The sequence below is a fragment of the Paraburkholderia sp. GAS448 genome (assembly GCF_050435685.1).
In the GTDB taxonomy this organism is placed as follows: Bacteria; Pseudomonadota; Gammaproteobacteria; order Burkholderiales; family Burkholderiaceae; genus Paraburkholderia.
The window spans coordinates 57,672-115,342 of sequence record NZ_JBNDKT010000026.1 but is presented as its reverse complement, the minus strand read 5'-3'; the positions used below and the strand labels follow the sequence as shown (position 1 = coordinate 115,342).

Genomic DNA, 57,671 nt, shown 5'->3' with positions numbered 1-57,671 from the left:
ACACAAGGCTGCCAGCGCAGCCAGATTCACGGCCTGATGTGGATACTCAACCTCGCCAGCGTTGAGTACGTCGTCCAGTACTGGAGCAAGACGACGCAGTTGCAGGAAAGTAGTCGCGTCGAGTTTCATCTCGGCATACTCCTGTGATCGGTCCGTGCAGATCAAAACCAGTGCATGGATGGATATGGGCGGTTGCGTTTCGCTGGAGATTCGAAAATTCTGCAGGGAGCGCTGTGTCTGCGCCTCCCACAAGCGCTCGTTCGGCGCGGTGATCTATCCGAACGTGTCGCGCTCCATTCTCGTGCTTTCGATCATCGTTCCCTCCATGTCGTGACCTCATCAGGCGATGGTCGCCCGGATCCGATGGCAGTCGGTCTACAAATCACAGCTCGCCGTCGACGGTCAGACGAATGGCCGGCGGCAGCATTCCAAAGAGACGCTTCGATGTTAGTTGGTGGGGAGCAGCGACGGCTATTACATGAATCTGGAATCGACCCAGCGAGGCTATTGGCGCTCGACACTTGTTGAACAACAAGGCCAGGCACCAACGGGCCTCTGACTACATAAACATGCACTACATAAACATGCAATGTCTCGGTCGAGCACAACGCTATATCTTGTTTCTGTGGACGCTTGCCTTGCCGATGCAACGTCGACTGAACTCTTCCCCTAACTGGACGCTGGCGCGGTTGCCTTCGTGCAACCGTGCGGGTCCCTCGCATTCTCGCGAAATGGAGCTACTCATGGCCTATGAACTGTTGACGCCTGACACGTGCGCACTCGCGCTTATCGACCACCAGCCGCAGATGTTCTTCGGCACGCACTCGCACGAGCGCACGACCATCCTGCACAACGTCCAGATCCTCGCGAAGAGCGCGAAGCTTTTCAAGGTGCCGACCGTTCTGACGACGGTCGCCGCCGATTCTTTTAGCGGCCATCTGTTGCCGGAATTGCAATCGGTATTTCCGGAGACGAAGCCGATCGATCGCACGTCGATGAACTCATGGGAAGACAAGGGATTTCGCGACGCGATCAAGGCGACAGGCCGCAAGAAGATCGTGATCGCCGGTCTGTGGACGGAAGTGTGTGTCGCTTTCCCGACCGTGCAGATGCTTGCCGAAGGCTTTGAGATCTACGTGCCGACGGACGCCTGCGGCGACATCACCGAAGAAGCCCATGAGCGTGCCGTGCAGCGTGTCGTCCAGGCGGGCGCGGTGCCGATGACGTCGGTGCAGTTCATGTGCGAACTGCAACGCGACTGGGCGCGTGGCGAAACGTACGACGGCGCCATGGAGATCTTCAAGGCGCACACCTCGTATGGCATCGGCGTGCGCTATGCGAAGCAGATTCTCGGCGGGCACGCGAGCGAGGCGGGCTGATCGGACCTGATCGCCCCACGCATTCCCACACCATGCTTTCACGCGCGACGCCGCTGTCGTCGCGCGTGAGATGCGCCTGAGCACGACCAAGGAGAGCGACGATGACCGCATCTATTCGGCCCACCCGCATTGCGGACATAGTGATCTATAACGGCAAGATTGCGACGCAGGACGACAAGCGGTCGTTCGTCACTGCGCTCGCCATCGCGAAAGGCGTGATTGTCGCGAGCGGCAACGATCACGACATGATGCAATGGGCGAACGATTCCACGCGCCGCATCGATTTGAAGGGACGCACCGTCGTTCCCGGTCTCAACGATTCGCATCTTCACGTCATTCGCGGCGGTTTGAATTTCAATCTGGAACTGCGCTGGGATGGCGTGCCGTCGCTGCGCGACGCGCTCGACATGCTGCGCGCGCAGGTTGCGCGCACGCCTGCGCCGCAGTGGGTGCGCGTCGTCGGCGGATGGAACGAATTTCAGTTCGCGGAGAAGCGTGGGCCGACGCTCGAAGAGATCAACGCGATCGCGCCCGATACGCCCGTCTTCATCCTGCACCTCTATGACAGCGCGCTGCTGAACGCAGCGGCGCTGCGCGCGGTCGGCTATGACCGCGACACACCGAATCCACCCGGCGGCGAAATCCAGCGCGACCGTCGCGGCAATCCAGCGGGCATGCTGATCGCGCGTCCGAATGCGGGCCTGCTGTACGCGACGCTTGCCAAAGGACCGAAGCTCCCGTTCGACGATCAGCTGAACTCGTCGCGCCAGTTCATGCGCGAGCTGAACCGGCTCGGCGTGACAAGCGCTATCGATGCGGGCGGCGGCTATCAGGCGTATCCCGACGACTACGCGGTCATTATGGAGCTCGCAAAGCACAACGAACTGACGGTACGCATCGCCTACAACCTGTTCACGCAGAACGCGAAGAAGGAAATCGAAGACTTCGCGAGGTGGGTCAAGGTCACAAAGCCCGGCGACGGCGACGACTTTCTGAAAATGAACGGCGCAGGCGAAATGCTCGTGTTCTCCGCCGCGGACTTCGAAGATTTTCTGGAGCCGCGTCCCGACCTTCCGGGCGCGATGGAAAGCGAACTCGAAGCCGTCGTGCGGCTGCTCGTGCAAAATCGCTGGCCGTTCCGGCTGCATGCAACTTACGACGAATCGATCGAACGCTTTCTCAACGTGTTCGAGCGCGTCAATCGGGACACGCCGTTCGACGGTCTGCGCTGGTTCTTCGACCACTGCGAAACCATCTCGGCGCGCAATATCGAACGCATTGCCGCGCTGGGCGGCGGCATCGCCGTCCAGCACCGGATGGCGTATCAGGGCGAATACTTTATCGCCCGCTATGGCGCCGAAGCCGCCGCGCGCACGCCGCCTGTGCGGCAGATGCTGGCGGCGGGGCTGCCCGTCGGCGCGGGGACGGACGCGACGCGCGTCGCGAGCTTCAATCCGTTCGTTTCGCTGTATTGGCTCGTTTCGGGACGCACGGTGGGCGGCACGCCGATGTACGCGGCGCAGGACCGGCTGGATCGCATGGAGGCGTTGCGCCGCTATACGGTCGGCAGCGCATGGTTCTCGAACGACGAGACGAAGAAGGGCGCGCTCGTGCCTGGCCAGCTCGCCGATTTAGCGGTGCTCTCGGACGACTATTTCACGATCGACGAAGACGACATCAAGCATCTGACCTCGGTGCTGACGGTGGTCAACGGCCGCGTCGTCTACGCTGCCGACGAGTTCGAAACGTTCGGCCCGCCCGCGTTGCCCGTCAGCCCGACGTGGTCGCCCGTCACGGAGTACGGCGGCTATGCGCGCTATCGTCCCATGGCGTCGTTGCAGCAGTCGTGCCACGACGCGTGCGTGAACCTGTGCGGCGTGCATCGTCATGCGCATGCGTGGGCGTGGCGCAGCAACGTGCCCGCCAGCGACGCGAACGCGTTCTGGGGCGCGCTCGGTTGCAGCTGCTTTGCGTTCTAGGTGCAAGCAGGCTATGAACCGATCGCGATTGGCGGCGCGGGCCGCTACCGGATTGCGCTGCGGCCGCATGCGTCCGGGCGACGGCAGACCTGAGCGGCGCATAAGGAGTGAACCATGCCATATCTGATTTCATTGGGGGCGGGCCTCGTAGTCGGCTTGCTGTATTACCTCGTGCGCGTGCAATCGCCCGCGCCGCCGCTGATCGCGCTCGCGGGGCTGCTCGGCATTGTCATTGGCGAGCATGCGATTCCGTTCGTGCAGGCGCAGATACGCACGCCCGATGCGCAAACCCAAAGCGCGCCGACCGTCGCCGGCAGCAAGCAGACTTCGTCATGCAGCGAGGATCAGTAGGCGCGGATGCGCGGCTCGCGGCGCACCCGCTCGATCACGTGCCCGGCGAGGACACGTGGCTGGCCTTGACAGCGGGCTATGTCGATACGTTCGGCTTCGTCGCGCTGTTCGGCCTTCTCACCGCGCACGTCACGGGCAACTTCATCATGATCGGCTCGGAACTCGCAGGCGCGGGGCATGGCCTGCTGATCAAGTGGCTCGCGTTTCCCGCATTCGTCGCGGGAATCGTGTTCGCTCGCGTGCTCGACAACAGCTTGCTTAATCGCGGACATGGCGTGCGCGCATGCGCGTTGTATGTGCTGCAGGCAGCGCTGCTGGCGGGCTACATGGCTGTGGGCGAGCTGGCCGCGCCCGTCACCGATGCCGACGCGCCGATATCCATCGCCTGCGGCCTGCTCGGCGCAGCGGCGATGGGCGTGCAAAACGCGCATGGGCGGCTGACAGCGCGTTCCGTCGTCCCAAACACGGTGATGACGGGCAACGTCACGCAGGCCGTGATCGACGCATTCGATCTGCTGTTTTCGGCCGACGACCTGGAAGCGCGGCACGCGGCGCGCACCCGGTTGCTGCGCACGATGCCGCCCGTCGCCGGTTTTGCATTGGGCGCGTGTGCAGGCGCGGCGGGATATCTGTTCGCGTCATTCTGGGCGCTGCTGTTGCCGCTCGTTGCGTTATGCGTGCTCGCTGTGCTGGCGCGCAAGACAAGCGCGCCGCAAGTCGGAATCTGATTGCGCCGCGCAAGGCTGCGGCCTCCATCATCAGCAAGGAGTGTTCTTATGAGTACCGTCAAGATGTGTCGATTGTTGCGGGCCGCCGTTGTGTCGATCGCGGCGCTCGGCGTGGCGCTGGCCGGCTCGCCGGCTTTCGCCGAGGCCGACTATCAGAACGCGGGCAAGAGCCCACCCGTCGTGTCGGTCGGCCCGCAATACGACACGACGCACGTTTATGTGGCGAGCCAGGACATCGACGCATTCGTCGACAGCTTTGTCGCGACGTTCGGCGGCAAGGCTTCGCAGCGCGCCGTGTTCACGGTCACGCCGACGCCGAGCAAGACGGCTTCGCAATACGTGCAGACGCCTGTCGGCATGCTGTCGGTGTTCGCGTTCCAGACGCCGATACCGTATCCGTTCGGCAGCGAGCGCACGGGCTATCTCGTCACCGACATGGACAAGGCGGTTCGCGCGGCACGCGCAGCGGGTGCGGACGTGACCGTCGATACGTTCGACGATCCGATCGGCAAGGATGCGATCATCCAGTGGCCCGGCGGCCTGAACATGCAGCTGTACTGGCACTCGAAAGCGCCTGCGTATGGCCCGCTCGAGACGGTGCCCGACAATCGCGTCTATGTGTCCGCGCAATCCGCGAATAACTTCATCAGGCGCTTCCTGCGCTTCTCGCGCGGCAAGGTTGTGTCCGACAACCGCCATGTGGACGGCAGCGAAATCGGCCGGCCCGGCGAGACGATCCGGCGCGCGCGCATCACGTCCGGCTTCGGCAACATGCTCGTGTTCGTGACGGACGGCAAGCTGCCTTATCCGTTCGGCCGCGAGATGACGGGTTATCAGGTTGCCGATCTCGACGCGACGCTTGCGAAGGCGCAGGGCGCCGGCGTGAAGGTGTTGTCGCCCGCGAATCGCACGGTCGAAGGGCGCACGGCAATGGTCGAGTTTCCCGGCGGCTATGTCGCCGAGATTCACGAACTGAGCAAATGACGATGCATCCATCGTTAAGACGCAAGGTGTCGACGGCGGCCACGCTCGCCGCGCTGGCGGTGTGCGGTTTGACGGATGCGGGCGATGTGTCTGCTGCCGAAGGCGCTGCGGATGGTGGCGCGGCCGTCGTATCCGCGGCTCAATGCACCGCGAAGCGGCCGTCGCCCCTGTCGTTCAACCGCTGGCAGGAGGACTGGTCGGTGCTGGCGAATCCGTGCGTGCCGCGCAAGCCGTTCGACGCGCTCAAGTACATCCCGCTCGGCGGCGATCCGTCGACGTATCTGTCGCTCGGCGCGAACCTGCGCGAGCGCTTCGAGCTGAACAACACGCCGCTCTTCGGGCTCGGGAGCGCGCAGCCCGACAGCTACGTGATCCAGCGTGCCGAAGTGCATGCCGATGCTCGCATCGGTCAGCATGTGCAGGCGTTCTTTCAACTCGAGGATGCGCGGCCCTTCGGCAAGAACATGGTGACGCCCGTCGACAAGGACCAGCTAGACATCGAGCAGGCGTTTGTCGCCTACGTACAGGGCGTCGGCGGCGGCACATTCAAGGCGCGCGTCGGCCGCCAGGAGATGGCGTTCGACTTGCAGCGGTTTGTGTCGGTGCGCGACGGTCCGAACGTGCGTCAAGCATTCGATGCGTTGTGGGCCGACTACGAAATCGACAAGTGGCGCTTCATCGGCTATATGACACAGCCGGTGCAGTACCGCGATGCCGGGGTGTTCGACGATGTGTCGAACCGGCACCTCACGTTCAGCGGCGTGCGCGTCGAACGCAAGGACACGGGACCGGGCGATCTGTCCGCGTATTGGTCGCGCTACAACCGCGACAACGCGCAATTTCTCGATGCGACGGGCACCGAGCATCGCGATGTATTCGACGTGCGTTACGCGGGCAAGGTCGCGCCGTTCGACTGGGACGCGGAAACGATGCTGCAGACGGGGCACGTCGGCAAGAGCACGATTGGCGCGTGGGCGTTCGGGCTGCTCGGCGGCTATACGTTCGCGTCGGTGGCGGGCTCGCCGCGGGTTGGCTTGCAGGTGGATGGCGCATCGGGCGACCGGCATCCCGGCGATGGGCGTGTGGAAACGTTCAATCCGCTCTTTCCCAACGGCTACTACTTCACGCTGGCGGGATACACCGGCTACAGCAACCTGATTCACGTGAAGCCGTCGATCACGTTCAAGGTGTCGCCGAAGGTCACGTTAATGACGGCGCTTGGTCTTCAGTGGCGCGCGACGGCAGCCGATGCGATCTACGGTCAGGGGATGGCTGTGGTGCCCGGCACGGCAGGGAAGGGAACGCGCTGGACCGGGATGTATGCGCAGGTTCGCGCCGACTGGCTCGTTAGCTCGAACGTTGCACTCGCGCTGGAAGCGGTGCACTTCCAGGTCGGCGATTCGATCCGCGCGCTGGGGGCGCGCAACGCGGACTACGTGGGCGTCGAAGCGAAGTTCGGATGGTGACCCGACGCGTCGCGCCCGACGAGTTGCGCGCTTGAAGCCCCGGATGCATTATTTGGCGCTCACCTCCTGCCGGGAAATCTGGACAGGTAAGACCGGCAGGACGACGCGGAAGGTTGCTCCGTAGCCCTCATTATTGGCAGCAGTAAGACTACCCTCATGAGCTTCGATAATGGAGCGAGACACCGCAAGCCCGATGCCCATTCCCTTGGTCTTGGTCGTGACGAACGCGTCGAATATGCTGTCGCCACCGACGATGCCCGAACCGTTATCGATGACCTCGAGCAGCACGGAGCGGTCGTCAAGCGAGCTTGCAGTAATGAGAATCTTAGGTGTGCGTCCCGAGCTTTCCGTGGCATCCATCCCGTTCGAGATAAGGTTAAGAAGGACCTGCTGAATCTGTATCTGGTCTACGAACACTGGAGGCAGGCTATCGGGCAAGTCGAACTCGATGTCGGCGGTACGCCTGGCTTCGTCTTCCCGTAGCAGTCGTACGGCTTCGAGGACCATGTCTTTCACATTCCGTTCCCGCTTCCGGAATGTCTGCCGCTGGAACAGTGCGCGGATGCTTTGCATCGTCTCGTCAGCGGAACGGGCATCTCGAACGACGCTTTCCACGGAAGCCCTGGCTTCGCTCAGATTTGGCGGAGACGATGCGAGCCACCGTTTGCAAGCCTGCGCATTAGCGATAACGGACGTGAGAGGCTGATTGAGTTCGTGCGCGATGGACGCGGAGAGTTCTGCGACCGTGGCAATCCGGGTTGCCCGTGCGAGTTCAGTTTGAGTCTGTCTGAGCCGGTCCTCCGCGCGCTTCCGTTCGTCAATATCAAGACTGAGTCCATACCATTGGACAATGTTTCCATTGCGGTCTCTCATGGCTTCAGCGGTGTGCTGGTACCATCGATAAACACCGTCTTTTCGGCGAATCCGGGCAACGTGGCAGTGCGGTTCGCCAGTCTCGATCGAGTGTGTCCACGCTTGAACCAGGCTGTCCAGGTCGTCAGGATGGAAGGTCTTCTGATAGCCGACGCCTGCGAGCTGCGAAACATCCAGGCCAAGAAATTCAGAGGTTTTCCGATTGATGTAAGTGAGCCCTCCTTGTGGGTCATTGCACCAGAGCATGGCCGGGATGGTGTCGATAATCTCGCGTAGCTGGTGCTCGCGCTGTTCGAGCGCTGCTTCCGTTTGTTTGAGATCGCTGATGTCCGTACATACGCCGTACCAGTGTAGAACCCGCCCGCTTTCGTCGCGAAACGGTTCGCCGCGAACGAGGTACCAATGCAGTTTCCCATCGGCGCCAGTAACCTGATACGTGTCCTGGTACGACGCACCTTCGTCGACAGCTTGCTTCCGGCGCGAGCGGACACGAAGACGGTCAGCTTCCGGGACGAGGTTAAGTAACATTTCTTTGTCAATTTCTTCCCCGCTCTTTCCCATGAACGTTAGCATTTGCCGATTCCATCTGTCGATTTCTCCTTGCGGTGTGGCCCTCCAGATCATCGCGGGCAATGCGTCTACGAGCCTTCGCAAATTAAGCTCTTCCGTGCGAAGGACCTCCTGGGCTAACTGTCGCTCGTGGATATCCGTCGAAAGACCATACCAGTTCACGATTTGGCCGTTGGCATCCCGCATGGGAGTGCCTTTGCATTGAAACCAGCGATACGTGTTGTCGGCCGCGCGGAGCCGATGGACCCGGTCGTAAGGTCTCCCGCTATCGAGGGAATCTTGCCAGGCTTCAATTGTTGACGCAGAGTCATCTGGGTGCACCAGGTGAAGCCAGCCGCTCGCTGTCAAATCATCGAGCCGTAGTCCAGTGTAGTCTTCAGCTTGCCTGTTCACATATTCCAGGCGGCCATGGGCGTTCGTACGCCAGAGCAGGCCAGGAACAGTCTCTGTCAGCCAGTTCAGTTGAACTTCACGTTCACGAATGACCTCTTTGGACCTGTAAAGATCATCAATGTCGATGGTCACGGAATACCACTTGTAGACACTTCCGTCATCGTTAAAGTAGGGAACGGAACGCGTGTGACGCCATCGATAATTACCGTCGCGGTCTGCCCATCGGTAGGTAGTATCGTGCGCGCTCTTTTCCTGAACAGAGCGAAGATGCCCCTCCTTTACCCTGTCGCGGTCATCGGGGTGAATGAAACTCAGATAGCCGAGACTTTGTATGCCTTCAAGCGTAGTTCCCGTTTCCTCAAGTGTCTGCTGACTGATGAAGTCGAAATCGTGCTCTGTCCGGCTCGCGAAGCGGCCCGGTAATCGGTGGAGGAGTTCTCTGGCTTCTGTCTCAGTTGCCGCTAATGCCTGTTGAGCCTTGATGGTCTCTTCGATTTCTATTCCGACGAGGTACCAGTTGATGACGTCCCCGTTTGAGCAGCGTGATGGCTCGGCTATAAGACGCTGCCAGCGGTATACGCCGTCGTGCTGCAGCATCCTCACGGCAATATCGACCGGTTCGCGCGCGGCAATGTGCGCTTTCCATTGCTGCCGTGCGGCCTGCACGTCATCGGGATGAATGTAAGCCATCCATCCGTCACCGAGTATTTCCTCCATCGGCCTGCCCAGCGCGGCAACACCAACTTTATTCACGTAGAAAAGCTCGCCGGTGGGTCCGCCAACACATACGCATGCCGGCACACTATCCACAATTCGGCGAAAGGTTTCCTCTTCGGTTCGAAGAAGAGATTCGGCAGTCTTCCGGTCATGTATGTCCCAGCTCACCCCGACCCATCGCAGTAGCCGTCCACTGTCGTTTCTTATGGCTTTGACACGGCAGAGGAACCACCGGTACTCGCCGTCGGACCGCCTGAGTCGAAACTCGAGTTCTTCCGGGTCGTTTCCGGCCCGGAGTGCGTCCCAATATCGGTCGTTTGCCTGCAGATCGTCGGGGTGGATTGCGGTTCGGAAAGAGTCGCAGTTATGTGCTTCTCTTATGCCTGTGTATTCGAACAGGCTGGGACTGAGGTATTCGGTGGAGCCATCGGGCAGCGCAGTCCAGACATGGCCGGGAACGAGACTGCTGATGCTTTGAAGTGTCTGGTTTCGTTGGCGGACTTGCTCGTCAAACGGCTCATCCTTCAATCTGGCAGTTGAGCCTGGCTGCCGGGGGCGCCGGGAGACCAGCTCGGCACAAAGCCATGCCGCCGCGATTGCGACGGCGCAACGGGCGATCGAGCCGGAGGCAAGAGGAGGGTGCCTGGAAGCCAACACCACTCCGGCTATCCCAAGCGAGGCGAACCCGGCAGCCAGACGCCCGAAGCTGCGGCCGAAAAAGTACGTGAACAGGACAACCAGAACGAGGCTGAGGCAGCCCGTAAGCGGTTCGAGTAACCCTGCCACCCCAGACGCACCGGCTATGGCGACGCTGAGGACGACAACCCGGGACGGGTGTGGTATCAACACGGTAAGCATGTCAACCTCGGAATTCGCCGGCGCATTGGATGGTGATACTCTGCATTTCCCGCCAATGGGGGGGATGATACGAGTTTTCTGTACATCGGGTTACCGATGTGACAGGCTTTCAAAACTGGGTTTCCAGCGCAACGGTCTTTGCTCGCAAATTGAGTGCGGAGTGTCGCCAGTTATTTGTGTGTAGTACTTGAGAGGTCTGCTCGCGCGCACCGTTGTGGCACGAATCAAATACGAAGGCAATGGAGATATGTCATACCATTGTGGATGGCTGCCTGCATCTGGAGGATCAGAGTTTTTCGAAGACGCGGTTTTGAAGAACATGGGCGAACTGTCAAGGGTCCAACTGCCGCCAGACTGACCGCCTGTGTGCCGTCCGCGTCGAGCGCAGCATCGTCGGGCTGATAGCAGTGACGCCCGTCCGAGCGTGCCGCACCAAGGGATTTCAGGTGAAGTCGATGAGGCGAAACGATAAGCCTACGACTTCATATCTGGTAGTGCCATTACATAATCATGTAGTGCAAAGCACGGCTTCCCGCGCTTCCAGGCGACGATTCCGAGGGCTATAATTTTTTGTCGGCACGACCGCGCGAGAGGGACATTCAGCGAGATTGTCGTGGGCCGGCTGTGCCGACGTTAGGCGAGGCTTTCACCTGGCAACAGAGGGGTTCCATGGAATCCGCAAGCGAACTGGTGTATGTGGTCGACGACGACAGGCGGGTGCGAGAAGGACTCGCTGCGCTGCTGCGCGCAAACGGAAGAGACGTCCACGCATTCGAATCCGGCAGAGAGTTTCTGGACACACCACGTCAAAATGGCGTTGCATGTCTGATCCTGGATTTGAGAATGCCAGGCATGAGTGGGCTGGAAGTCCAGAAGCTGGTCAGCAGGGACTCACAGATTCCCGTCATTTTCATCACCGGAAGAGGAGATGTGCCGTCCACGGTCCTGGCCATGAAGGGCGGCGCTGTTGACTTCCTCACAAAGCCCGTCGACGAAGATGCGTTGATGCGCGCGGTTGATGCGGCACTCGCCAGGGCGCACGTTCTTCGCAAGGAGGCGGAAGATACAGCGGCGCTCCAGGCGCTCTACCAATCGCTGACCCCTCGTGAGCAGGAGCTTTTGCCGTTACTCGCAAGCGGCCTTCTCAACAAGCAGGCGGCAGCAGTGCTTGGTATCACCGAATACACCGTGCAGGTACATCGCGGCCACATCATGAGAAAGATGCAAGCGGATTCATTTGCCACTCTGGTCAGGCAGGCGGGCAAGCTGCAGCTCGAAACATCGTCGACGACCACGTTCGATGCCTGACGCTAACGCTAATTCTTTGTTGGACTCGATGACCCGGAGAAAATAATGCCCACGCCACGGGTTCGAACCGTTGCCGTGATTGATGATGACCGACGCGTTCTGACGTCTCTGGCGAACCTGCTGGCCTCTGGCGGGTACGGAACACGGGCCTACGAATCCGCACTGGATTTTTTGTCCGACGGCTACCCGGATCTGGTATGCGTTATCACTGATCTGGGAATGCGGCCCATTGACGGCATTCAACTGCTCGATAGAACGGTTCATTCGGACGCAGCCACGCCGGTCATCATTATCACAGGCAAACCGGGCGAGCATACGGAAGACTACTTTCTGCAGAGAGGTGCATTAGGTTTCTTCAGAAAGCCTGTCGACGGGGATGCGTTGCTGGATCTGCTGGATAGTATCGCTTGAACGGTTGGTGTCAGATTCCGGATTGAAATGGTCTGGTGGTGTTCGTGTTTCTTGCGGCGCCATTGCATATTCATGTAATGTGGAATGCCTGTTTCGGCGCTATCGTGACGAATTGCTACGTCCACACTCTTTCGGCGGGCTCACACTGACTGGTACAGGAACAGCGCCCCCGAAACTGTTTTCCTCGCTGTCCAAAACGCCGGAATCCAAGGTAAGACGCAGTAACGTGGCTGCAAGGTGTGACATTGATTCCAACCACAGGGACGACTTTGAAACGACATAATCCGCTCGCCAGAGGCAGATGTCCAAAGCGTGCAATCGGGATGGCCGCAATTGCCGCGGTTCTCGTGTCAGGGTGCGCAGGTTCGCCGTCCATTGGCGTGCTCGGCGCGTACTTTCCGGACTGGCTGTTCTGTATCGTCGCGGGCGTTGCGCTCACGGTCGTCATCTACCTGATTCTCAAGCGTTTGCAGGTCGACCATCTGCTGGGACCTTCAGCCCTGGTGTATCCCACGCTTGTCACTTTCCTCGCACTCGCTGTCTGGTTGGTGCTGTTCCAACATTGAATCTCCTCAGGTGGATGTAATGGCGACGACTGCCAGCAAAACATCGAAAAGCAAATGGCCGGCCATCATCCTGGTCGTAGTGACGCTGTTGCTGCTGCTTTTCGTCATCCGGCTGCTGGACCGTGCGCCTCGCACCGACGACGCCTACGTCTACGCGGATACGATCGACGTGGTGCCCGAGGTCAACGGCCGGATTGTCGAGCTGGCCGTGCGCGACAATCAGGCGGTGAAGCAGGGCGATCTGCTGTTCCGTATCGATCCACGTCCGTATCAGGACGCGCTGACGCGAGGCCAGGCGTCCCTCGTCGCGCTCGACCGCCAGATCGAGCTGACCCAGCGCACGGTCAACGCGCAGCAGTACAACGCGCAGTCGGTGCGCGCGGCCGTCGAGCGCGCGCGCGCCGCCGCCAGTCAGGCGTCCGATACGCTGAACCGCATGGAACCCTTGCTGTCGCACGGCTATGTGTCGGCGGAGGACGTCGACCGGGCGCGCACCGCGCAACGCGCGACGCAGGCCGAACTCAGCGCCGCACAACTGCAGGCGCAGCAGGCGGCAGCGGCCGTGAGCGGCGTCGACGCGCTGGTTGCGCAACGTGCCGTCGTCATGGCGGAGATCGCGATTGCCGAACTGAACCTCGAATATGCGACCGTGCGCGCACCGTTCGACGGACGCATCGTGTCGTTGAAGACATCGACGGGGCAGTTCGCGTCGGCGCTCAAACCCGTCTTCACGTTGATCGACACGCGCCACTGGTATGTGGTCGCGAACTTTCGCGAGACGGAACTCAAGGGCGTCCGTACGGGCACCCCCGCCACGGTGTACCTGATGAGCGATACAGGCCAGCGTTTCCAGGGCGCCGTCGATTCGATCAGCTACGGCGTCGCGCCCGATGAAGGCGGCCTGGCATTGCCGGGCGGCTTGCCGCGCATTCAGCGCACGCTTAACTGGGTGCACGTCTCGCAGCGTTTCCCGGTGAAGATCCGCGTCAACAAGCCAAACCCCGAGCTGTTTCGCGTCGGGACGTCGGCGGTGGCCGTGCTGGAGCCCGGGCGCGGCAACGACAGTGAAGGCCATTGAGGAGCGCCCATGGCCGCCGCCGACTACCTGCCGGTCACGCTGCGCGACGCAGGCGATTTCCTGAAGCGCGAGCTTGCGCCATTTCCTGGGCGGCTCAACGTGATGTTGCGTTGCATGCTGACGAGCGCGATCGTGATCGTCGCGTCGATGACGCTTGAAGTGCCGGAACTCGCGCTGTCGTTGCTGTTGGTGTTTTACGTCACGCAGTCGAACGTCGTGGTCACGCGGCTGGTCGGCGTGATGTTCATCGTCGGATCGACGCTCGCGATTGGGCTGTCGATCCTGCTGCTGAAGTTCACGTTCGACTATCCGTTGCTGCGCATCGTCATCGCGAGCCTGGTGTTCTTCGGCAGCGTGTACCTGCTCCGGGTGCTCAGGATCGGCGTCGTGTTCTTCATCGTCGCGATCGTCGTGATCTACGTGCAGAGCTTCGTGGACCAGACCGATCAGGCCGACCTTCTGATCCGCGCGGTGTTGTGGGTGTGGGTCGCCGTCAACTATCCGATCGCGCTGACGCTCGCGGTTAACACGTTGCTGTTGCCTGCCGAACCGCAGTTGCAACTCAAGGCGGAAATCCATCGGCAACTCGCGGCACTGGAAACGCGCCTGACGCAGCTGATCGACGGCACCGCGAGCGCCGCGCCGATCACGCTGGCGGCCGTCCAGCAAGGCGCGCTCACGCTGCAGAAGCTGCTGCGGTTCACGACGATGCGCGATGCCCACTATCGCGAGCACCAGGCGTTGCAACTGGCGTGCATCGCGACCGTGTCGCGCCTTTATCGCGGAGCGAGTGAACTGCCGCCTGGCTGGCCGGGCGCGACGGCAGCGCGGCTGGCGATGTTGCGCGAGTTGCGCGTGAACTGCCGCGCGCTCGACGAAGCGGTGATGTCAGGCGAGCCGTATCGTTACGTGAGCACGGCAACACCGGAAGAGCGCGCGGCCGCCGACACGATTCCCGCTGCAGGCGAATTGCAACGGGCGCTGCACGCATTCGCCGATCTGGTCGCAAGCGGTGCCGAGCCCGGCAAGCCGCCCGCGAGCGAGCCAATGGTCGCGCCGGACGCGTGGACCAATCCCGCGTATATGCGTTTTTCGCTGAAGACGCTGCTTGCCGTTCTGGTTTGCTACGTGTTCTACAACGCCGTGGACTGGCAGGGCGTCCACACGATCATGCTGACCTGCCTGATCGTCGCGCTGCCGAGCCTCGGCGCATCGACGCAGCGTGCGTTGCTGCGGGTGGCTGGGGCCGCCATCGGCAGCGCGCTGGCGTTGTTCATGGTGGTGTTCGTCGTTCCGCATCTCGACGGCATCGTCGGCCTGTTGCTGATGGCGTTGCCTGTCGTTGCGCTCGGGGCGTGGATATCAGCGGGTTCGGAGCGGATCAGCTACGCCGGCATCCAGGTGATGTTCACCTTCTCGCTTGCGTTGCTCGATCAGTTTAGCCCAACCACGAATCTGACTGAAATCCGCGACCGGATGGTCGGCATTCTGCTGGGTGTCGGCGTGGCGACCTTCTTGCAGATGTCGTTCTGGCGCGAGGGCGAGGGCGACGTGCTGCGGCAGAAACTCGCCACGATGCTGCGCGCCATTGCCGCACAGTTGCGTGCTCCACAGGCTGGCGTCGAGCAACCGGACGAGTTGCCCTATGCGCAGCGGCAGTTGCAGGCGTGGGCCGTGCTGGCCGATTGCGAAACGACGCTGTCGCGCGTCGCACTCGAGCCCAGCTGGCAGGAAGGGGAGCAGGCGCAGTTGACACTGCGCGCACAAACTGTCCTCGCGCAGGGGCGGGAGATCATGCTCGCTGGCGATGCGTTGCACAACACGCTCGCGGCGCAAGCGGGATCGTCAAGCCCACACGTTATCGACGCAGTGCGCGCGGCCCAGGAACAGGCCTGCACCGAACTCAACCGGTACGCAGATGAGCTTGCGATCAACCCACCCGATGCGCACGCGCCGCGGCGCATCGAGATCGCAGCGCTTGCTGCCGAACCAGCCCTGCCGACCGACCGGCCGCTCATCGCCGCCGCGCAAGACATGTCGCGACAGGTCGCGGGGCTGCCGGACTGGCGCGTCGAGTCACCCGTCACGGCGCCCGCTTCACAGGCGGTAGGAACATGAACGACCCCCACGCTCACTATCGTTTGCTGCCCCCCGGGGAGGTATCGGGTCCCGGCGGCTCGTCATGGCGTAGCCGCGCCCTCGGCGTCGCAGGGCTGGTGTGCATCTTCCTGGCGGGTTGCGCGCTGATCCACCACAACGGCATGCCCTATGCCGAGATCGCGCCCGCGCAGATCAATCTCGCGGACGACATCCACCTTGCGCGCGATGGCTGGCCCGCCGCCCGCTGGTGGACGCGTTATCACGATGAGCAACTCGATGCGCTCGTCGACCAGGCGCTGAGCAATGCGCCGACGATGGTCATTGCGCGTACCCGCGTGGCGCAGGCCAGGTCGGACGTCGAGCTGGTCAGGGCGGGGTCGAACCTTCAGGTGACCGCGCTTGCGCTGCTGGATCGCGAGCACGTCTCGGCGAACGGCTTTCTCGGCCCGTTCGCGACGAACGACCCGGCTTTGGGGACGACGGGCCCCTGGTACACCGCAGGCGTCGTCGGGCTTGGCGCAAGCCTGAACGTCGACCTCTGGGGCAAGCAGCGCGCGCAGGTCGCCGCGTCGATTGGCGTGAACAATGCGCGGCTGGCGGAGACGTCCGCGGTCGAGCTTGAAATCTCGACCGATGTCGCGCAGCTTTATTACGGCATTCAAACCACTTACCAGCTGATCGATCTGCTGAACGAATCGCACGAGGTCGCGGCCTTCGCGGTGCAGGCACACGAAGGGCGTGTGGTGCGCGGTCTCGAAGCCCGGACCCAGTTCGAGGAAGCCCGCGCGCAGCAACTGGGCCTCGAACGGCAGATTGTCTCGGCGCAAGAGCAGATCCGGCAGTTTCGCGAGTCGTTGCGGGCGTTGGTCGGCGCCGGCCCCGATGGCCTGCCCGCCATCGAACCCGTCGCGCTGCCGCGTTCGCAGGCGGCCCTGCCGGCGACGCTGTCATACGAGCTGCTGGCCCGCCGGCCGGATCTGCAGGCGATGCGGTGGTATGTAGAGGCATCGTTCGACCGGATCGACGCGGCGAAAGCGGCGTTCTATCCAAGCTTCGATATCAAGGCGTTTTTCGGCTACAACGCATTGCACCTCGCGGACCTCTTCACGCATGCGAGCCAGCAGATCAACCTGATTCCGGGCCTGTATCTGCCGATCTTCGATGGCGGCAGGCTCAACGCGAACCTGAGCGGCGCGCGCGAGGGGAGCAACCTGTTGATCGAGCAGTACAACCAGGCCGTCCTCAACGCGGTACGCGATGTCGCGCAGACGGGCAGCCGTCTGCAAGCCCTCGATGCAGAGACCGAATTGCAGAAGCAACGGATCGAATCGGTTGCGTTTGCGAGGGACAGCGTCGAGGCGCACTATCAACGAGGCCTGACGAGCCGGCTCGCGGCGCTGGAAGCGCGCCAGCCGGTGATCGCGGAACAGGTTGCCCTGCTCACGCTTGACGGCCAGATGCTCAGTCAGGAGATCGCGTTGACGAAGGCGCTCGGCGGCGGCTATCGCGCCGATCCGCCCGTCGAACTGAAGCCGCGCTGAACGGCGCGGCGACATCCTCAAAGCTCCCCTGTTCGGGGGATGGCTCATCCCCCCGAACAATCCGATGATGGCGTCATTCGGGATGCCACCGTGCGCGACACGCACCGACGGACCTGTGTCAGCCCGATCCATTTCTCGACCTCAGGAGATTTAGATGCAGGACGCCGTGCAGGACCCGACGCCATCCCCCTATGCCTATCCGCTGCTGATCAAGCAACTGCTGCATACGCCGTTCGTTCAGGCGCCGGATCAGGAAATCGTGTACCGCGGCCAGTTGCGGATGACCTACACCACGCTGAGGGAACGCATCGCGCGGCTCGCCAATGGCCTCAGCCGGCTCGGTGTGCGGCATGGCAGCACCGTGGCCGTGATGGACTGGGACAGCCACCGCTATCTGGAGTCGTACTTCGCGGTCCCGATGATGGGCGCCGTGCTTCAGACGGTCAACGTGAGGTTGTCGGAGGCGGAGATCGCCTACACGATCAACCACGCTGGCGCAGAGGTGCTGTTCGTTCACACCGATTTCCTGCCCATGGTCGAAGCGATCAAGGATCAGCTTGAAACGGTCCGCACCTTCGTGTGGATCGACGAGCCCGGCAGTGAAGCGTGCGCGCACACCATTGCGTTCGCCACGGAATACGAGGCGATGCTCGCGGCGAGCGCGACGAGCTACGATTTCCCCGACTTCGACGAGAACACCCGGGCCACGACGTTCTACACCACGGGAACCACCGGCCTGCCCAAGGGTGTGTACTTCTCGCACCGCCAGCTGGTCCTGCACACCATCACCTTGATGGCGGCGCTGTCGAGCCCGGTGTCGGGACAGCGCTTTCACCGCGGCGACGTCTATATGCCGCTGACGCCGATGTTCCATGTGCACGCTTGGGGCATGCCCTACATCGCCACGGTGCTGGGCGTGAAGCAGGTCTATCCGGGTCGCTATGTGCCCGAGCGTCTCGTGCAACTGATCCGCGACGAAGGCGTCACGTTTTCGCACTGCGTCGGCACGATCCTGCACATGCTGCTCTCGTGCGATGACGCGAAGCACGCGGACTTCAGCAAATGGAAGGTCATCATCGGCGGCGGCGCATTGCCGCACGGCCTCGCGCGCGCCGCGCTCGATCGCGGCATCGACATCTTTGTCGGCTATGGCATGTCCGAGACCTGTCCCGTATTGAGCCTCGCGCAACTTCCGCCTGACACCGGGCCGCTCGATCGCGATGAAGAGGTGCGCCTGCGCTGCAAGACCGGTTTCCCCGTTCCGCTCGTCGATGTGCGCATCGTCAACGAGAACATGGAAGACGTTGCGCACGACGGCCGTGCCTACGGCGAGATCGTCGCGCGTGCGCCGTGGCTGACTCAGGGCTACCTGAACAATCCGGACGCGTCCGCGCAGCTCTGGACAGGGGGTTACCTGCATACGCAGGACATCGCGAACATCGACGCGACCGGCAACATCCAGATCACCGACCGCATCAAGGACGTCATCAAATCGGGCGGCGAATGGATCTCTTCGCTCGAAATCGAGAGCCTGATTTCGCTGCACCCGGATGTCGCGGAAGTCGCGGTAATCGGGATCAAGGACGAGAAATGGGGCGAACGGCCGGTTGCGCTGGTGGTGCTGAAAGCGGACGCGGTGGTCACCGAAGACGACATCAAGGCGCACGTGATGGGCTTCAGCAAGACAGGGCGGATCTCGAAGTACGCGGTGCCGCAGATCGTCAAGTTCGTCGACGCGCTGGAGAAGACGAGCGTCGGCAAGACGAACAAGAAGTGGTTGCGCGAGCAGTTCGCCTGACCCGTCGCAAGGAGCAAACATGATGAGCATCAAGGGATACAGCGTGGCCACGATTGACGACTTCGTTGGCCGCGAACTGGGCGTGTCGGACTGGGTCGTCGTCGATCAGGCGCGTATCGACGCCTTCGCGGCATGTACGGGCGACAGGCAGTGGATTCACGTGGATGTCGAACGCTCGACACGCGAAAGCCCGTTCGGCGGCACGATCGCGCATGGCTATCTGACGCTTTCACTATTGGCGGCGCTCGCGATGGAGATCGGACTCATTCCTGAGGACGCATCGGCTGGGCTGAACTACGGCCTGGACAAGGTGCGCTTCATGACACCGGTGAAAGCGGGAGCGCGGGTGAGAAATCGCGTGACGCTGATTTCGGTGGAAAAGAAGGGCGGCGGCCGGATCATCGTCAAGACGATGAACGAACTGCAGATCGAGGGCGAGGAGAAGCCGGCGCTCATCGCCGAGACATTGGCGATGCTGGTCGCGTAAGCGTCAGCAACTGTGTTGGCGAAGCGGATAGAGATGTTTGAGGAGCAGCAAGATGGCGGCAAATGACGAAAGCACGGCACGCAGCGAGCAGTCGAACGACCTCGCGGCGTCTGCCGCGGAAGGCATGCTAGGACCGAATCCGTTCGTGGGACTGCGCCCGCGCGACATTCTGGCAACCGCGCAGCAGATTGGCGCCCAGGCGCTGCGGCAACCCACATTGCTCATGGAGCAGGAGGCGGCGCTCGCTCGCGATCTGATGGCCGTGCTTGGCGGCAGTGCGGACTGTACGCCGCCTCAGGGCGACAAACGCTTCACCGACCCTGCGTGGCAGAGCAATTCGCTTTACCGCATGGCGCTGCAAAGTTACGTGGCGTGGCGCAACGCGCTGACAGGGTTTGTCGACCGCTCCGCGCTCGACCCGAGGAGCAAGGAACGTGCGCAGTTCGTGCTGTCGCTCTTCACCGATGCGCTGTCGCCGACGAACACGCTGCTCGGCAATCCGGCTGCACTCAAGAAAATCATCGATTCGGGCGGCGCAAGCCTGCTTGGCGGCATGCGGAACCTCGTGACGGATATGCTGCAGAACCAGGGGATGCCCGCGCAAGTCGACAGGACGGCGTTCAAGGTGGGCGAAAACCTCGGCACGTCGCCGGGCGCGGTGGTCTTTTCCAACGAGGTGCTCGAGCTGATCCAGTACGCGCCGGCGACGGAGCAGGTGTACGCCCGGCCGCAGCTGATCGTGCCACCCCAGATCAACAAGTTCTACGTGTTCGACCTGTCCGAAGGCAAGAGCATCGTCGACTACCTGGTGAAGAACGAGTTTCAGGTGTTCGTGGTGAGCTGGCGCAATCCCACCGCGGCGCAGCGTCACTGGGACCTCGATACCTATGTTGCCGCGCTCCTCGAAGCGATCGCGGCCGTGCGCGACATCACCGGCAGCGACGATGTCAACCTGCACGGCGCCTGCTCGGGCGCGATGACGATTTCGGCACTGCTCGGCCACCTCGCAAGCCGGGGTGACAGGAGCGTCAACGCCGCCACGCTGATGGTCGCCGTGCTGGACAATACGGCTGACTCGCAGCTCGGTCTCTTTGCAACGCCGGAAGCCATCGCGGCTGCAAAGCAGAACAGCACATCGAAGGGGGTGCTCGCCGGCGAAGAAATGGGCCGCGTGTTCGCGTGGATGAGACCCAACGATCTCGTCTGGAACTACTGGGTCAATAACTACCTGCTCGGTAAAGCGCCGCCCGCTTTCGACATCCTCTATTGGAACAACGACGCGACCCGGCTGCCCGCGCGGATGCATGGGCAACTGCTCGATATCTTCACGGGCAATCTGTTCAGCAAGCCTCGCGCGCTGACGGTCCTGGGTACGCCGATCGACCTGTCAGAAGTGACGTGCGACAAATACGTCGTCGCCGGCATGACCGATCACATCACGCCGTGGAAGGGCGTGTACAACACGGCGCGCACGTTCGGCGGCGACACGCGCTTCGTGCTGAGTTCGAGCGGTCATATCCAGAGCCTGATCAACCCGCCGGGCAATCCGAAGGCGAAGTTCTTCCTCAATGCCGATTTGCCCGCCACTGCCGACGCATGGCTCGCCAATGCCCGGGCTGAAAAGGACTCGTGGTGGGCCGACTGGCGCACGTGGCTCGCCGACCATTCCGGCGAGCGGCGGCCCGCACCGGCGACAGTCGGCAACGAGCGGCACCCCGCTGGCGTGAAGGCGCCGGGAACGTATGTCATGGAAGCATGACGCACACTCGTTGACCGCACAGTGGCCAACATTTTCTTAACACAGTTTCACTGGAGTATCGATGATGGATTCAACCAATTTCAATAGCATTTTCTCGGAGTATAAAAAGGTCGTTGGACAGTTCAAGCTGCCCGGCGTCGACGTGGGCGCACTTCTCGAGTCGCGCCGCAAGGACATCGAGGCGATCGTCGAAGCCAACACGACCGCGCTTGCAGGCGTGCAGTCGCTAGCTCAGAAGCAGTCGGAGATCCTCCGCACGACGCTGGCCGAAGTGCAGTCGCTCGTCAGCCGCGTTGCCCAGCCGGGAGCCCAGCCCGCCGCCAACACGGGCGAAGTGGTGCAGCAGGCACTGCACAAGGCGCTGGCGGACATGCAGGAACTCGCGGACACGGCATACCGTGCGCAGTCGGACAGAGGAACTGAAGACGCTCCTTCAGCCGAAGAAGTAATGCGACACAGCCCGTGCGGTATGCCGACGCCTCGAATGAAGTGTCCTTCCAGAAGATGATCCGGAAAGAGAAATGCACACGAGTCCCGAGTCCGCTTGCATGCAAATCCAGATGATCGATCTGGACGGTCAGACGCTGCGTGTCGCAACGTGGCGCGGCAGCGATGCTTCGCCGCCGCTGCTCATATTCAACGGCATCGGTGCCAACCTCGAACTGGTGGAGCCGTTCGTCGCGGCGCTCGAAGACGTGAGCGTCATCATCTTCGACATTCCGGGCGTCGGCGGCTCGCCTGCGCCGGTCGTGCCGTATCGCTTTTCGACGTTGTCCGTGTTGACCGACAAGCTGCTGACGCGACTCGGCCATGACGGGGCCGTCGATGTGCTCGGCGTATCGTGGGGCGGCGCGCTGGCGCAGCAGTTTGCGCGTCTGTATCCGGGGCGTTGCCGCAGGCTGATTCTCGCGGCAACCTCGCCCGGCGTCATCATGGTGCCGGGCAAACTGTCGGTATTGTCAAAGCTGATCGGCCCGCGCCGCTACACGGATCCCGCCTACCTTCAAGAGGTGGGTGCGGACATCTACGGGGGCGCTTACCGGCGCAATCCGTCGCTGCTGAAGGCGCACAGCCGGCACATTCAGCCGCCGCGCGGTCGCGGCTATCTCTATCAACTGCTGGCCGTCACGGGCTGGACCAGCCTGCCGTGGCTCGGTGCGTTGCGCCAGACGACATTGGTCATGCACGGCAACGACGACCCGATCGTGCCGCTGACCAACGCGAAGATTCTCGCCGCCCGTATCCGCGATGCGACGCTCTATGTGATCGATGACGGTCACCTGTTTCTCATCTCGCGCGCGAATGAAGTCGCGCCTGTGGTGCGCAGGTTTCTCCGGCAGGAGGCGAGTTGAGTTTCTTTGCGGGCGGTAGCGATGGTGCGCGGCCGGCCGCCGCGAGTGCGCGCGAAGACCGCAAGGCAAGAGGCCTGAAGCGCATGCGGCGCACGGCGACGTGCCTGCTCGCCTTCATGATTGCGTTGCTGCTCGCGTGTGTCGCCTGGCAGGCTGACCATTCATGGCTTGCGTGGCCGCGCGCGTTTGCGGAGGCCGGCACGGTCGGCGCGATCGCGGACTGGTACGCAGTCGTCGCGCTGTTCCGTCATCCTTTGGGTCTGCGGATCCCGCATACGGCGATCATTCCGCAAAACCAGCAGCGCATCGCCGAGAGCCTCGGCAACTTCGTCGAGGAAAATTTTCTGACACCGGAACTCATCGTCGACAGGCTGAGCGGCCACGATGCCGCGCAGGCCCTTGCCCGGTGGCTGGCGCAGCCGGCGAATAGCCGCGGGGTCGCCGATATCGTTGCGGACGCCGTTGGAGGATTGCTTGACGGCATTGACGAAGCAGACGTCCAGTGGCTTTTCGACCGTGTGGTGATCCCGCAGCTGCGTACGCTCGACGTATCCCGCGTGGCGGGCGACGTCCTCAAGGTACTGACCGAAGGCGAGCGGCATCAGCCGTGGCTGGTTCACGGACTCGACGCGCTGGAGAAGTGGCTGACGGCGAATGTCGAAATGATCAAGGCCAAATTCAGCGAGGCATCGAGGTACACGCCCGCGCCGCTTGACGCCTATATCGTCAGGAAATTTATCGAAGGCATCATCGCGCTCCTCCATGAAGTGGCGGCGAATCCGGACCACGAGCTTCGCCGCCAGTTCGATGAGGCCTTGCAGGCGCTGGCCGTGCAATTGCAGACCTCGGCTGTGCACCGCCGTTTCGGCAAGTCGCTGATGCGCGACTGCATTCGTTATTTCAGGCATGCAGACTACTATCACGTACTGCTGGATCGCTTGCGCATGCGTGTGATCGCCGATCTCGGCCACGAGCAGTCGGCCGTGCGCGACGCATTGACGAGTATGCTGGCTTCGCTCGGCAAGCGGATCAGCCGTGAGCCTGAGATTCAACACAAGCTGAACGCATGGTGGCTCGGGCTCGCGCGCGAACTCGTCGTGCGCTACGGGCGCCAGCTTTCCACGCTGATCACCGAGGTCGTAAAAGGCTGGAATGCAGGTGAAGTGAGCCGGAAGATCGAAGCGGAAATCGGCCGTGACCTGCAGTATGTCCGGATCAACGGCACATTCGTGGGCGGCATGGTCGGCGTGCTGCTTCACGCCGCCACACTCGTCGTCGCGCGGTGAGACGTGCGCTAGCCGGCCGCAACCAGTCCCAGTGCCTGCGCGCGCGCGACGGCGTGCGCGCGCTTGTCGACGGCCAGTTTCACGAAGACGTTCTTGACATGAGTCTTGACGGTTTCGGGCGTAATCCCCAGCGTGCGTGCGATCTCCTTGTTCGATTGCCCCTGGGCAATCAGCTCGACGATGCTGCGCTCCCGTGCGCTCAACGACTCGCGCTCCGTGTCGCGCCTGGGCCTGGCGGTGGGCTCATATAGCGCTCGCCAGCCGTCCAGCAGGCGATCGATGTAAGCGATGCGCTCCTTCGTCTGCGGGGTGGAACGCGTGTCGTCGCGAACCGCTTGCAGGAGCGGCCCGATTTCCGGCCCCTGGTCAAGAATCGAGCGGTAGATGCCGCTATTGGCGCTCAGCACTTCGCGAAAGATTTCGACGGCGCGGGTCTGTTCGTTCGCACGCAACCAGACGAGCGCGAGCACGGTGCGCAGGCGCAGCGCGAGATAGTCGCCGTGCCGGCTTTCGACGCTTTGCAAAGCGGATGTCAACGACCCGAGGGCTTCCTCTGTCCGGTTCTGGGCCATCGCCACCCAGGCCACCGCGATCGCGCGGAAGGTCTCGATCTCCGGCGAGACGGCATGCTCCGCGGCGCAACGGGCGTCCACCAGCTGATCCAGTTGCACGACACATGCTGACGCTTCCGTGATTCTCCCTTCCGCAAGATAGAGCCGTGCGCGCTCGACGAGGACGCCGGCAATCAGCCGGTCCCAGCCGCGGGCATGACCCAGAATCTGCGCCTGATGGAGCAACCCATAGGCCCGCTCGGCGTCGGAGCGCGAGATAGCGATGCGGACGAGCACGCGATAGGCGATCAATGTGCTATCGAGCAGGACCGCCAGGTCGATCACCGGCATGAGATCGACCAGCAACGCTTCCGCCTCGTCGAGCCGCCCCTGCTCGTACCAGATCTGCGCAATCATGGGCGCGCACAACGCGGCCGAGATGGATTTCGGACCGGCATGGCGCTCGGCGAGCTGTATCGACTCGGTGAAATAGTGCTCGGCGAGCGTGAAGTGCATCTGCTGCATTTCTGCGTGGCCGAGCAGGCATAGCCGGTAGACCGAGGCGAACACATTGCGCTGGTCTTCCTCGATCGAATAGGGGATCCACGGTGTTGCGTACAGCGCCTGCAGGTTGCCTGCTTTCCAGTGCCCGAAGCGCACGACGTTGGAGACGACGTTGGTGGTCCAGCTGTCCGTCGACGGCCGGTCGAGACACGCCTGTGCGATCGCAAGCGCGCGCGGCGGGTCGTCCTGTAGTGCGGCCACCACCGAGCGGATCGCCTGGCACTCCCAGCGGATGTTGTCGGCGGCGTCGCTCGAGCCGGTACCTGCGTCGCGCTCGATCTCATCGAGCATCGCGAGCGCTTCGTCGAAACGCATCGCAAGGGCCATCCCCCACGCAATCGCGAGCGTGATCTTCACCTGCCCGCGCATCAGATGCGCCGGGAACTGCCGTTGCCAGCCGAGCAGCGTGAGCAGGTCGCCTTTCGTGACGAGCGCCATCGCGCAGTGAGCCATCAAGGAGACGGCGTCTTCCGTATCGCCCGCGGCGATCGCGTGCCTGACCGCGTCCGTCCATTGCGCCTCTTTGGCGTACCACTGGCTCGCACGACGATGCAGGTCCACCACTTGATTGCGATGCCGGGTTTCGAGCCGCCGGCGCAGGTACTCGCCCATCAGATGGTGATAGCGGAACCAGCGTCCTTCGATATCGAGCGGTTCGAGCAGCACCTGGCGCGCAGAGATCGCGTCGAGCATGCCCTGTTGCGCCGCAATGCCGGTTACCGCTTCGCATAGCGACGCCGTCAGGCGGTCGAGTATCGACGTGCACAACATGAACTCGACCATGTCGGCCGGCAAACGCTTGAGCATGTCTTCAAGGTAGGCGGCGAACGGCCGGGAGGCACCGGACGGTGCGCTCACGTCCCAATCCGGTTTGCCTTCGTCACGCGATAGCACCGAGGCAGAAATGCGCAGCGCAGCAGCCCAGCCTTCCGTGCTTGCGAACAGCGACTTGACGCTGGCAGCGCGCAGCCCGGCTGGGCATTCGTGTTCGACAAAGCTGCGTGTTTCGTCGAAGTTGAAACGCAGTGTCGACGCGTCGATTTCCAGCAGGTCGTTCCTGGCTCTCAGGATGGCGAGCGGCAGCGGTGGATCGGTACGCGTGCAGACCACGACATGCACGTTCGACGGTGCGTTCGCGATGAAGTACGACATTGCATCGTGAATGGCGGGCAGGCTGATCAGGTGATAGTCGTCGACGAATAGATAGACCTCGTCGTCGACGTCGACGAGTTCGTTGATCAGCGTCGACACGACTGAGTGCGCGGGCACGAGCGACGCCTCGGTTGTCAGGCTGACCGCCGACACGCCGACGCTGGCGCAGGCGTTGCGCAATGCCTGCGCCAGATGATGGAAGAAGCGCGCGGGTTCGTCGTCCTCCGTGTCGAGCGACAGCCACGCGACATATGCACCGCTTGCATTCAGCCCGTTCAGCCACGTGAGCGCAAGCGATGTCTTGCCAAAACCGGCAGGCGCCTTGATTACCGTGAGCCGTTTGTATTCCGCCTTCCCGGCGAGAGAGACGAGCCGTGGCCGATCGATCAATCCGGCGGGCAGGCGTGGCGGAAAGACCTTCGTTGCGAGGAAGAGAGGTGGCCTGTTCGGGGACATCGCTTCTGTCACGCGCATCAGCTGCTCCAGACGTTCGGGTTGACCCTGACTGCCGTCCATGCAATCGCGCTCCCCTTTAAGGGGGATTTTGCGCGACGCCGCGCTCAGACACTATGTCATCCAGCGAGGAGATCGCAGTTCCACAGCTGGACAACGGTGCGGCACGCCGGCCGGTCATGGGGGAATCGTCCCTCGGCGGGCGCGGCCTGAACCGGTGTTTTGCTCACGAAATGATACGCCCAACCACCTTGAGCGAGGAGACATGTCTACCGCGGCGAATCGTATTGCGGTGCACAAACCCGGGCCGGCAGCGCGTATCCCGCACGAACAGAACGAAATCTGGAGCGACTGGTTCGCAGGGCCGGCGTGGCGGAGTCCCTTATCGAAATGGAGTAGGCAATGAAAGTACTGGTTCCTGTCAAACGCGTCGTCGACGCGAATATGAGAGTCCGCGTGAAAGCCGACGGCAGTGCCGTCGACATCGCGAATGTGAAGCTGTCGATGAACCCCTTCGACGAAATCAGCGTGGAAGAGGCCGTGCGTTTGAAGGAAGCCGGCGCGGCGTCGGAGGTGGTCGTCGTGTCCTGCGGGGTGCAGGGCTGCCAGGAAACGCTGCGCACGGCGATGGCGACAGGCGCTGACCGCGGCATCCTCGTCGAGACCGACGCCGAGTTGCAGCCGCTCGCCGTAGCGAAGCTGCTCAAGGCGCTGGTGGACAAGGAGCAGCCGCAACTCGTGATGCTCGGCAAGCAGGCCATCGACGACGACGCGAACCAGGTCGGCCAGATGCTCGCGGCGCTGCTCGGCTGGCCGCAGGCGACCTTCGCATCGAAGGTGAGCTTCGAAGCAGGCAAGGCGACCGTGACGCGCGAGATCGACGGCGGACTCGAGACGATCGAGGTCGATCTGCCGGCCGTCGTGACCACCGATCTCCGGCTCAACACACCGCGCTATGCGACGCTGCCCAACATCATGAAGGCGAAGAAGAAGCCGCTCGACGTGGTGACACCCGATGCCCTCGGCGTCGACATCGCACCGCGGCTGTCGACGCTGAAGCTCGCGGAGCCGCCGAAACGCGAGGCGGGCATTCGCGTCGCCGACGCCGCGGATCTGGTGGACAAGCTGAAGAACGTCGCACACGTCATCTGACCGGAAGGAGGAAACATGTCCATACTCGTTATTGCAGAACACGACAATCAAACGCTGAAGGCTGCGACGTTGAACACCGTCACCGCCGCCGCGCGTCTTGGCGACGACATTCATGTTCTCGTCGCCGGATCGCAATGCGCGACGGTGGCCGCACAGGCTGCAAGCATCGCCGGCGTGAACCGCGTGCGGGTCGCCGATGCGCCGCACTATGCGCATCCGCTGGCCGAGAACCTGGCCGCGCTGATCGCGACGGTCGCGGCCGACTACAGCCACGTGCTGGCGAGCGCCACCACAACCGCGAAGAACGCGATGCCGCGCGTGGCCGCGCTGCTCGATGTCGCGCAGATCTCCGACATCGTTGCCGTTGAGTCCGCCGATATCTTCGTGCGCCCCATCTACGCGGGCAACGTACTGGCGACGGTGCGAAGCGCGGACCGCATCAAGGTCATCACAGTACGCACGACAGCCTTTGCGGCGGCGCCCGCCGAAGGCGGCGCGGCGGCGATCGAATCGCTCGCGCCGGCCGCCGAGGTCCCGGGCTCGCGTTTCGTGAGCCAGCAACTGACCCGCTCCGAGCGTCCTGAGCTGACATCGGCGAAGCGGGTGATCTCAGGCGGCCGGGGCATGGGCTCCGGCGAAAACTTCGCCCTGCTGGAGGACATCGCCAACAAACTGGGCGCAGCGGTCGGCGCGTCGCGCGCTGCCGTGGATGCCGGCTTCGCGCCGAACGATTATCAGGTGGGTCAGACCGGCAAGGTCATCGCGCCGCAACTGTATATCGCGGTCGGCATCTCCGGCGCGATCCAGCATCTGGCCGGCATGAAGGACTCGAAGGTGATCGTTGCGATCAACAAGGACGAGGAGGCGCCGATCTTCCAGGTCGCCGACTACTGGATCGTCGGCGATCTCTTCAAGGTATTGCCGGAGTTATCCGGTGAGCTGGACAAACTGCAACAAAACTGATGCCGGAGACCATGATGAGCACCTATATTGCACCGCTGCGCGACATGCGCTTCGTGATGACGGAACTGGCCGGTCTGGGCGAGTTGTCTTCGCTGCCGGGCTTCGAGGAGGTGACGCCCGAGCTCGCCGAGGCTGTGCTCGACGAGGCGGCGAAGCTCGCGACCGAAGTGCTGGCACCGCTCAACAAGCCCGGCGACGCGCAGGGCGCGCGCCTGACGAAGGACGGCGTGGTGGCAGCGGACGGTTTCGCGACAGCCTACCGGCAGTTCGTCGAAGGCGGCTGGAGCGGCCTCGCCGGCGACCCGGATTTCGGCGGCCAGGGGCTGCCCGAGTTGCTGAATGCGGCGACCGTCGAGATGTGGAATTCGTCCAACATGGCGTTCGCACTGTGTCCCCTGTTGACGGCGGGCGCCACGGAGGCGCTGAGGCAGCACGGCTCGGAAGAACTCAAGGGACGCTATTTGCCCAATCTCGTCAGCGGTGAGTGGACGGGCACCATGAACCTGACCGAGCCGCAAGCGGGCTCGGATCTCGCTGCCGTGCGCACGAAGGCGGTACCCGAAGGCGACCACTATCGCCTCTACGGCCAGAAGATTTTTATCACGTGGGGCGATCACGATATGACGGGCAACGTCATTCATCTCGTCCTCGCACGCACGCCGGACGCGCCCGAGGGCGTGCGCGGCATATCGCTCTTTGTCGTGCCCAAGTTCCTGCTGAATGCCGACGGCTCTCCCGGGCAACGCAACGACGTTCACTGCGTGTCGCTCGAGCACAAGCTCGGCATCCACGCGAGTCCGACCTGCGTGATGAGCTTCGGCGATCAAGGCGGTGCGATCGGTTATCTGGTAGGGCAGGAGAACAAAGGTCTCGCGCATATGTTCACGATGATGAACGAAGCGCGCCAGAAGGTGGGTATCCAGGGGCTCGCGATGGCGGAACGCGCTTATCAGCAGGCCCGCGAATACGCGAAGGAACGCGTCCAGGGGCGGCTCGCGGCCAGCAAATCGGGCGGCGCCGTAGCCATCATCCATCACCCGGATGTGCGGCGCATGTTGATGACGATGAAGTCCCAGATCGAAGCGATGCGTGCTTTCGCGTACGTGATGGCCGCTGACATGGACCGCGCGCACCGTGATCCCGACACCGGTGAGCGCGCACGTCGCCAGGCGCGTGTCGATCTTCTGATCCCCGTGTTGAAGGCATGGTGCACGGAGTTGGGCGTCGAGATTGCGTCGATGGGTGTGCAGGTGCATGGCGGGATGGGCTACATCGAAGAGACGGGCGCATGCCAGTTCCTGCGCGATGCGCGAATCGCGCCGATCTACGAGGGCACGACGGGCATCCAGGCTGCCGACCTCGCAGGCCGCAAGCTCGCGTCGGATCAGGGCGCGGGGATGGCTGAACTTGTTGCGGAGATGCGTCAGGCCGCGCTGGAGCTGGAGGGCAGTACGGATACGCAAGTGGCGTCCGTTGGCACGGCGCTGGCGGCTGGTGTAAAGGCGCTCGACGATGCCACCGCGTGGATGCTGCACGCATTGGCGAGCGAGCCCGACGCAGCGCTTGCCAGTTCCGTCGACTATCTGATGCTCACCGGCTACGTGTGCGGCGGGTGGCAGATGGGGCGCGCCGCGCTTGCTGCGTCAAGAAAAAGCGCAGCGAATGAAGACCCGGACTTCCATCGCACCAAACTCGCCACTGCGCGCTTCTACGCCGAGAAGGTCTTGCCCAAAGCGAATGCGCTTCTGGAGACCATCCGCAGCGGCGCATCGAGCGGGTCGAGCCTCCCAATCGAGCAGTTCTGAGCGGCGATGCAGGAAAAAACGTCGACGCGCAAATATGATTGTGTAATACGAAATAAATCAGGGATGAGATGATGAGGAGACTAGCATGCCTTGCGCTAATACCGGGCGCGATATGCACCAGTGCGATGGGGCAGAGCGCAGGCAGTGTCATAACCAGCGTGGGTGGGACCTGGCTCGACTTCGGTCAGTCTTCCACAACACCGTTGCAGAGCAGTTCGGCTGTGGGCACGTTCACGTCTTCGGGAACGGGTGGTCAGGTACATAACACGTTCACCGCAGAGCTTTCGCTGACCTATTTTGTTACGGACAACATTGCGCTGGATCTGGCGACGGGTATACCGCCCAAGCTCAAGCTATATGCTCAGGGCACCGTGGCACCATTCGGTCCCGGTGGGCCTTCGCTCGGTCTGGGGAATCTGCAGCCGCTCGCCACCACCCGGGCGTGGCCACCGATTCTTTTCCTGAAATATTTCTTCGGCAACGCGCAGACGAAGCTGCGTCCCTTCGTCGGTATCGGCGCGAACTATACGTGGTTCTCGCATACCGAGCTCAATCCGACATTCAGTGGCGCGTTACAGCAGGTTGCAGGGCCGGGCGGACAGGTCAAGGTTTCGCTCAGTCCGTCATGGAACCCTGCGTTCGCCGCGGGCGCCTCTTACAATTTGAGCAAGAACTGGTACGCGACCGCGTCGGTGACGTATCTGCCTCTCAAAACAAATGCGACGGTGAGTTCCGTGGCCGCCAACGGTCAGACGGTGTTGTCCAACACAACGCACATCACGGCGAATCCGTGGATCGCCTTTGTCGGAATAGGATACCGGTTCTAGCCCCCGTAGCGCCCGCAGCGCCCGCTTTATGTCATGTCGGCTTCTTCAGCACGTCGAGCCCTTCTGGTAGCTGCGCATCCGGGAAATGCGTGGAAAGCGTGGTTTCGCGCCACCGCTCCAGTTCCTCGGCGCGCTCAGCGTCCGCGAGACTAGCGACGTGCAGCGCATCGCCACCGAGCAACAGACGCAACGGAAGGTCGTCGCGACGTGACAGTTCGACGATCAATGTCGCGATCTTCGCGGGGTCGCTGATTTCGTGACCGCCATAAGCTTCCAGAAGCCTGAGCATCTTGCCGACCGACTGTTCGTAGTCGGGCAACATGTCATCAATGCCGCGACGAGCTTCGCTGGCCCAGTCGGTGCGCATCCCTCCCGGTTCCAGCGTACACACGCGGATGCCCAGGTGAGCAACCTCCTTCGCCACGACATCGCTGAAACCGCCGACGGCCCACTTCGCTGCCTGGTAGGCGGACAAACCTGGTGTCGACGTGCGGCCGCCCGCCGATGACACCTGGAAAATATGACCAGTGCGTTGTTCACGCATCACTGGCAGCACCGCGCGGGTCAGGGTGACCACACCGAACAGGTTAGTTTCCACCTGGTCGCGGAAATCTTGCGTTGTCATTTGCTCGAACGGAGCGGTGTGGCCGTAACCAGCATTGTTAACCAGCACATCGAGGCGACCAAAGGCATTGAGCGCGTGGTCGACTGCGCGCTGCGCGGCAACCTCATCGGTGACATCGAGTGCGACGGGACGGATCCGGTCTCCATGGCGCTCGACCAGATCTACCAGGCGTTCGGGATCGCGGGCGCCAGCAACAAGACGATCTCCCGCGGCAAGGACCGCCTCGCTGATCAGGCGCCCAAGGCCGCGCGCAGCGCCGGTTACCAGCCAGATTTTTGAAGTATCAGACATAGTGAATTCCTTTCCCGGTTCAACAGATCAAAACGACGTCAGCCACAGGCGCGAGTACGGAATCACACTATGCGCTTCGCTCATATTGCAAGTGACGCCGGTAAATGCCTGCATGCCTGCGACGGCAACACGGTCGCCCACACAGGACCTAGTTGCGGCCGCCCTGCGCGGCCTTCGAGACGTTCTCCCAGCTTTCCCAAATCTTCAGGCGTTCTGCGTAGACCTGTTTGATCAACGGAAGCATTGCGCTTCCGAGGATAAGGCGAAGGGGAGGCTCGGGCGCATCGACCACCTTCAGAATCGCTTCTCCGGTTGCGGAAGGATCGCCAAAGGCGTCGGCTGACAACATCGATGCCAGGTGCTGACGTACAGACTCGTAAGCCGGCATCGGCGGTGCCTGCCTGATGGACGATTCATTCATGAAATCCGTGGCGAACGGCCCCGGCTCGATGATCGTTACCTTGATCCCAAATCCGGCAACCTCGCTCGCAAGTGCTTCGGCCAAACCCTCCACGGCAAATTTTGTCGCTTCGTAGATACCGCCCGTCGGGAAGGCGACGATTCCCCCCGCACTCGACACCGGCAGGATATGACCCGACCCCTGCGCTCGAAGGAGAGGGAGGGCGGCCTGAATCACAGACAGCGTGCCGAACACGTTCGTCTCGAAGTTGGCGCGGGCCTCCTGAATGCTGACCTCCTCGATGGCCCCCATATAGCCATAACCGGCAACACTCAGGATCACATCGAGGCGTCCGAAGTGCTGGTGCGCGCGATTGACGGTACGGACAACCTCGTCGTGGTCGGTGACGTCGAGCGGGAGCGGCAACAGGGCCGCGTCGTATTGTTTTTGCAGGACTTCGAGTGATTGCAGGTCACGTGCAGTAGCCGCGACCTTGTCTCCGCGTGCCAGCGCGGCTTCCGTCCATCGACGGCCAAAGCCGCGCGCCGCGCCGGTGATGAACCACACCTTGGGACTGGCCATGCGTATCTCCCGAGTGAGTAGATGGTCGCTACGAGCTGACGTTTTTGGTAAAAATGTCAGTTTCAGTCTAGTTCATCTGACGGTTTTCGTCAAAGTGTCTTGTTGTCGATGTGTCATAATCGCCAGCATGAGCGAAGGAACTTCAACGCGCCGTGACCAGGTGGTCCAGGCGGCGATAGGCGTATTTCTACGATATGGCTATGCGCGCACGACAATGGCAGACATCGCGCAAGCGGCGGGTCTGTCTCGTCCGACGCTGTATCTGGCGTTTCCCGACAAGGACGCGATCTTTCATGCAGTCGTGGACGCGATGGTGGCTGACAAGCTGAGCGAGATTCGCCGGCGACTGCCTCGCTATCGCGGGTTCGAAAAAAAGCTGCGCTATGCCTGTGAGGCGTGGGGAGCAGAGGGATTCGAGTTGGTACAGGCACACCCGGACGCAAAAGACATGTTTGATCTGGGTTTCGCGTCCGTCTGTAATGGATATTCCGCGTTCGGAGACTTGCTGACGGAAATCATCAGTGCACCACTCGCCGAATCGGGCCTCGGTATAGCAGCCGTCGACCTGGCCCAGACGATATTGTTTGCGATCAAGGGGTTTAAGGAAATCGCCCGCGATGGTGCAGACATGCGGCGCATGATTGGCGTGCAGGTCGCGCTCGTGTCTGCCGCGATTGGTCGGAAAGGCTGATCAAACCCTTCTCCAGCCCCGCAGCCTCACCCAACCCAACCCCACTCCTTGCATTGAGCCGGTTCGGGAGGCGTGATACGGTTGAATCTCCTGTCCGTTGGCGGCATGACCGCATGACCGACCTCCTCGAACACGACTTTGCCTTCGGCGTCGCGCGCCAGCTCTTCGAACGTCGCTGCGCCGACGCGACCGCGGACGAAAGAGACGCGCTATTCGCCGGCCCGGCGCGGCCGGTCGCTACGCTTTTTCAAGGCGACGGCTCAAGCAGCACAGCACAGGATACCGGCTTCGCCGTCCTGCATGGACTCTACTGGCTGACGGTCAACCTCGCCGACCATGCTCCGCTGCTGCTGGCCGTCGACGACGCGCACTGGGCCGACGAGCGTCGTTGCGCTGGCTCGCCTACCTGGCACCGCGACTCGACGGGCCGAACGTTTCGCTCATCGCGGCGTTGCGCCCGGACGAGCCCGCGTCGGCGGGCAAGGGCGTTCAACGCGCGGACGTTCGTCGATGAGTGCGTTTACGGGTCCACGTCCAGCGTTACGCCGGCGCAGCGAATCACGCGCAGGTAAGCGACCGTATCCCCTACTGCGGCGGTGGCCTGCTCCGCAAGCCTCCACATGCGCGAAGACTTTTCGGCGCACGCCATCATCGTCTCGAGAGCGTCCGAATCTGCGAACCCGTGAGCTGCCGCTGCCCCGAGTACGGCATCGAGAACACGTTGGGCCGCAACTCGGGCAGCGATCGGCGCCATGGGAGCCCGATATGTAAGAAAGCCTGCCATCAGCAAAAATTCGGCCCGGCTGATGTGCTGGCCATTGCCAACAGGAACACCGTCCGTATCGACTCGATCTTGCGTCATGGATCGCCTCCCGCTTTGGAGCACTAAGCGCTGTGATCGCACGGATCCATGCCGTTACTGCCGCCGGCCGTTCCGTAGCGGATTCGACGACGGCCCGGTGCTGCACGCAGCACCGGACGCCGCTTGATGTCTGGGGTGATGTCTCAGGCCGCGCAGAGATAGTCTAGTACAGGATGAATCGCTAATGCCGGCAAACCCGGCGTACGATCGCCGCGGGCGTTGCCCATTAAGTGCGTGTTTCGTTAAGCTGGGCATCGACACCGGGTTTATATGAAACCTTCCACCTTCAACGTAGTCGCGCAGTAACGACCGACAGGTGAAAAGGCCAATTTCTCGCCATGCCGAGACCCCAAGTCGTAGTATTCTTGATCCGCCTCCTGCTTCCCAGCGATAGCCGCTGCCTCGCTACTTCGGGTCAACTGTCGTGCGGCTCTGAAAGGATGATGATGAGGCGAATCCCTGCGTGCAAGTTCCCATAGGCGCACAGGGGAGGACGACGTCCAAAGCAACTATCCAGTAATTGTCATCTTTTTGAAGGCTTCGAAACACTTTGCGAACATCGCCGATGCCTGGCGAGTCCGTGCGGGTGACTGATCCCGGCCACGCGGACTATTCTCTTCGAGGGCATTAATGAAAACGCTGTTTCTGCAGGCACCTTCATATGAAGGCTTCGATGGCGGAGCGGGCTCGCGCTTCCAAACGAAGCGCGAGATTCGATCATTCTGGTATCCGACGTGGCTGGTCCAGCCTGCTGCGCTGATCGAGGGTAGCCGGGTCGTGGATGCTCCCGCAGATAGCCTGTCGCTGGATACGACACTCGACATTGCTCAGGAATACGAACTCGTCATCATTCACACGAGCTCTCCATCGTTCCAGAGTGACGTTCAATTCGCAGAGCACTTAAAGCGGCGCAAGCCCCCGATCCTCATCGGTATGATTGGGGCAAAAGTCGCCGTCGATCCTCACGGCTCACTGACCGCGAGTGACGCACTCGACTTCGTGTGCCGTGAAGAATTCGACTTCACATGTCGCGAGATCGCGCAGGGTCTGCCGTTCGAATCGATTCTCGGTCTGAGCTATCGTCTGCCGGACGGCGGGATCATGCACAACGACGCCCGACCGATTCTCGAAGACATGGACCAGTTGCCGTTCGTCTCGCCCATCTATAAGCGCGACCTGACGCCGGAGAACTATTTCAGCGGCTATCTCAAGCATCCGTATCTGTCGCTCTACACGGGGCGAGGCTGCAAATCCAGGTGCACCTTTTGCCTCTGGCCGCATACGGTCGGGGGTCATCGCTACCGCACGCGTTCGGTCGAGAACGTCCTCGAAGAGGTGAAATGGATCAGGGATAACATGCCCGAAATCAAGGAGATCATGTTCGACGACGATACCTTTACGGATCTCAGACCGAGAGCCGAGGAGATCGCTCGTGGTCTTGGCAAATTAGGCGTGACGTGGTCGTGCAACGCAAAGGCGAACGTGCCCTATTCAACCCTCAAGGTGATGAAAGAAAATGGGTTGCGGCTCTTGCTGGTCGGGTACGAATCCGGCGACGACCAGATTCTCGTGAACGTCAAAAAGGGCCTGCGGACCGATATGGCCCGCCGATTCAGCGACGATTGCCGCAAGCTCGGCATCAAGATCCACGGCACGTTCATTCTTGGGCTTCCCGGCGAGACGCACGAAACGATCCAGAAGACGATCGAATACGCGAAAGAGATCAATCCCCACACGATCCAGGTGTCACTCGCTGCGCCCTATCCGGGTACCGTCCTTCATAAGCAAGCGGTCGAGAACGGATGGTTGAATGAAAGCAAGGTCATCACCCTCGTCAATTCGGCGGGCACCCAGGCTTCCACTATCGGCTATCCGCACCTGTCGCGCGAAGAGATCTACGTTGGCGTTGAGGAGTTCTACAAGCGTTTTTATTTCAGACCAACCAAGATCTGGGAAATCGTCCGCGAAATGCTGGTGAGTTGGGAGATGATGAAACGGCGCCTGCAGGAAGGCGTAGAGTTCTTCAGATATCTCCGTGCACGCAAGGCGTGAGGCGCCGGTACACCTTTCCCGGAATGTGATGAGGCCCCGGCCGGCATCAGGAAGAAGACCGCACCACCCAACACGCTCAGCGTAACCAACGACATACGCAACCAGAACGGTTGCTGGCTTCGAGCCGCAACGAACTGCACAAATGATGTCGTAGTCAGGCATGGCAACGTGCGTCGGATCGAGAACGCATCGCCAGTTTCCTCGCCAGGACGTTGAGATAACCCGCTTGGGGCAGGCGTGCAGAGCCGCACGGTTCAAGGTATCGTACTGTTCAGCACACCGGCGCGGATAGCCAGGCGCTTCTCCCTATTCCCGTAGTCTGCCCAACATATCGCTTCGAGCGCAGAACAGTTCCTCAGAATGTCGGGAAACCCGGCAGCACCGATGTGGTGTAGTGGCTTCATTAGAGACCGTCATAGGAGAACGTTTATGAACGCAATCAAAGCAATCAAGTTAGCGAGCTGCGCGCTGATTGTCCTGGCTTCAGTCAACGCCTATGCGCAGTCCAGCGACGCCGGCGCAATGGCGCCCGCCGCACCGACCGCGAAGTCGGTCAAGGCGGAAAACCGCGCTTTGGGAAAGAAAGTGCGTGCCGCGCTCGCGAAGGCTGGGGGGATCGATGTCGCCAATATGACCGTGCGCGCGCGTAGCGGCGCTGTGTCGCTGACAGGCACCGTGCCTGACGCGTCGCAGATTGACAAAGCAGCGACCGTCGCGAAGGGCGTCGCGGGCGTCACTTCCGTCGACAACCATTTGACGATTCGCACGGAGGGCGGCCAGTAATCGCGCGAGCGCGTCGGGCGACCGGATCGCCGTCAAGCCTTACCAGGCAAGGTGTTGCCGGGCGCACATTAAATATGTCACTGTTGCCGAACGCGCGGGCACGTCAGTCATCTGGACGAAACGCTCATCGCGCGGCAAGCAGGCCGACTCCCGGAGCATCGCGGGGCCGCGATGGCTTCAGGGACTGCCACGCCGCTATTAGACCAAGGTCCAATTGCCTTGACGGCAAGCAGGAACCACTATTGATATGACCCGGGAAGGTCCCGATGCGGGAGTTCGTTTCAAACCGCCAGGTCGCATTCAGAATGGAGCGCGTGTCATGAGCAAGTATCTGCGGCTTTTTCTCGCGGTCCCGCTTTTGCTACTCACGGTGGCCTGTTCGACGCAAGAGACTTCGTCGCCTGGAACGGGTGATCCAGAACTGGAGGCTCAAGCGCGCGCGGCGCTGCAGCAACTGTTTGACACGGCGCCCAGAGCCAGGGACCTTCATGATCGGGCGAAGGCTGTGCTCGTGTTTCCGAATATCCTCCGGGCGGGCCTCGGGGTGGGCGCGCAAGGCGGAAGAGGGGTACTGTTCGGTTCCGACGGCAAAGTCCTGGGCTACTTCAGAAACACAGGGGTTTCGTGGGGCCTGCAGGCTGGTGCGCAGACGCTCTCGGAGGCGTTGTTCCTGATGACCGACAGAGCCGCGCGGCAACCCTTCGATAGTAGTGGTTGGGCCGTTGGCGTAGGCCCGACCGTTGTAGTCGTGGATGCGGGCGCAGCCAGGTCGATGAACACCACAACGCTGCAGGCGGATGTCTACGCATTTATTTTTGGTCAGCAGGGGTTGATGGCCGGACTCGGCGTACAAGGCCAACGGATTACGAGGCTCAATCCGTGAGGTGTCGACGGCCCCGTCGAATTGGAGCACTACAGAGACATTTGTCGATGACGCTTTGACCTTTCGCCACCTTCTGCTGGTACAGACCGTGCGCGGTGACTGACGCAGACAACACATTCCACAAAACATGGATGAAATGGCTCCGCTATAATCCCAGCCATGAAATTTCTCCGGACATTGCTCCTCCTGTTCCTTTGCACTGTGCTGCCCGTCAGTGGGCTGGCAGCAAGCGGGCTGACTGGAGAATGTCCGATGCAGATGTCCATGTTCGCTGACGAAGGCAGTGCAATGTCGTCGGACATGCCCGGCTGCCAAACGATGAAGTCCTCGCAACCGGGAAAAGCCAAAGGCTTCTTCTGCAAGGCAACGGCGCAATGTCAGCTTGGCAGCCTGTATCACCCGCTGTCGCGCATCGAGGTAACCCGTCCCGCCGGGCTGTCCAGCCCCGTCGTATTCCATTACGCACAGTCGCTCACCGTCCGTGAACCGGCCGGTCTCTGGCGACCTCCTCGCACCCTCTGATCCCTTTCTGACAGGTTCGCCGCGTTTGCGGCGAGGTCGTCCTGCGTCCAGGACGTGGATTCCCTTTGGGATTCCGCCGTTGGGGTTAGAACATGTCTTTGACCATTGGCACGCCGTCATGCCGGCGTGCACCACTGCGCGCGCATTCACTTTTTACCCCGCTGATTCTCACGAGCGTCGCTACGTACGCTCAGGAAACACCCGTCACGCTTGATGCGGCACTTCAGGCCGCGACGGACCACTCCGCCGCCATGGGGGCTGCACAGGCAACGGTGCGCGCCAGTTCGGAAGCGGCCGCCCGGGCCGGCCAGTTGCCCGACCCGACGCTCAAAGCCGGCGTCGACAACCTGCCTGTGACCGGGCAGCAAAAATTCACCATTGGCCAGGATTTCATGACGATGCGCCGCATCGGCATCGAGCAGGAATGGGTGTCCGGCGACAAGCGCCGACTCCGGTCCGCATTGGCGAACGACGTAGTGGACCGCGAGCGGGCGGGCTACCTCGCTTTGCTCGCGAACACTCGCGAGCAAACAGCCACGGCGTGGCTGAACGCAGTCTATGCGAAGAAGGCCGTTTCGCTGCAGCAGGAGCTCGTTGACCACATGACCCACGAGCTGGATGCAACGAAAGCGTCTTATCGCGGAGCGAAAGCGACTGCCGCCGACGTGACGCAGGCCCAGGCGATGCTCGCGCAGACCCAGGACCAGTTGCTCAAGGCCCGGCAGACGTTCCAGACCGCGCTCATCGGCCTGTCCCGCTGGACGGCAACGCCCGTTTCGGACGTGAGCGGTGAGCCGCCGGCGCCACAGTCCTATGTGTCATCGCTGCCTCCAGAGGAACTGCGTCAGGTGCAACCGGCGCTCGTCGCAGCATCCCGGGACATTGACGTCGCCGATGCCGATACCGCCGTCGCGAACAGCAACCGCAGCCCCAACTGGACGTGGGAAGTCGCCTACCAGCAGCGCGGCGGGGCGTACTCGAACATGGTGTCGATCGGCGTGAGCATTCCGCTCCCCATCCATCGCAAGAACTACCAGGACCGGGACGCCGCCGAGAAGGCGGAACTGGGCACCAGGGCGCGGCTGATGTACGAGGACGCGCAGCGTCAGGTGGAAGCCGACATCCGCACGCAGTCAGCCACCCTCGCGAGCGGTCGCGAACGTATTGCCAATCTCACTCACGCCCTGCTTCCGGCTGCGGACCAGCGCGCGCAACTCGCGGCTGCAGCGTACAAAGCAGGTACTGGCTCGCTGGCCGATACCTTCGCTGCGAGGCGTGCACAGCTCGACGCTGAACTTCAGGTGCTGGACCTGCAGCGCGACGTGTCGCAAACCTGGGCACAGCTCGAATACCAGGTCGTGCCCGCCTCGATGTCCGCTTCAATGCCCGTCGGTCAGTGAAGGAGAACAGCATGCAAAAGAAACAACTGATACGCGCGGCCCTGATGATGTTTGCCGCAGCGGCGCTGCTCGGTGTCGGCTATGTCGCCGGCACACATCGTCCGGCGACGCATGGCACAAGCGCGCTGGAGGCAACACCGTCCGGCGACAAGGTTGACCCGAAGTCCGGTCGCAAGGTGCTCTACTGGCACGACCCGATGGTGCCGAGCCAGCATTTCGACAAACCTGGCAAGTCGCCTTTCATGGAGATGCAGCTCGAGCCGGTCTACGCTGATGAAGGCAGCGGGGCCACCGCCATCAAGATTGACCCGGGCCTCCAGCAGAATCTGGGCATCCGCTACGCGACCGTACGCATGCAGGACACAACGGAAGGATTCGATGCCGTCGGCACCACGCAGTTCGACGAATCGCGCTCAGATGTCGTGCAATCCCGGGTGACGGGTTACATCGACCACCTTTATGCCAGCGCGCCGATGCAGCGGATTGCGAAGGGCGCACCGATTGCGTCGCTGTTCGTACCCGACTGGCTGGCACCGCAGGAAGAGTACCTCGCGCTCAGGCGCGGCGGGATGGACAGCAGCATGCTGGAAGCGTCCCGCGCGCGTATGCGTGCGCTGTCGATTCCGGACGGCGTCGTCGAGGTACTGGACCGGACCGGCAAGGCGCAGACACATGTCGTGCTGTCATCGCCGGAAACCGGCGTCGTGAGCGAACTGAACGTCAGGGATGGCGCGATGGTGGTGCCGGGGCAAACGCTCGCGAAGGTCGCCGGTCTCTCAAAGCTGTGGCTTATCGTTGAAATCCCTGAAGCGCTTGCACTGAGCGTGCAGCCCGGCATGACGGTAGATGCGACGTTCGCGGGTGACCCCGCCCAGCATTTCAACGGGCAGATTCGTGAAATCCTGCCCGGCATCAGCACCAGCAGCCGCACGCTGCAGGCACGCCTCGAAATCGACAACACTGCGCTGAAGCTCACGCCCGGTATGCTGATGCGTGTGCGTGTCGGTGGACAGAAGGCGGTCTCGCGTCTGCTCGTCCCGTCCGAGGCAGTCATCACGACGGGCAGGCGCTCCGTCGTCATCGCGAGGAACAGTGATGGCCGCCTGCAGCCCGTTACGATCGCGGTTGGCAACGATGTCGGTGATGAAACTGAGGTGTTAGGCGGTCTGAGCGATGGCGACACGGTCGTTGCTTCCGGTCAGTTCCTCATTGATTCCGAAGCCAGTCTGAAGTCGGTTCTGCCGAGACTGGAAGGTGGCTCGGCATCGGGCGCAACCGGCCTCGCCTCCACGACCGGTTCGACGCCAGCCAATGCCCCTGCTGCGATCCAGACGTACGAGACCATGGGGAAGGTCGAAAAGGTCACGCCGAAAGACATTACGTTCTCGCATCAACCTGTTCCGGCGCTTGGCTGGGGCGCGATGACGATGGCGTTCAACAAGCCTTCGGCCAATGCGTTCCCGGACGTGAAAGCGGGTGAGACTGTGCATTTCGTGTTCCGGCAAACGGACGATGGCTACCAGCTAACGAAGGTCGAACCCGTCGGAGGTGCCAGATGATTGCGCGCCTCATTCGTTGGTCGATTCACAACCGGTTCCTGGTATTGCTCGCGACGGTGCTCGTCACGGGGTGGGGCGTCTACTCCGTGACTCAAACACCGCTCGATGCACTGCCTGACCTCTCCGATACGCAGGTCATCATCAAGGCATCGTATCCGGGCAAGGCGCCGCAGGTCATCGAAGACCAGGTCACGTACCCGCTCACCACGACGCTGCTTGGTGTGCCAGGCGCGAAGACCATCCGCGCGTATTCCTCGTTCGGTGATGCATTTGTCTACGTGCTGTTCGATGACAGGACTGACCAGTACTGGGCACGCTCGCGCGTGCTCGAATACCTGAACCAGGTGCAAAGCCGCCTGCCGCCTGGGGCGACCGTATCGCTTGGGCCGGATGCAACTGGCCTGGGCTGGGTGTACGAGTACGCACTCGTCGACAAGACAGGACAGCACGACCTCGGACAGCTGCGCGCGCTCAATGACTGGTTCCTGAAGTTCGAACTGAAGTCAGTGCCGGATGTGTCCGAAGTCGCGTCCATTGGCGGCATGGTGCGCCAGTATCAGGTCGTGCTCGACCCGGACAGGCTGCGTGCGTATGGCATCACCCAGGCGATGGCGGCCGACGCGCTGGGTAAGGCCAACCAGGAGTCAGGCGGCTCGGTGGTCGAGCTCGCCGAGTCCGAGTACGTGGTCCGCTCGTCGGGCTATCTGCGCTCGCTGGATGATTTTCGACATGTCGTGCTGCGAACGAACGACGCCGGCACACCGGTGCTTCTTGGCGATGTCGCGCGCATCCAGATAGGACCCGAGACGCGTCGAGGCATTGCCGAGCTGAACGGCGAGGGCGAGGTCGCAGGCGGCGTCATCGTCATGCGTTCGGGCAAGAACGCGTTGACGACCATCGAGGCGGTGAAAGCAAAACTGGCTGACCTGAAGCGGTCGCTGCCGTCTGGCGTCGAGGTTGTCACGACCTACGACCGCTCGCAGCTGATCGACCGCGCCGTGGACAACCTCAAGGACAAGCTCATCGAGGAGTTCATTGTCGTCGCGCTGGTCTGCGCGGTCTTCCTGTTTCACCTGCGCAGCGCATTCGTGGCCATCCTGTCGCTGCCGCTCGGCGTACTGGCCGCGTTCATCGTGATGCGCTACCAGGGCATCAATGCGAACCTGATGTCGCTCGGCGGCATCGCGATTGCCATCGGCGCGATGATAGACGCGGCCATCGTGATGATAGAGAACGCGCACAAGCACCTGGAGGCCTTTGAGCACACGTTTCCCGGAACACAGCTGACGGCCGCGCAGCGCTGGGAACTCATTGCGACATCCGCCGCCGAGGTGGGGCCCGCACTGTTCTTCTCGCTGCTCATCATCACGCTGTCCTTTATCCCGGTGTTTTCGCTGGAAGGACAGGAAGGCAAGCTCGTCTCGCCGCTGGCGTACACGAAGACGTACACGATCGCGGCCGCAGCCGGGCTGTCCGTGACGCTCGTGCCCGTCCTGATGGGCTATCTCATCCGGGGCCGCATTCCGCATGAAAATGCCAACCCCATCAACCGCGTGCTGATTCGCCTCTACAGGCCGCTGCTCGAGGCAACGCTTCGACGCCCATGGCTTGCGATTGGTGTCGCCGTGATTGCACTGGCTGCCACCATCGTCCCGGTGTCGCGTCTCGGCGGAGAGTTCCTGCCGCCGCTCGATGAGGGCGACCTGCTGTACATGCCGACCGCGCTGCCGGGCATTTCGACTGAGAAAGCGAGCGAGCTGCTGCAACAGACCGACCGGCTCATCAAGACCGTGCCGGAAGTGGCGACCGTGTTCGGCAAATCGGGACGCGCCGACACCGCAACGGACCCCGCACCGGGTCTCGAGATGTTCGAGACGACGATTCAGTTCAAGCCGCGCAGCCAGTGGCGACCCGGCATGACGCCAGAAAAGCTGGTCGATGAACTGGACCGGACGGTGAAGGTACCGGGCTTGTCGAATGTATGGGTTCCGCCTATCCGCAACCGCATCGATATGCTGTCGACGGGCATCAAGACGCCAGTCGGGGTCAAGATTTCGGGACCCGAGCTGACGCAGATCGACAGGCTTGCGGCGCAGGTTGAAGCGGCGGTGAAGGATGTGCCAGGCGTGACCTCCGCGCTCGCCGAACGCCTGAACGGCGGCCGGTACATCGATGTCGATATCGACCGGCTGGCCGCCGCGCGCTATGGCCTGTCGGTGGCAGACATTCAGTCGGTCGTATCGTCGGCGGTGGGTGGAGAAAACGTCGGCGAGGTCATTGCCGGCCGTGAGCGCTTCCCCATCAACATCCGCTATCCACGCGAGGTCCGGGACTCCCTCGAGAGGTTGCGTCAATTGCCGGTCGTCACGGACCGGGGCGCGCAAATCCAGCTCGGCGATGTCGCGCATATCGCCATTTCCGACGGCCCGCCGTCGATTCGCAGTGAGAATGCGCGGCTCTCCGGTTTTGTCTACGTCGACATTCGCAATACGGACCTGCAGTCGGCGGTGAAAGCGATGCAACGTGCCGTAGCGGAGAAGGTGGTGTTGCCGCCTGGGTATTCAATTGCGTGGTCCGGCCAGTTCGAGTACCTGGAGCGTGCGGCGGCGAAGTTGCGCACCGTCATTCCCGTGACGCTCGTCGTTATCTTCGTGCTGTTGTTCCTGACCTTCAATTCGGCTGCCGACGCGCTGCTGCTGATGTCGACGGTTCCGTTCGCCCTTGTCGGCGGTTTCTGGCTTATATGGATGCTGGGACATGCGGTATCTGTCGCAACCGCAGTCGGATTCATTGCGCTCGCGGGCGTGGCGGCGGAGTTCGGTGTCGTGATGCTGCTGTACCTGAAGGGCGCGCTGAATCGCAGGCTGGAAGCCGGTGAGCCACTGACCGAGGCACTTCTGTTCGATGCGATTCGCGAAGGCGCCGTATTGCGCGTGCGACCCAAGGCAATGACGGTCGCGGTCGTGCTCGCAGGCCTCATCCCCATCATGGTTGGACACGGCGCCGGTTCGGAAGTCATGCAGCGCATTGCCGCACCCATGGTCGGCGGCATGGTCACGGCGCCGCTGCTGTCGATGTTCGTTATTCCAGCAGCCTGGTTCCTGTTACAGCGCCGCCGCGTGAGAAGGCAGGCTCTTTCGCCGTTCCCCCATGCGATACCTTCCGGCATGAAAGTGCCATCTACTCAATCTGGAGAAACCCAATGAAGAAGCTGATTGTTGCGTCTGTCGTACTTGTAGCCTTCGTCGCTGCGCCCGCGTTCGCTGGCGATGACGTGGCTGGCATGAACATGTCCACGCCGTCGGCTCCGAAGACGTCGTCGAACACCGCACTCACCGATGCCCAGGTCAAGAAGGTGGACCCTGAGACCGGCATGGTCACGCTGAAGCACGGCGCGCTGGACAACGTCGGGATGCCGCCGATGACGATGGCATTCAAGGCGAAGGATGCCGCGATCGTCAAGCAGGTTCACGAGGGTAACAAAGTCAAGGTCCGCGTCGAAAACGTCAATGGCACCTTGACCATTGTGAAACTGGAAAAGCAGTCGCGATGAAGTACTGATACCGTACTCGCAGGCTCACCGTTCGTGACGAGCCTGCGGTCCGGTCTGCAATGTCGCTCGGCATCCAACGCTGGCGCGTTACTGGTCGTCTGCCGGTATGAAGGCCATGCCATGCGGGCTGACCAGATTGGTCACCAACGGAAGGAGTGCTCCGCTGGCCAGATCGAGCTGGCCGACATAGGCCGGCACCGCTGGTGCACCACTCGCAGCAGCTACACCCGTTGATGCGGAGAACGCCGCTCCGCGCTGCCAGACATCGGCACTGATCTTGTACACGATGTTTGCCTTCGTGTCGGCCACGAGCAGGAAGCCCCGTCGCGTGGTGGCGAATACCGTGTCGTCAATCTGCACGTGGCCGAGAAGTGGCAGATATTGCACGCGCGGATCCTTGCCCGGCCCGCGCAACAGAACGAGCTGACCATCTCCCTGGTCATCGAGCAGAACATCACCCGACGGCGTCAGCGTCATCGAATCCGGATCGGTCAGGTTGAGCCGCGCCACCGTGCCAAACGGAATATTGCTGGCCTCAGGCGTACCGGACAACACGCGAGAGACGTCGATCGTGCCGTTTGAGCGGAGGAGCCCGCGAACAATCGCGGGACCCGTACTTTGGCCATTGGCGTCAAGGGTAGGGTTGGACGCGCTGAAAAAGGCCTGACCGTCCATGAACACGATGTCGTCGTAACCGCCGCCGTGCGGCGGCTTGCCGAAAACATAGCGTGTGGTCCGACCGGTCGCCGCGTCTATCGTGACGAGGTTTGCATTCGCATCCTCATTCTGCACCGCCCAGATTTCCCGGGTGTAGGGATTGACCTTCAGACCATCGTTGTGTCCCGTCACGGTAAATGTCCGCAGGGCATTGCCGTCGCGCGAGTACTCAACGATCTGGCTCTGCGCGTTACCCGAACCATCGGGTGCGCCGCCGTTTGCATAGGCGACCCAGATGTGATCATCAAGCACGGCCAGGGAGTCCGGCGCGCTGGACCCGGCGGGCGGCGCCGCGAAGACGCTTATGCTGAAGCCCGGCGTGGGCACCGGCTTCGGCGGCGTTTGCGCGGTGGCGCCACCGGACGCGAAACAGAACGCGGCGAACGCTAGCGTGGTGCAATTGAAAATGCGGCTGGCTACGGACACAGGTCGAATGCTTGGCATGCTCGGCTCCTGAGATGTGTATGCGGGCGGGGAAAGCGGGGGCGCGGAATGGAGTGCGGGTTGGCCCGAGGCTGATCGGACGTAATGGCCGGAAATAGTACGTAACAGATGGGAACATATAACTGTGACTGCGCGGTGACATAGCCAGCACTCAGGCGCGGATCGTCGTGCCTGTTCCACGCCACACGCAGCTGAACGGCGTCGGCCCGGTTCCGCCAGCGCCCCACTCGCGCCAACAGTCGGTTTCTCGCAAATCAAGCGCCCAGACCACGCTTCACACCAGCCAGCCGCCGCCATCCACGGGAAGCACCTGACCGGTTACGTAGCTGTTCAACATCAAATAGACATAACCCGCAGCGGCCTCTGCAGGCGAAGCGCCTCGCGGCAAGGGCAAACGTGCTACGAACGCCTGCAACCTGTCCTCAGGCATCAGTTTTGTATGGTCGGTAAGAATGATGCCTGGACACACGGCGTTGACCCGTACCGGGGCGAGATCGATAGCGAGGCCGCGTGCAAGATGCTCGATGGCTCCGCCTGCCGCGGTCGCCAATGGGGCACTTTTGATGGGGCGATGTGCGAGCATGCCGCTCGTCAGCGTGATCGATCCATTCGGATTGATCGACCGGATACCGTGCTTGACGGCTGCCAGCGCCCCCCAGAACCGGACCGAGAATCCGTCGCGTGCCGCAACGAGGTCAAGGTCCCGCTTGCCGATAAACATCTGCATGCCCCAATCCCCCGCGGTCAATGCGAGATGATCGAAGGCACCGATATTTTCGAAAAAGCGGGATACGCTGTCTTCGTCTCGCAGATCGATCACGTTGCCCGTCGCAAAAGGCAGTCGCTCGACAGCCGCGTTGACGTTTGCCGCATGGCTCGACGCGATCACGACTTCAGCGCCCATTTCCTGCGCAAGCGCGGCGACTGCAAAACCGATACCCGATGTTCCTCCAATCACGACGACACGCTTCCTCGCGAGCGACATGGCCGCTTCGGTCATTCCATTTCTCCTTCATGGACTGCTGTGGCTAGTCCCCGGCAGTTTCGGCCTTACGGCGATGGCGCGAAGTAGCCGGGCTGGTCGATGTCAGCGATGAGCTCCGGCTGCTCCGGCTGCCAGCCGAGATATGACCGGGTCCGCTCGCTGGAGCCAGGGCAGTCAATGCCCGCGAACCGCGCGAACCAGCCAAAATGCTCAGCGGCTTCTTCGGGAGTTTTGCCGACCACGGGAATGTTCAGACGGCGACCGATTACCTCCGCGATCTGTTTGAAAGGCACGCCTTCCTCGGCAATCGCGTGGAAGGGCCCGCCTTCGGCGCCGCGTTCAAGAGCAAGCCGATAAACACGGGCAGCGTCGAGTCGATGCACCGCAGGCCAGCGGTTGTTCCCTTCGCCTACGTAGGCAGACACTCCTTTCTCCCGTGCAATACCGATAAGGCGGGGCACGAAGCCATGATCTCCGAGGCCATGCACCGTCGGCGCCAGACGGACCACCGCCACGCGCACGCCACGTGCCGCGAACGCAGCGGCCGTCACTTCAGGCGAGCGGGGAAAGGAGGCGATGGGGGGACGCGGCGGTTCGTCCTCCGTCGTGACGCGGCCTGGCGCCAGCAGCGCCACGCCCGATGTGACGATGAACGGGCGGTCGGAGCCTTCCAGCTCACCGCCGATCGCCTCGATAGCGCGCCGCTCCTGCTCGCAGTTTTCCGCGAACTTCGAGAAGTCGTGGTTGAAGGCGGTGTGGATCACGCCATCCGACTGGGCAGCACCTTTCTTCAGGCTGTCCAGATCGTCGAGCGAACCGCGCCATACCTCCGCGCCGGCCGCCGCCAAGGCCTGCGCGGCATTTTCCGAACGCGCCAGCCCCAGCACTTGATGGCCAGAAGCGATCAGATCCTCGACGACCGCCGAGCCCACCCAACCGGTCGCACCAGTGACAAATACACGCATGATTCAGATCTCCAGGTTTTCGCCTGAGACCAATATCGATGCGTACGGTATCGTGGTAAAGTAGTGACGTTATCGTGTTATAAGAACTACCATGATAAGCGAACACGTCGCCGGTCATGACCTGCTTGGAGCCTATCTGAAGGACCGCCGGACGAAGCTCGATCCGGCAGCCTTTGGCTTTTCGTCGAAGCGCCGCCGCACTCCCGGCCTGCGCCGCGAAGAGGTCGCCCAGCGGGCCAATATCAGTCCGGCCTGGTACACGTGGCTTGAGCAAGGCCGGGGCGGTGCGCCTTCGGCCGACGTGCTCGACCGGATTGCCAGCGCCTTGATGTTGACGAACGTCGAACGCGAGCATCTCTTCCTGCTCGGCCTCGGCCGGCCGCCTGAGGTCCACTACCAGGCAAACGAAGGCGTCACGCCAAGGCTGCAACGTGTGCTCGATGCGTTAAATCCGAGCCCGGCGCTCATCCGGACGGCGACGTGGGATGTGGTGGCCTGGAACCAGGCGGCTACTGTGATGCTCGTCGACTATGGATCGCTTCCCCCGGCGCAGCGCAATGTCCTGCGGTTCATGTTCCTTGACCCGCGTGCCCGCGCCGCGCAATACGATTGGGAGAGCGTTGCGCGGTTCGTCGTAGGTGCATTCCGGGTCGATGTGGCACGCGCAGGCGCTGCGACAGCGGTGAGCGACCTTGTCGATGAACTCTGCCGCCTGAGCCCCGAGTTCGGGGCCATGTGGCGCAATAACAATGTCCACGCCCATGGCGAAGGCGTCAAACACATCCGGCATCCGGTTCTTGGCCCGCTCTCGTTCGAATATTCGGTGTTCGCGGTGGATGGGCGAACGGATCTCAGTATGGTGGTCTACAACCCCGCAACTCAGGCGGACGTCGACAGAATCAGCTCAGCGATGGCTGCAGCACCTGCGCTCGACCTGACATGACTACCGCTCCCGCATCGGGTACGACGTCGCCAGGAGAGTCGCAAGCGCCGGACATGCCGTCAGGCGCCTCCAGCCCGGTGAACTTGTGCAGGGGTCGCGGTGGCCTGCGGAGTCAGTCATGTTGAACATCTGTATTGCTTGCGACACCGGACGTTGCCTGCATAATGCGTCGACGGGCAGCTTCATGCCCTGAGGTGGTCCGTCAAGGTTTTTGGGCGGTAAGTTGCTGTTCGCACCCGGCTCGGCCACGCACGGTCCTTCGCATTTGATTCGTGCAAGAATGGACGGCGCCGGATTTATCCGAGAGCCTCCAGCATGAATGACACATTCGATCTCGAACGGCTGATTCCAGGCTTCACTGCACCAGCGTTGCCGCCGTGCAGAGCCGACCACGCAACCATCACCGCTGCCGAGCGCGGCACCCGGCAGTGGACGAGCAGCGTCGCCGGCCCCCTGAAGCCGGGCTCCGATGTGCATCGCCGCGAGGTGTGCCGGATGTTTCGCGAGACCTTCAACCCGTACCGCCCTTCGGTACTCGACTGGCCGAAGCTCGAACCCGACGCGCTTCTTCGGATCGTCTCGCTGCCGATCTGGGACATCGCGGTGCAGACGGAAGGCAGGGCGCGGCTACGCATGGCAGCGTATGCGGCCACCATCGACGAACCGGACATGCGCCACGCGCTCGCGCTGAACGCGTGGGAAGAGAGCCGTCACAAGGAGGTGCTCTCGCGGATGGTGACCGCATACAAAATAGCCCTCGCGAGCGAGCCTCCCGACGTCTACCCGAAGGACGTCGAATGGGCCTACCTTGTGACCGGTTACAGCGAGTGCATCGACAGCTTCTTCGCGTTCGGCCTGTTCGAGGTCGCGCGCCGCTCGGGCCTGTTCCCGCCCGAGCTGATCGACACCTTCGAGCCGGTGATGCAGGAAGAGTGCCGCCATATCCTGCTGTTCGCAAACTGGGTGGCATGGCACCGTGCGCGGCTGTCCTGGTGGCAGCGCATCCGCTTCGAGCTGAAAGTGGCTGCTGTGTGGGCGTTCCTCGGCTGGGAGCGGATCAGCCTTGCGCGCACGCTCGACGCCGACGGCAACGAGCACAAGCACGACAACAACTTCACAGTGAACGGCGCACATGCAGTGTCCGCGGCCGAAACCAGCGTGCACGAACTGATGACGCTGTGCCTGGAAGAGAATAACCGGCGCTTCTCCGGCTACGACCGACGCCTGCTTCGCCCCGAGACGATGCCGAAGCTCGTGCGTTTCGCGCTGCGTTTCATGCGTGCGGACAACAGGAGGTAACGATGCCTGGGTCGCGACAGCCTACGGCAATAGTCTGCTCAGGCCCGGGCACGTCCTGATGGAGATGACCGCGCGAACGCAGTTCGCGGCCAGGTTCAGTGGCGCTCCGGGAAACGAAGTTTCGAATGAGTCCGGCCGTACGACATGTAGATGACCATGCCGATCACCAGCCACACGACCAGGCGGATCCAGGTAATGAGCGGCAGTCCGACCATCAGCAGAAGGCAGAACAGAATGCCCAGGATCGGCACGATCGGCACACCCGGAACGCGGAATGGCCGGGAGGCGTCGGAATCGCTGCGCCGCAGATAGATCACGGCGCCACACACGAGGATGAACGCGAACAAGGTGCCGATGCTGACCATCTCGCCCAGCACGTTGATTGGCGTGAATGCCGCCACGATCGCGACAATCGTGCCGATCATCATCTGACTGAGGTGAGGCGTCTGCAGGCGCGGATGGACACGGGCAAAGAGGCGCGGCAGCAGGCCATCCTGCGACATCGTGAAAAAGATGCGGCTCTGGCCGTACAGCAACACGAGGATGACTGTCGTGAGCCCGGTCAGCGCGCCGATCTTGATGAGAATGGAGAACCAGGTCACGCCGATCGCATCGACGCCCTTTGCGATCGGGTCGGGCACGTTGAGTTCGGCATAGGGGACGAGCCCGGTCAACACGCCAGCCACGAGAATATAAAGGATCGTGCATATGACCAGCGATCCGAGGATGCCGATGGGCATATCGCGTTGCGGCTTTCTTGCTTCCTGCGCGGCAGTGGATACCGCATCAAAACCGATGAAGGCAAAAAAGACCACAGCGGAGCCGCGAAGGATTCCGCTCATGCCGAAGCTGCCAAATGCCCCGGTGTTGGCCGGGATAAACGGATGCCAGTTCGCCGGGTGGATGAAAAATGCGCCGATGGCAATGAACGCCACCACGACGGACAGTTTGATCGCGACCATGACGTTATTGAGCCGTGCCGACTCCTTCGTGCCGAGTACGAGCATGGTCGTGAGAATCGCGATGATCACGACGGCGGGCAGGTTGACGACTCCGGTCACCGACGTGCCGTCGGGGAGTTTGACCACGACGCCGGACGCCGCCGCGAGGGCGGGCGGGATATTGATGCCCACATTGTGAAGCAGGCTGACGATGTAACCCGACCAGCCGACTGCAACCGTCGCCGCACCCATTGCGTACTCGAGGATCAGGTCCCAGCCGATGATCCAGGCGAACACCTCGCCGAGCGTCGCATAGGTGTAGGTGTAACTGCTGCCGCATACGGGGAGCATGGCGGCCAGCTCTGCGTAGCACAGCCCGACGAACCCGCACGCGATTCCGCCGAGGATGAACGACAGAATGATGCCTGGCCCAGCAAACTGCGCCGCGGCCGTTCCGGTCAGGACAAAGATGCCAGCACCGATGATGGCGCCGATTCCCATCGCCGTGATGCTTGTCGCACCCAGCGTCTTGGACAACAGGTGGCCGCCTTCGACATCCGCACTGTCAACGATGTCGGCGACGGACTTTCGCGCCATGTAACTGGTATCAGCCATGATGAGTCATCTCGAACAGGTGTTGCTGGAAACGAATCGAAACGGAGACTTCGGTTCGTGGAGCACGAAAATGCGTTTTTTTCCGATGACAGGGCGGGTTCAGGTTGCCGCGGGCGACGGATTCAGTCTAGTCTGAATTGAACGACTGCGCGAGCAGATGCGTGACCGGCTTGCCCGCGAAGTCGAGCCTGCAAATTCATCACGCATAGTTCGGCAATCGAGGGGCGGTCGGTGTGCCGTCCGGAATGCCTCATGTCATGCGGTCGGGATGCGTGGCTGACCTGCCCTGCAGGGCCGCTTTGTGGAACAGTCACCGCCGTTTCGGGATCATCAGGATTCCTTCCGTTGTGGACGGGCATGATCAATGGGCTTCTACCTGGATACGAGGGTAGTGCAAACAGTCCACCGTCGCCACTGGCCGGTCGGTCCGAAAATGCCAGGGCAGATCACAGCTCGACGCAGGAGCTTACGGCGAGTCATCCACGCACAGCTCCGGATCGCTGACAAGGCAGTCCGCATTCGACGCTGCCGGCGTGATGCCTCTCGTCTTTGTCGCCGCATCCTGCGCGGCGATGCGCAATCCCTTCGGCAACAGCACCCACATCCGGATCCGCTCTTTGGTGTGGCTTGCCTGCGTCTGCGCGCTCTGGCCGAAGCCGAAAAAGTAATCGGCCCGAACCGCGCCCGTGATTGCGCCGCCTGAATCCTGGGCCACCATCAGCCGGTCGATGGCACCGGGCGATTGCGGGTCGTCACGCGTTGCAACGAAGACGGGCGCACCCAGCGGCGTCGTGCGCGGGTCGACCGCTACCGACCGGCCCGCTGATAGCGGCACACCTAACGCGCCCACCGGTCCGTTCGGCGAATCGGGAATGAGCCGGAAGAACACGTAGCTCGGGTCCGATGTTGCAAAGCCATGCTGGACCGGCGACGCATTCGTAGAGGCGGCGAGGGCGCCCGTGCTGGCCGGTCCCGGCCCACCTGCGCCATTCGCCATACTGCCGCTCGTGCTCAAGCCGCCGCTTTTGCCTGCTACCGCAGGTGCCACCGAACCCGTCGTCGATGGCGTTGCGTTGGCCAGCTTGAAGCCTCGCAGCAGCGGCGAGACGGGGGTGTCGTCGTCCGTTGAGGCCTGCGGCGCGGCAGCCGGCGTGCCGTTCGCGGCATTGGGTGTTTGCACGTTGGCTGTCGGCGTGTCATCGGCCGCGTCGACCTCGACCAGCATATCCAGGCCGCGCACGGTGATCCGGTGGCCGCCGCTCTGGTTGTTGCGTGCCACGGGCGGCAGGAAGGGCCGCCCATTCTGCTCGGCATAGGCGAAGCGGCGAATCGAGCCGTCGCGCATGCGGACCTTGCCGGCGCCTTGCACCTGCATCGAATAGAGCATCACCGGATCGTCGACGTAGGCGAGGATCGGCGCCTTGAGCGCGCCGCGCTCGATCTCGGCACGCGTGTAGTACGGCACGATCCGGTCGTGGTCGAGGCGCAGGCGGATTTTTTTGTCGCGGATATCAGGGACGCTGTTGCGAAGATCCAGCACGTAGACGCCCTTGAGATTGCCGGTCGTGGCGTCGGGAAGCGGGATCACCGTGCGAGCGTCGATCCGCGCGGCAAGGGTGCCGCTGCGGGCCCCGTCCGGCAGGCGGCGCGCGTCGAGATACAGCATGTCGTCAGGCGTGCCGTAGACAGGATAGAGGTACGCGCCGCCGTATTGCCGGCTGCCGTTCAGCAACGGTTCGTAATAGCCGGTTAGCGTGCCGTCGATGCTTTTGTCGGTATTGCGGATCTGATACGCGTTGAAATACGTCTCGAAGAACTGGCGCACCGCGCCCGCGTTGTGCGCATCCACCGTGCGCGACGCCGCGCAGGGCTCCGACCAGCCGTTGCGCGTGCCGAGCACTGTGCAACTGCGTCTGAACGCCTCCCACGACGCGCTGGCATCGTCGGTATTCCAGCCGGGCAGGTCGGTGAAGCGGGCCGCCTCGTAGTACGCGTGACGCGTCGCAAAACCGCCGCCGGGAGGGGGCGTCGAAACCGGCGTGCCGGTGGTGCCGACGCCAGCCGCGACGGAGCGCGGCGGCGTCGTCGGCGCGGCGGCGGGCTGCGTCGATGTCTCTGGCGTGACAGTTGCCGCCGCGGCGGCCAACGGTGGGGACACGGCTGCCGCCGCGGGCGCCGATGCCGTAGAAGGTCCGAGCGTCACCGAGGTCGCCGGATTGTTGTTTGCGCAACCGGCAAGTGTCATTGCAAATGCGAGCAGCAGATGAGTGTTGCGCATGCCGCCTCCTCGTGCCGGGCGTCCGGCAGTCCGTCTCAGGCTAGGACGAATTGATGACCTCGATCATGAACGTCGCCGCACCGAAGGTGTCGGGGCAATCCGTGGCGCCCGCCGCGCAGCGCGGCCGGCCGGCAAAAGGCGAATAACTCGCGGTGCGGCGCCGGGCAGCGTCGCGCTGCGCGGCGGCGGAGAATCCTGCGAACACGGAACTGTCGCGCAGGCCGCCGTCGTCGAAATTGCGCGGTACGGCCGACACCATGACGAGGAAGCGGTTCGGGCCAGCGGGCGCACCCGCCATCATCGGCCAGCTCGGACGCGGCAGCGACAATGTCTGGCCGGCCGCGATCGCGTTGTTCCGGTCGAGCCCGTTCGGGAACAGCATCAGGTACTGTCCTGCGGGATCGACCATGAACACGTATACGTAGCCAGCGCGATTGCTGCCGACCTTGAATTGCAGATGGTCCTTGTTGATACGCGCGGTCGTGCTGCGTAACGCGGTCGTTACGTGGACGGACGGATCGGCGAGCGCCGCGATCCGGTCCAGTTCGCCAGCGGGCGTATAGGGGGGCGGCGGCGAACTGGCGACCGGTTGTGCCGGCGTCCCTGCAGCACTTGCAGGGGTGCCTTCCTGCGGCGGCTCCGTGCTGGCCGTGGGTGCCGGCTGCGTTGGCGTCGCGGTCTGCGCGGGAGCTGGAGCGGCTTCGTTTCTGGCCGTTTTCTCTGGCGCCGGCTGCGACGTCGCTGACGGACCGGCAGTCTCGCCGCCCTTCGACACCGTCGAGGCGGGTACCGGCTTTGATCCGGGCGACCACACAAACCAGCCACCGACCGCCACGAGCGCCGCAACGCATACGGCAGCCGCGGCGATCAGCGCGGGCCGCCTGCTCTTGCTGGCTGAGGCAACGCCGTCGGGAGCAGTTGCGCCAGACGCAGCGCCGTTCGCCCGCGTGCGGTTCTCGCCAGCCGGGGCGCTGGCCGCCGTGGCCCGACTGGCTGTGCCGGTCCCACCAGCGCCTGCCGCATCGCTTACGGGCAGCGCCCTCGTGCTGGCGGCATCCCGCGCGCCGCCCGCTTCGTCAATCTCGATGCCCAGGTCGGCGGCGAATGCCTGCACGCTTTGCGGCCGGTCCTCGGGGCGCACGCTGAGCGCGTGGTCGATGGCGCGCAGGAAGCGCTCCGAATAGCGGCTGGCCGCTGCCGTGGCGAGCGGCACGTAGGAATCGCTCATCAGACGGCCGACCGCAGGCGGCGGCGTTCTGCCCTGGATCGCGAAGTAGATCACGGCGGCGAGCGCGTAGACATCAGTCCACGGCCCCTGTTTCATCGACGGCTCGTCCGCGTACTGCTCGACCGGTGCATAGCCGGGTTTCAGGATCACCGTCAGCGCCTGCGTCATATCGCCGATGACGCGTCGTGCCGCGCCGAAGTCGAGCAGGAGCGGCCGGCCGCTGCCCTTGAGCAGCAGGATGTTGTCCGGCGCGATGTCGCGGTGATAGCACTGCGCCGCGTGCAGCACCGCGAGCGCCTCGATGAGCGGTTTGAGCAGCCCGTAAAGCCATGCTTCGTCAGGCGGTTGGGGCATCTGCCGCAGCGCATCGCGCAGCGTCACGCCGTCGTAATACGGCATCACCATGTACGCCGTGCCGTTCGCTTCCCAGAAGCGGTAGACCTTGACGAGCGAATGGTGGTCGAACTGCGCAAGCAGGCGCGCTTCGTTGATGAAGCTTTTCAGGCCGGCGCGAAAGGTTTCCTCGTGGCGCTCGGACTTGACTGTCACTTCGGCCGCGCCGACGCGCGAAGCGAGCGCTGCGGGAATATATTCCTTGAGCGCGACGTTGCGGCGCAACTGGGTGTCGTAAGCGAGATAGACGATGCCGAAGCCGCCTTCGCCGATCAGCCCGATGATCTCGAACTCGGCGATCTGCGTTCCGTTTGCCAGCGCCTGCTGCGCGGCTCCCCCGGCAGGTGGCGTTCCAGGCGCCGCGCTGCGGCGCTCCTGGCCGGTCGTCTCAGCGCTGGCTTGCTGACCTTCTGGCTCGGACGGCGGTCGCACGATTACCGTCTTGTCATCGGGGCTAGTCATCGAGCCGCGCTCCGTGGAAGGGTCCGGTGGCGATGCGCCGCAAACGCGCAAGCGCAAGCCTCACGCGCGCCGGTGTATGTGTAAGACGATCCGCGCGGCGGATTTTGAAAGTCTACCGGTACTGTGAGGCGTTCGTCGAATGGCCTGGCTGGTTTTCAAAATATCCGGACCTGATTCGTTTACAACAACGGAATTGTCGGTTTTTTGTGCGGCGCCCACCCCGTGCATGCGCATTCCGGTGCCGATGGCATCACGACGGTGTCCCGGTTGCGTTGCTGCATCGTCCCGCAGGAAAGCGAAGTGAACGAACGCAAAGATCGGTCGGTCGGGAGGACGCGCATCGCGTTGCACGCGCTGCTGCGTGACATCACTTACGCTCGCCCGCTTCAGGCGGCGTCGGTCGTCGCAATGCTGGCGGTCCTGCTGTTATTGAGCGCAAGGGATGCGCGGGCCGCGTCGGTCGACGGTACAGGCGCGGCGCTCGTCACGGTGGCGGCGGCCGCCGCCGCGCCTGCCAGTGGTGTCGCCCCTGGCCTCGCGCCCGAATCGGCCGGCTTTCGTCAGGCCGCCGAGCGTGAGCGTGACGCCGAAACGCTCAACTCGCTGACGGCTGAAGGGCGCCTGTTGCTCTCGCGCGATCACGTCCAGCTGCCCGCTTACGATTACTGCAGCATGTCAGTGGCTGCGGCCGAACGCGGCGACTTCCGCGACAGCGTCGACGCCGCTGCGCGGGCGCTGGTGCTCGCC

46 protein-coding genes (2 of these 46 cut by a window edge) are annotated in these 57,671 nt (G+C 62.6%); 35 read left to right on the top strand and 11 right to left on the bottom strand.

Going from position 1 to position 57,671, the window contains the following annotated elements; translation table 11 throughout:
• A protein-coding gene (locus P3T23_RS33975; RefSeq protein WP_429320452.1) for a hypothetical protein crosses the window boundary here: on the bottom strand, positions 1–129 show its 5' portion. It extends 69 nt beyond the left edge of the window; only the first 129 of its 198 coding nucleotides appear in the window; its start codon is at positions 127–129; its stop codon lies beyond the left edge, outside the window.
• A gap of 614 nt (positions 130–743) precedes the next feature.
• Here P3T23_RS33975 and P3T23_RS33970 point away from each other — a divergent pair.
• From P3T23_RS33970 to P3T23_RS33945, 6 genes are all read left to right on the top strand, one after another.
• Entirely contained in the window at positions 744–1,379 is a 636-nt protein-coding gene (locus P3T23_RS33970; RefSeq protein ID WP_429320451.1) for a hydrolase, read from the top strand.
• 101 nt (positions 1,380–1,480) lie between these two features.
• Entirely contained in the window at positions 1,481–3,358 is a 1,878-nt protein-coding gene (locus tag P3T23_RS33965) for an amidohydrolase (RefSeq protein ID WP_429320450.1), read from the top strand.
• A 114-nt stretch (positions 3,359–3,472) separates the two neighbouring features.
• Positions 3,473–3,709, top strand: coding sequence for a DUF1427 family protein (locus P3T23_RS33960; RefSeq protein WP_429320449.1), 237 nt, complete (start codon positions 3,473–3,475; stop codon positions 3,707–3,709).
• Entirely contained in the window at positions 3,691–4,437 is a 747-nt protein-coding gene (locus P3T23_RS33955) for a YoaK family protein (protein WP_429320448.1), read from the top strand. Before P3T23_RS33960 ends, P3T23_RS33955 begins: the two co-directional genes overlap by 19 nt.
• A 48-nt stretch (positions 4,438–4,485) precedes the next feature.
• On the top strand, positions 4,486–5,421 hold the full coding sequence (locus tag P3T23_RS33950) for a VOC family protein (protein ID WP_429320447.1): 936 nt from the start codon (positions 4,486–4,488) through the stop codon (positions 5,419–5,421).
• A complete protein-coding gene (locus P3T23_RS33945) occupies positions 5,418–6,887 on the top strand; it encodes an alginate export family protein (protein ID WP_429320446.1) in 1,470 nt (489 codons plus the stop codon). Before P3T23_RS33950 ends, P3T23_RS33945 begins: the two co-directional genes overlap by 4 nt.
• A 48-nt stretch (positions 6,888–6,935) precedes the next feature.
• On the opposite strand, the gene P3T23_RS33940 is transcribed toward P3T23_RS33945, so the two are convergent.
• Positions 6,936–10,298, bottom strand: a complete 3,363-nt coding sequence (locus P3T23_RS33940) for a PAS domain-containing sensor histidine kinase (protein WP_429320445.1) — start codon at positions 10,296–10,298, stop codon at positions 6,936–6,938.
• A 669-nt stretch (positions 10,299–10,967) separates the two neighbouring features.
• Between P3T23_RS33940 and P3T23_RS33935 the strand changes: the two genes are divergently transcribed.
• The 12 genes from P3T23_RS33935 to P3T23_RS33880 all read left to right on the top strand — a co-directional run bounded on the left by P3T23_RS33935 (position 10,968) and on the right by P3T23_RS33880 (position 23,984).
• Entirely contained in the window at positions 10,968–11,606 is a 639-nt protein-coding gene (locus P3T23_RS33935; RefSeq protein ID WP_429320444.1) for a response regulator transcription factor, read from the top strand.
• Between the two features lie 45 nt (positions 11,607–11,651).
• On the top strand, positions 11,652–12,017 hold the full coding sequence (locus tag P3T23_RS33930) for a response regulator (RefSeq protein WP_429320443.1): 366 nt from the start codon (positions 11,652–11,654) through the stop codon (positions 12,015–12,017).
• Positions 12,018–12,340: 323 nt separating this feature from the next.
• Entirely contained in the window at positions 12,341–12,583 is a 243-nt protein-coding gene (locus P3T23_RS33925; protein WP_429320442.1) for a YtcA family lipoprotein, read from the top strand.
• 19 nt (positions 12,584–12,602) lie between these two features.
• Positions 12,603–13,661: a multidrug transporter subunit MdtN gene (mdtN, locus tag P3T23_RS33920; RefSeq protein WP_429320441.1), complete on the top strand. Its 1,059-nt coding sequence runs from the start codon at positions 12,603–12,605 to the stop codon at positions 13,659–13,661.
• A gap of 9 nt (positions 13,662–13,670) precedes the next feature.
• Entirely contained in the window at positions 13,671–15,779 is a 2,109-nt protein-coding gene (locus P3T23_RS33915; protein ID WP_429320440.1) for an FUSC family protein, read from the top strand.
• The gene (locus tag P3T23_RS33910; protein WP_429320439.1) at positions 15,776–17,302 is read left to right on the top strand and encodes an MdtP family multidrug efflux transporter outer membrane subunit; all 1,527 of its coding nucleotides are present in this window, start codon (positions 15,776–15,778) and stop codon (positions 17,300–17,302) included. Before P3T23_RS33915 ends, P3T23_RS33910 begins: the two co-directional genes overlap by 4 nt.
• A 154-nt stretch (positions 17,303–17,456) precedes the next feature.
• Complete coding sequence (locus P3T23_RS33905) at positions 17,457–19,100, top strand: fatty acid--CoA ligase (RefSeq protein WP_429320438.1); 1,644 nt, start codon at positions 17,457–17,459, stop codon at positions 19,098–19,100.
• Between the two features lie 22 nt (positions 19,101–19,122).
• Positions 19,123–19,587 (top strand): MaoC family dehydratase, encoded by a 465-nt coding sequence (locus P3T23_RS33900; protein WP_429320463.1) that lies wholly within the window; start codon positions 19,123–19,125, stop codon positions 19,585–19,587.
• Between the two features lie 52 nt (positions 19,588–19,639).
• Positions 19,640–21,346, top strand: a complete 1,707-nt coding sequence (locus P3T23_RS33895; protein ID WP_429320437.1) for an alpha/beta fold hydrolase — start codon at positions 19,640–19,642, stop codon at positions 21,344–21,346.
• 61 nt (positions 21,347–21,407) lie between these two features.
• On the top strand, positions 21,408–21,854 hold the full coding sequence (gene phaP, locus P3T23_RS33890; protein ID WP_429320436.1) for a TIGR01841 family phasin: 447 nt from the start codon (positions 21,408–21,410) through the stop codon (positions 21,852–21,854).
• Positions 21,855–21,867: 13 nt separating this feature from the next.
• Positions 21,868–22,698 carry a poly(3-hydroxyalkanoate) depolymerase gene (phaZ, locus tag P3T23_RS33885; RefSeq protein WP_429320435.1) on the top strand — a complete coding sequence of 277 codons (831 nt, stop codon included), beginning with the start codon at positions 21,868–21,870 and terminating at the stop codon, positions 22,696–22,698.
• A complete protein-coding gene (locus P3T23_RS33880) occupies positions 22,695–23,984 on the top strand; it encodes a DUF445 domain-containing protein (protein WP_429320434.1) in 1,290 nt (429 codons plus the stop codon). The genes phaZ and P3T23_RS33880 overlap by 4 nt, the downstream gene beginning before the upstream one ends.
• A gap of 8 nt (positions 23,985–23,992) precedes the next feature.
• Here P3T23_RS33880 and P3T23_RS33875 read toward each other — a convergent pair whose 3' ends face one another.
• Positions 23,993–26,767: a LuxR C-terminal-related transcriptional regulator gene (locus P3T23_RS33875; protein WP_429320433.1), complete on the bottom strand. Its 2,775-nt coding sequence runs from the start codon at positions 26,765–26,767 to the stop codon at positions 23,993–23,995.
• A 339-nt stretch (positions 26,768–27,106) separates the two neighbouring features.
• Between P3T23_RS33875 and P3T23_RS33870 the strand changes: the two genes are divergently transcribed.
• The 4 genes from P3T23_RS33870 (at position 27,107) to P3T23_RS33855 (ending at position 31,451) form a co-directional block, all read left to right on the top strand.
• Entirely contained in the window at positions 27,107–27,856 is a 750-nt protein-coding gene (locus tag P3T23_RS33870) for an electron transfer flavoprotein subunit beta/FixA family protein (RefSeq protein ID WP_429320432.1), read from the top strand.
• A gap of 15 nt (positions 27,857–27,871) precedes the next feature.
• Positions 27,872–28,819, top strand: a complete 948-nt coding sequence (locus tag P3T23_RS33865; protein WP_429320431.1) for an electron transfer flavoprotein subunit alpha/FixB family protein — start codon at positions 27,872–27,874, stop codon at positions 28,817–28,819.
• Between the two features lie 14 nt (positions 28,820–28,833).
• Positions 28,834–30,624 carry an acyl-CoA dehydrogenase C-terminal domain-containing protein gene (locus tag P3T23_RS33860; RefSeq protein WP_429320430.1) on the top strand — a complete coding sequence of 597 codons (1,791 nt, stop codon included), beginning with the start codon at positions 28,834–28,836 and terminating at the stop codon, positions 30,622–30,624.
• 221 nt (positions 30,625–30,845) lie between these two features.
• Complete coding sequence (locus tag P3T23_RS33855; RefSeq protein WP_429320429.1) at positions 30,846–31,451, top strand: OmpW/AlkL family protein; 606 nt, start codon at positions 30,846–30,848, stop codon at positions 31,449–31,451.
• 31 nt (positions 31,452–31,482) lie between these two features.
• Here the strand turns inward: P3T23_RS33855 and P3T23_RS33850 are convergent, their stop codons facing one another.
• Together P3T23_RS33850 and P3T23_RS33845 are read right to left on the bottom strand one after the other, a co-directional pair.
• Positions 31,483–32,367, bottom strand: a complete 885-nt coding sequence (locus P3T23_RS33850; protein WP_429320428.1) for an SDR family NAD(P)-dependent oxidoreductase — start codon at positions 32,365–32,367, stop codon at positions 31,483–31,485.
• 148 nt (positions 32,368–32,515) lie between these two features.
• Positions 32,516–33,349: an SDR family NAD(P)-dependent oxidoreductase gene (locus tag P3T23_RS33845; protein ID WP_429320427.1), complete on the bottom strand. Its 834-nt coding sequence runs from the start codon at positions 33,347–33,349 to the stop codon at positions 32,516–32,518.
• A gap of 127 nt (positions 33,350–33,476) precedes the next feature.
• Here P3T23_RS33845 and P3T23_RS33840 point away from each other — a divergent pair, with 127 nt between their 5' ends.
• From P3T23_RS33840 to P3T23_RS33795, 10 genes are all read left to right on the top strand, one after another.
• Positions 33,477–34,040, top strand: coding sequence for a TetR/AcrR family transcriptional regulator (locus tag P3T23_RS33840; RefSeq protein ID WP_429320462.1), 564 nt, complete (start codon positions 33,477–33,479; stop codon positions 34,038–34,040).
• 113 nt (positions 34,041–34,153) lie between these two features.
• On the top strand, positions 34,154–34,612 hold the full coding sequence (locus tag P3T23_RS33835; protein ID WP_429320426.1) for a hypothetical protein: 459 nt from the start codon (positions 34,154–34,156) through the stop codon (positions 34,610–34,612).
• 920 nt (positions 34,613–35,532) lie between these two features.
• Complete coding sequence (gene hpnJ, locus P3T23_RS33830) at positions 35,533–36,954, top strand: hopanoid biosynthesis associated radical SAM protein HpnJ (RefSeq protein ID WP_429320425.1); 1,422 nt, start codon at positions 35,533–35,535, stop codon at positions 36,952–36,954.
• 429 nt (positions 36,955–37,383) lie between these two features.
• Positions 37,384–37,737 (top strand): BON domain-containing protein, encoded by a 354-nt coding sequence (locus P3T23_RS33825; RefSeq protein WP_429320424.1) that lies wholly within the window; start codon positions 37,384–37,386, stop codon positions 37,735–37,737.
• A 319-nt stretch (positions 37,738–38,056) separates the two neighbouring features.
• Positions 38,057–38,620: a YSC84-related protein gene (locus P3T23_RS33820; protein ID WP_429320423.1), complete on the top strand. Its 564-nt coding sequence runs from the start codon at positions 38,057–38,059 to the stop codon at positions 38,618–38,620.
• Positions 38,621–38,779: 159 nt separating this feature from the next.
• Positions 38,780–39,142, top strand: a complete 363-nt coding sequence (locus P3T23_RS33815; RefSeq protein WP_429320422.1) for a hypothetical protein — start codon at positions 38,780–38,782, stop codon at positions 39,140–39,142.
• 92 nt (positions 39,143–39,234) lie between these two features.
• Entirely contained in the window at positions 39,235–40,542 is a 1,308-nt protein-coding gene (locus tag P3T23_RS33810; protein ID WP_429320421.1) for a TolC family protein, read from the top strand.
• An 11-nt stretch (positions 40,543–40,553) separates the two neighbouring features.
• Positions 40,554–42,101, top strand: coding sequence for an efflux RND transporter periplasmic adaptor subunit (locus P3T23_RS33805; RefSeq protein ID WP_429320420.1), 1,548 nt, complete (start codon positions 40,554–40,556; stop codon positions 42,099–42,101).
• Positions 42,098–45,307: an efflux RND transporter permease subunit gene (locus P3T23_RS33800; protein ID WP_429320419.1), complete on the top strand. Its 3,210-nt coding sequence runs from the start codon at positions 42,098–42,100 to the stop codon at positions 45,305–45,307. The genes P3T23_RS33805 and P3T23_RS33800 overlap by 4 nt, the downstream gene beginning before the upstream one ends.
• Entirely contained in the window at positions 45,304–45,654 is a 351-nt protein-coding gene (locus tag P3T23_RS33795) for a copper-binding protein (protein WP_429320418.1), read from the top strand. Before P3T23_RS33800 ends, P3T23_RS33795 begins: the two co-directional genes overlap by 4 nt.
• Before the next feature lie 87 nt (positions 45,655–45,741).
• On the opposite strand, the gene P3T23_RS33790 is transcribed toward P3T23_RS33795, so the two are convergent.
• The 3 genes from P3T23_RS33790 to P3T23_RS33780 form a co-directional block, all read right to left on the bottom strand.
• Positions 45,742–46,815 (bottom strand): hypothetical protein, encoded by a 1,074-nt coding sequence (locus P3T23_RS33790; protein WP_429320417.1) that lies wholly within the window; start codon positions 46,813–46,815, stop codon positions 45,742–45,744.
• Positions 46,816–47,089: 274 nt separating this feature from the next.
• Complete coding sequence (locus P3T23_RS33785) at positions 47,090–47,815, bottom strand: SDR family oxidoreductase (protein ID WP_429320416.1); 726 nt, start codon at positions 47,813–47,815, stop codon at positions 47,090–47,092.
• Between the two features lie 50 nt (positions 47,816–47,865).
• A complete protein-coding gene (locus tag P3T23_RS33780; RefSeq protein ID WP_429320415.1) occupies positions 47,866–48,765 on the bottom strand; it encodes an SDR family oxidoreductase in 900 nt (299 codons plus the stop codon).
• A 91-nt stretch (positions 48,766–48,856) separates the two neighbouring features.
• Here P3T23_RS33780 and P3T23_RS33775 point away from each other — a divergent pair, with 91 nt between their 5' ends.
• Positions 48,857–49,708: a helix-turn-helix transcriptional regulator gene (locus P3T23_RS33775; RefSeq protein ID WP_429320414.1), complete on the top strand. Its 852-nt coding sequence runs from the start codon at positions 48,857–48,859 to the stop codon at positions 49,706–49,708.
• Positions 49,709–50,023: 315 nt separating this feature from the next.
• Positions 50,024–51,007 carry a ferritin-like domain-containing protein gene (locus tag P3T23_RS33770; protein ID WP_429320413.1) on the top strand — a complete coding sequence of 328 codons (984 nt, stop codon included), beginning with the start codon at positions 50,024–50,026 and terminating at the stop codon, positions 51,005–51,007.
• Between the two features lie 95 nt (positions 51,008–51,102).
• On the opposite strand, the gene P3T23_RS33765 is transcribed toward P3T23_RS33770, so the two are convergent.
• The 3 genes from P3T23_RS33765 to P3T23_RS33755 form a co-directional block, all read right to left on the bottom strand.
• Positions 51,103–52,563, bottom strand: coding sequence for an amino acid permease (locus P3T23_RS33765; RefSeq protein WP_429320412.1), 1,461 nt, complete (start codon positions 52,561–52,563; stop codon positions 51,103–51,105).
• 466 nt (positions 52,564–53,029) lie between these two features.
• The gene (mltA, locus tag P3T23_RS33760; protein WP_429320411.1) at positions 53,030–54,841 is read right to left on the bottom strand and encodes a murein transglycosylase A; all 1,812 of its coding nucleotides are present in this window, start codon (positions 54,839–54,841) and stop codon (positions 53,030–53,032) included.
• Between the two features lie 40 nt (positions 54,842–54,881).
• On the bottom strand, positions 54,882–56,924 hold the full coding sequence (locus P3T23_RS33755) for a protein kinase domain-containing protein (RefSeq protein ID WP_429320410.1): 2,043 nt from the start codon (positions 56,922–56,924) through the stop codon (positions 54,882–54,884).
• Between the two features lie 300 nt (positions 56,925–57,224).
• Here P3T23_RS33755 and P3T23_RS33750 point away from each other — a divergent pair, with 300 nt between their 5' ends.
• On the top strand, positions 57,225–57,671 hold the beginning of the coding sequence (locus P3T23_RS33750; protein ID WP_429320409.1) for a CHAT domain-containing protein. It continues 1,827 nt past the right edge of the window; the window shows 447 of its 2,274 coding nt (coding positions 1–447); it begins with the start codon at positions 57,225–57,227; the stop codon falls past the right edge of the window.

Excerpts from the sequence above, each read along its gene's own strand:
- P3T23_RS33765 (WP_429320412.1), bottom strand. The coding sequence starts at position 52,563 with ATGGCTGATACCAGTTACATGGCGCGAAAGTCCGTCGCCGACATCGTT.
- P3T23_RS33790 (WP_429320417.1), bottom strand. The coding sequence starts at position 46,815 with ATGCCAAGCATTCGACCTGTGTCCGTAGCCAGCCGCATTTTCAATTGC.
- P3T23_RS33905 (WP_429320438.1), top strand. The coding sequence starts at position 17,457 with ATGCAGGACGCCGTGCAGGACCCGACGCCATCCCCCTATGCCTATCCG.
- P3T23_RS33775 (WP_429320414.1), top strand. The coding sequence starts at position 48,857 with ATGATAAGCGAACACGTCGCCGGTCATGACCTGCTTGGAGCCTATCTG.
- P3T23_RS33815 (WP_429320422.1), top strand. The coding sequence starts at position 38,780 with ATGAAATTTCTCCGGACATTGCTCCTCCTGTTCCTTTGCACTGTGCTG.
- P3T23_RS33915 (WP_429320440.1), top strand. The coding sequence starts at position 13,671 with ATGGCCGCCGCCGACTACCTGCCGGTCACGCTGCGCGACGCAGGCGAT.
- P3T23_RS33865 (WP_429320431.1), top strand. The coding sequence starts at position 27,872 with ATGTCCATACTCGTTATTGCAGAACACGACAATCAAACGCTGAAGGCT.
- mdtN (WP_429320441.1), top strand. The coding sequence starts at position 12,603 with ATGGCGACGACTGCCAGCAAAACATCGAAAAGCAAATGGCCGGCCATC.
- P3T23_RS33785 (WP_429320416.1), bottom strand. The coding sequence starts at position 47,815 with ATGACCGAAGCGGCCATGTCGCTCGCGAGGAAGCGTGTCGTCGTGATT.
- P3T23_RS33780 (WP_429320415.1), bottom strand. The coding sequence starts at position 48,765 with ATGCGTGTATTTGTCACTGGTGCGACCGGTTGGGTGGGCTCGGCGGTC.
- P3T23_RS33925 (WP_429320442.1), top strand. The coding sequence starts at position 12,341 with ATGGCCGCAATTGCCGCGGTTCTCGTGTCAGGGTGCGCAGGTTCGCCG.
- P3T23_RS33850 (WP_429320428.1), bottom strand. The coding sequence starts at position 32,367 with ATGTCTGATACTTCAAAAATCTGGCTGGTAACCGGCGCTGCGCGCGGC.
- P3T23_RS33840 (WP_429320462.1), top strand. The coding sequence starts at position 33,477 with ATGAGCGAAGGAACTTCAACGCGCCGTGACCAGGTGGTCCAGGCGGCG.
- P3T23_RS33755 (WP_429320410.1), bottom strand. The coding sequence starts at position 56,924 with ATGACTAGCCCCGATGACAAGACGGTAATCGTGCGACCGCCGTCCGAG.
- P3T23_RS33835 (WP_429320426.1), top strand. The coding sequence starts at position 34,154 with ATGACCGACCTCCTCGAACACGACTTTGCCTTCGGCGTCGCGCGCCAG.
- P3T23_RS33965 (WP_429320450.1), top strand. The coding sequence starts at position 1,481 with ATGACCGCATCTATTCGGCCCACCCGCATTGCGGACATAGTGATCTAT.
- hpnJ (WP_429320425.1), top strand. The coding sequence starts at position 35,533 with ATGAAAACGCTGTTTCTGCAGGCACCTTCATATGAAGGCTTCGATGGC.
- P3T23_RS33845 (WP_429320427.1), bottom strand. The coding sequence starts at position 33,349 with ATGGCCAGTCCCAAGGTGTGGTTCATCACCGGCGCGGCGCGCGGCTTT.
- P3T23_RS33895 (WP_429320437.1), top strand. The coding sequence starts at position 19,640 with ATGGCGGCAAATGACGAAAGCACGGCACGCAGCGAGCAGTCGAACGAC.
- P3T23_RS33860 (WP_429320430.1), top strand. The coding sequence starts at position 28,834 with ATGAGCACCTATATTGCACCGCTGCGCGACATGCGCTTCGTGATGACG.
- mltA (WP_429320411.1), bottom strand. The coding sequence starts at position 54,841 with ATGCGCAACACTCATCTGCTGCTCGCATTTGCAATGACACTTGCCGGT.
- P3T23_RS33940 (WP_429320445.1), bottom strand. The coding sequence starts at position 10,298 with ATGCTTACCGTGTTGATACCACACCCGTCCCGGGTTGTCGTCCTCAGC.
- P3T23_RS33810 (WP_429320421.1), top strand. The coding sequence starts at position 39,235 with ATGTCTTTGACCATTGGCACGCCGTCATGCCGGCGTGCACCACTGCGC.
- P3T23_RS33970 (WP_429320451.1), top strand. The coding sequence starts at position 744 with ATGGCCTATGAACTGTTGACGCCTGACACGTGCGCACTCGCGCTTATC.
- P3T23_RS33875 (WP_429320433.1), bottom strand. The coding sequence starts at position 26,767 with ATGGACGGCAGTCAGGGTCAACCCGAACGTCTGGAGCAGCTGATGCGC.
- P3T23_RS33955 (WP_429320448.1), top strand. The coding sequence starts at position 3,691 with ATGCAGCGAGGATCAGTAGGCGCGGATGCGCGGCTCGCGGCGCACCCG.
- phaP (WP_429320436.1), top strand. The coding sequence starts at position 21,408 with ATGATGGATTCAACCAATTTCAATAGCATTTTCTCGGAGTATAAAAAG.
- P3T23_RS33825 (WP_429320424.1), top strand. The coding sequence starts at position 37,384 with ATGAACGCAATCAAAGCAATCAAGTTAGCGAGCTGCGCGCTGATTGTC.
- P3T23_RS33945 (WP_429320446.1), top strand. The coding sequence starts at position 5,418 with ATGACGATGCATCCATCGTTAAGACGCAAGGTGTCGACGGCGGCCACG.
- P3T23_RS33800 (WP_429320419.1), top strand. The coding sequence starts at position 42,098 with ATGATTGCGCGCCTCATTCGTTGGTCGATTCACAACCGGTTCCTGGTA.
- P3T23_RS33805 (WP_429320420.1), top strand. The coding sequence starts at position 40,554 with ATGCAAAAGAAACAACTGATACGCGCGGCCCTGATGATGTTTGCCGCA.
- P3T23_RS33935 (WP_429320444.1), top strand. The coding sequence starts at position 10,968 with ATGGAATCCGCAAGCGAACTGGTGTATGTGGTCGACGACGACAGGCGG.
- phaZ (WP_429320435.1), top strand. The coding sequence starts at position 21,868 with ATGCACACGAGTCCCGAGTCCGCTTGCATGCAAATCCAGATGATCGAT.
- P3T23_RS33930 (WP_429320443.1), top strand. The coding sequence starts at position 11,652 with ATGCCCACGCCACGGGTTCGAACCGTTGCCGTGATTGATGATGACCGA.
- P3T23_RS33900 (WP_429320463.1), top strand. The coding sequence starts at position 19,123 with ATGAGCATCAAGGGATACAGCGTGGCCACGATTGACGACTTCGTTGGC.
- P3T23_RS33870 (WP_429320432.1), top strand. The coding sequence starts at position 27,107 with ATGAAAGTACTGGTTCCTGTCAAACGCGTCGTCGACGCGAATATGAGA.
- P3T23_RS33820 (WP_429320423.1), top strand. The coding sequence starts at position 38,057 with ATGAGCAAGTATCTGCGGCTTTTTCTCGCGGTCCCGCTTTTGCTACTC.
- P3T23_RS33950 (WP_429320447.1), top strand. The coding sequence starts at position 4,486 with ATGAGTACCGTCAAGATGTGTCGATTGTTGCGGGCCGCCGTTGTGTCG.
- P3T23_RS33770 (WP_429320413.1), top strand. The coding sequence starts at position 50,024 with ATGAATGACACATTCGATCTCGAACGGCTGATTCCAGGCTTCACTGCA.
- P3T23_RS33960 (WP_429320449.1), top strand. The coding sequence starts at position 3,473 with ATGCCATATCTGATTTCATTGGGGGCGGGCCTCGTAGTCGGCTTGCTG.
- P3T23_RS33795 (WP_429320418.1), top strand. The coding sequence starts at position 45,304 with ATGAAGAAGCTGATTGTTGCGTCTGTCGTACTTGTAGCCTTCGTCGCT.
- P3T23_RS33910 (WP_429320439.1), top strand. The coding sequence starts at position 15,776 with ATGAACGACCCCCACGCTCACTATCGTTTGCTGCCCCCCGGGGAGGTA.